Origin of the sequence: Paenibacillus sp. E222 (assembly GCF_013401555.1) — a bacterium.
In the GTDB taxonomy this organism is placed as follows: domain Bacteria; phylum Bacillota; class Bacilli; order Paenibacillales; family Paenibacillaceae; genus Paenibacillus.
Genome location: NZ_CP058552.1, coordinates 1,903,155 through 1,960,825 on the forward strand (window position 1 = coordinate 1,903,155; position 57,671 = coordinate 1,960,825).

Annotated in this window: 55 protein-coding genes, 1 pseudogene and 1 riboswitch (2 of these 57 cut by a window edge); of the genes and pseudogenes, 50 read left to right on the top strand and 6 right to left on the bottom strand. The window is 47.1% G+C overall.

The window, feature by feature from the left end; all coding sequences use genetic code 11:
- The 6 genes from HW560_RS08350 to fni all read left to right on the top strand — a co-directional run.
- Positions 1–769, top strand: partial view of a phytoene/squalene synthase family protein gene (locus HW560_RS08350; RefSeq protein WP_179262750.1) — the 3' portion only. It extends 104 nt beyond the left edge of the window; the window shows 769 of its 873 coding nt (coding positions 105–873); its start codon lies beyond the left edge, outside the window; its stop codon occupies positions 767–769.
- Positions 769–1,536, top strand: a complete 768-nt coding sequence (locus tag HW560_RS08355) for a carotenoid biosynthesis protein (protein ID WP_179262752.1) — start codon at positions 769–771, stop codon at positions 1,534–1,536. The genes HW560_RS08350 and HW560_RS08355 overlap by 1 nt, the downstream gene beginning before the upstream one ends.
- Positions 1,505–2,263, top strand: a complete 759-nt coding sequence (locus tag HW560_RS08360; protein WP_090903490.1) for a lysophospholipid acyltransferase family protein — start codon at positions 1,505–1,507, stop codon at positions 2,261–2,263. Before HW560_RS08355 ends, HW560_RS08360 begins: the two co-directional genes overlap by 32 nt.
- Before the next feature lie 2 nt (positions 2,264–2,265).
- Complete coding sequence (locus HW560_RS08365) at positions 2,266–3,414, top strand: glycosyltransferase family 2 protein (RefSeq protein ID WP_179262754.1); 1,149 nt, start codon at positions 2,266–2,268, stop codon at positions 3,412–3,414.
- Positions 3,411–4,892 carry a phytoene desaturase family protein gene (locus tag HW560_RS08370; RefSeq protein ID WP_179262756.1) on the top strand — a complete coding sequence of 494 codons (1,482 nt, stop codon included), beginning with the start codon at positions 3,411–3,413 and terminating at the stop codon, positions 4,890–4,892. Before HW560_RS08365 ends, HW560_RS08370 begins: the two co-directional genes overlap by 4 nt.
- 333 nt (positions 4,893–5,225) lie before the next feature.
- On the top strand, positions 5,226–6,293 hold the full coding sequence (fni, locus tag HW560_RS08375; RefSeq protein WP_090903493.1) for a type 2 isopentenyl-diphosphate Delta-isomerase: 1,068 nt from the start codon (positions 5,226–5,228) through the stop codon (positions 6,291–6,293).
- 241 nt (positions 6,294–6,534) lie between these two features.
- Here fni and HW560_RS08380 read toward each other — a convergent pair whose 3' ends face one another.
- The gene (locus HW560_RS08380; protein WP_179262758.1) at positions 6,535–6,993 is read right to left on the bottom strand and encodes a hypothetical protein; all 459 of its coding nucleotides are present in this window, start codon (positions 6,991–6,993) and stop codon (positions 6,535–6,537) included.
- Between the two features lie 286 nt (positions 6,994–7,279).
- Between HW560_RS08380 and HW560_RS08385 the strand changes: the two are divergent.
- Positions 7,280–7,666 (top strand): annotated as a pseudogene (locus tag HW560_RS08385) (transposase); the annotation flags it as partial.
- Between the two features lie 403 nt (positions 7,667–8,069).
- On the opposite strand, the gene HW560_RS08390 reads toward HW560_RS08385, so the two are convergent.
- From HW560_RS08390 to HW560_RS08400, 3 genes are all read right to left on the bottom strand, one after another.
- The gene (locus HW560_RS08390) at positions 8,070–8,519 is read right to left on the bottom strand and encodes a membrane lipoprotein lipid attachment site-containing protein (protein ID WP_090903495.1); all 450 of its coding nucleotides are present in this window, start codon (positions 8,517–8,519) and stop codon (positions 8,070–8,072) included.
- Between the two features lie 77 nt (positions 8,520–8,596).
- Positions 8,597–9,463, bottom strand: coding sequence for a hypothetical protein (locus HW560_RS08395; protein WP_143067068.1), 867 nt, complete (start codon positions 9,461–9,463; stop codon positions 8,597–8,599).
- 124 nt (positions 9,464–9,587) lie between these two features.
- Positions 9,588–9,845 carry a hypothetical protein gene (locus HW560_RS08400; RefSeq protein ID WP_090903497.1) on the bottom strand — a complete coding sequence of 86 codons (258 nt, stop codon included), beginning with the start codon at positions 9,843–9,845 and terminating at the stop codon, positions 9,588–9,590.
- A gap of 161 nt (positions 9,846–10,006) precedes the next feature.
- Between HW560_RS08400 and HW560_RS08405 the strand changes: the two genes are divergently transcribed.
- Together HW560_RS08405 and HW560_RS08410 are read left to right on the top strand one after the other, a co-directional pair.
- The gene (locus tag HW560_RS08405) at positions 10,007–11,389 is read left to right on the top strand and encodes a transcriptional regulator (RefSeq protein ID WP_090903498.1); all 1,383 of its coding nucleotides are present in this window, start codon (positions 10,007–10,009) and stop codon (positions 11,387–11,389) included.
- Positions 11,390–11,744: 355 nt separating this feature from the next.
- The gene (locus HW560_RS08410) at positions 11,745–11,918 is read left to right on the top strand and encodes an aspartyl-phosphate phosphatase Spo0E family protein (protein ID WP_090903499.1); all 174 of its coding nucleotides are present in this window, start codon (positions 11,745–11,747) and stop codon (positions 11,916–11,918) included.
- 81 nt (positions 11,919–11,999) lie between these two features.
- Here HW560_RS08410 and HW560_RS08415 read toward each other — a convergent pair whose 3' ends face one another.
- Together HW560_RS08415 and HW560_RS34390 are read right to left on the bottom strand one after the other, a co-directional pair.
- The gene (locus HW560_RS08415; protein ID WP_179262760.1) at positions 12,000–12,431 is read right to left on the bottom strand and encodes a hypothetical protein; all 432 of its coding nucleotides are present in this window, start codon (positions 12,429–12,431) and stop codon (positions 12,000–12,002) included.
- Positions 12,432–12,694: 263 nt separating this feature from the next.
- On the bottom strand, positions 12,695–12,775 hold the full coding sequence (locus HW560_RS34390) for a putative holin-like toxin (protein WP_350338859.1): 81 nt from the start codon (positions 12,773–12,775) through the stop codon (positions 12,695–12,697).
- A gap of 184 nt (positions 12,776–12,959) precedes the next feature.
- Here HW560_RS34390 and HW560_RS08420 point away from each other — a divergent pair, with 184 nt between their 5' ends.
- The 41 genes from HW560_RS08420 to HW560_RS08625 form a co-directional block, all read left to right on the top strand.
- Positions 12,960–13,430 carry a GNAT family N-acetyltransferase gene (locus tag HW560_RS08420; RefSeq protein WP_090903501.1) on the top strand — a complete coding sequence of 157 codons (471 nt, stop codon included), beginning with the start codon at positions 12,960–12,962 and terminating at the stop codon, positions 13,428–13,430.
- A 192-nt stretch (positions 13,431–13,622) separates the two neighbouring features.
- Complete coding sequence (gene ychF / locus HW560_RS08425) at positions 13,623–14,723, top strand: redox-regulated ATPase YchF (protein ID WP_090903502.1); 1,101 nt, start codon at positions 13,623–13,625, stop codon at positions 14,721–14,723.
- Between the two features lie 601 nt (positions 14,724–15,324).
- Positions 15,325–16,392, top strand: a complete 1,068-nt coding sequence (prfA, locus tag HW560_RS08430) for a peptide chain release factor 1 (protein ID WP_090903503.1) — start codon at positions 15,325–15,327, stop codon at positions 16,390–16,392.
- 25 nt (positions 16,393–16,417) lie between these two features.
- A complete protein-coding gene (prmC, locus tag HW560_RS08435; RefSeq protein ID WP_179265760.1) occupies positions 16,418–17,302 on the top strand; it encodes a peptide chain release factor N(5)-glutamine methyltransferase in 885 nt (294 codons plus the stop codon).
- An 85-nt stretch (positions 17,303–17,387) separates the two neighbouring features.
- Positions 17,388–18,608, top strand: a complete 1,221-nt coding sequence (locus tag HW560_RS08440; RefSeq protein WP_090903504.1) for an FtsW/RodA/SpoVE family cell cycle protein — start codon at positions 17,388–17,390, stop codon at positions 18,606–18,608.
- A 215-nt stretch (positions 18,609–18,823) separates the two neighbouring features.
- Positions 18,824–20,044: an FtsW/RodA/SpoVE family cell cycle protein gene (locus HW560_RS08445; protein ID WP_179262762.1), complete on the top strand. Its 1,221-nt coding sequence runs from the start codon at positions 18,824–18,826 to the stop codon at positions 20,042–20,044.
- A gap of 620 nt (positions 20,045–20,664) precedes the next feature.
- Complete coding sequence (locus HW560_RS08450) at positions 20,665–22,224, top strand: glycosyl hydrolase family 18 protein (protein WP_256222269.1); 1,560 nt, start codon at positions 20,665–20,667, stop codon at positions 22,222–22,224.
- 292 nt (positions 22,225–22,516) lie between these two features.
- Positions 22,517–23,176, top strand: coding sequence for a stage II sporulation protein R (gene spoIIR / locus HW560_RS08455; RefSeq protein ID WP_179262764.1), 660 nt, complete (start codon positions 22,517–22,519; stop codon positions 23,174–23,176).
- Positions 23,177–23,508: 332 nt separating this feature from the next.
- Positions 23,509–24,618: an L-threonylcarbamoyladenylate synthase gene (locus HW560_RS08460; RefSeq protein ID WP_373564993.1), complete on the top strand. Its 1,110-nt coding sequence runs from the start codon at positions 23,509–23,511 to the stop codon at positions 24,616–24,618.
- A gap of 172 nt (positions 24,619–24,790) precedes the next feature.
- A complete protein-coding gene (locus tag HW560_RS08465; RefSeq protein ID WP_064641890.1) occupies positions 24,791–25,351 on the top strand; it encodes a manganese efflux pump MntP in 561 nt (186 codons plus the stop codon).
- Between the two features lie 124 nt (positions 25,352–25,475).
- The gene (locus HW560_RS08470; protein WP_090903508.1) at positions 25,476–26,048 is read left to right on the top strand and encodes a low molecular weight protein arginine phosphatase; all 573 of its coding nucleotides are present in this window, start codon (positions 25,476–25,478) and stop codon (positions 26,046–26,048) included.
- Positions 26,049–26,163: 115 nt separating this feature from the next.
- A riboswitch (ZMP/ZTP riboswitch) is annotated at positions 26,164–26,245 on the top strand.
- A 139-nt stretch (positions 26,246–26,384) separates the two neighbouring features.
- Positions 26,385–26,978, top strand: a complete 594-nt coding sequence (locus HW560_RS08480; RefSeq protein ID WP_179262769.1) for a TIGR01440 family protein — start codon at positions 26,385–26,387, stop codon at positions 26,976–26,978.
- Positions 26,979–27,194: 216 nt separating this feature from the next.
- Positions 27,195–28,442 carry a serine hydroxymethyltransferase gene (gene glyA / locus HW560_RS08485; protein ID WP_143067069.1) on the top strand — a complete coding sequence of 416 codons (1,248 nt, stop codon included), beginning with the start codon at positions 27,195–27,197 and terminating at the stop codon, positions 28,440–28,442.
- 426 nt (positions 28,443–28,868) lie between these two features.
- Complete coding sequence (gene upp / locus HW560_RS08490) at positions 28,869–29,498, top strand: uracil phosphoribosyltransferase (RefSeq protein ID WP_053782842.1); 630 nt, start codon at positions 28,869–28,871, stop codon at positions 29,496–29,498.
- A gap of 38 nt (positions 29,499–29,536) precedes the next feature.
- A complete protein-coding gene (wecB, locus tag HW560_RS08495) occupies positions 29,537–30,694 on the top strand; it encodes a non-hydrolyzing UDP-N-acetylglucosamine 2-epimerase (protein ID WP_076287588.1) in 1,158 nt (385 codons plus the stop codon).
- 186 nt (positions 30,695–30,880) lie between these two features.
- The gene (locus HW560_RS08500; RefSeq protein WP_076287589.1) at positions 30,881–31,135 is read left to right on the top strand and encodes an AtpZ/AtpI family protein; all 255 of its coding nucleotides are present in this window, start codon (positions 30,881–30,883) and stop codon (positions 31,133–31,135) included.
- Entirely contained in the window at positions 31,128–31,508 is a 381-nt protein-coding gene (locus tag HW560_RS08505; protein WP_090903511.1) for an ATP synthase subunit I, read from the top strand. The genes HW560_RS08500 and HW560_RS08505 overlap by 8 nt, the downstream gene beginning before the upstream one ends.
- Before the next feature lie 41 nt (positions 31,509–31,549).
- On the top strand, positions 31,550–32,368 hold the full coding sequence (gene atpB / locus HW560_RS08510) for a F0F1 ATP synthase subunit A (RefSeq protein WP_090903512.1): 819 nt from the start codon (positions 31,550–31,552) through the stop codon (positions 32,366–32,368).
- Between the two features lie 76 nt (positions 32,369–32,444).
- A complete protein-coding gene (atpE, locus tag HW560_RS08515) occupies positions 32,445–32,669 on the top strand; it encodes a F0F1 ATP synthase subunit C (protein WP_090903513.1) in 225 nt (74 codons plus the stop codon).
- 115 nt (positions 32,670–32,784) lie between these two features.
- Positions 32,785–33,273: a F0F1 ATP synthase subunit B gene (gene atpF / locus HW560_RS08520; RefSeq protein ID WP_063568355.1), complete on the top strand. Its 489-nt coding sequence runs from the start codon at positions 32,785–32,787 to the stop codon at positions 33,271–33,273.
- Positions 33,270–33,818 (top strand): F0F1 ATP synthase subunit delta, encoded by a 549-nt coding sequence (locus tag HW560_RS08525; RefSeq protein ID WP_090903514.1) that lies wholly within the window; start codon positions 33,270–33,272, stop codon positions 33,816–33,818. The genes atpF and HW560_RS08525 overlap by 4 nt, the downstream gene beginning before the upstream one ends.
- Before the next feature lie 16 nt (positions 33,819–33,834).
- Entirely contained in the window at positions 33,835–35,349 is a 1,515-nt protein-coding gene (gene atpA / locus HW560_RS08530; protein ID WP_090903515.1) for a F0F1 ATP synthase subunit alpha, read from the top strand.
- A 210-nt stretch (positions 35,350–35,559) separates the two neighbouring features.
- Positions 35,560–36,432 carry an ATP synthase F1 subunit gamma gene (atpG, locus tag HW560_RS08535; RefSeq protein WP_090903516.1) on the top strand — a complete coding sequence of 291 codons (873 nt, stop codon included), beginning with the start codon at positions 35,560–35,562 and terminating at the stop codon, positions 36,430–36,432.
- Between the two features lie 94 nt (positions 36,433–36,526).
- Complete coding sequence (gene atpD, locus HW560_RS08540; RefSeq protein WP_024632716.1) at positions 36,527–37,930, top strand: F0F1 ATP synthase subunit beta; 1,404 nt, start codon at positions 36,527–36,529, stop codon at positions 37,928–37,930.
- Between the two features lie 59 nt (positions 37,931–37,989).
- Positions 37,990–38,394 carry a F0F1 ATP synthase subunit epsilon gene (locus HW560_RS08545; RefSeq protein WP_090903517.1) on the top strand — a complete coding sequence of 135 codons (405 nt, stop codon included), beginning with the start codon at positions 37,990–37,992 and terminating at the stop codon, positions 38,392–38,394.
- A gap of 604 nt (positions 38,395–38,998) precedes the next feature.
- The gene (locus HW560_RS08550) at positions 38,999–39,256 is read left to right on the top strand and encodes a DUF1146 family protein (protein ID WP_062321714.1); all 258 of its coding nucleotides are present in this window, start codon (positions 38,999–39,001) and stop codon (positions 39,254–39,256) included.
- Between the two features lie 520 nt (positions 39,257–39,776).
- On the top strand, positions 39,777–41,123 hold the full coding sequence (gene murA, locus HW560_RS08555) for a UDP-N-acetylglucosamine 1-carboxyvinyltransferase (protein WP_083678749.1): 1,347 nt from the start codon (positions 39,777–39,779) through the stop codon (positions 41,121–41,123).
- Between the two features lie 460 nt (positions 41,124–41,583).
- Positions 41,584–42,930, top strand: a complete 1,347-nt coding sequence (gene spoIID / locus HW560_RS08560; RefSeq protein WP_179262771.1) for a stage II sporulation protein D — start codon at positions 41,584–41,586, stop codon at positions 42,928–42,930.
- A 544-nt stretch (positions 42,931–43,474) separates the two neighbouring features.
- The gene (locus tag HW560_RS08565) at positions 43,475–44,215 is read left to right on the top strand and encodes a M23 family metallopeptidase (protein WP_090903520.1); all 741 of its coding nucleotides are present in this window, start codon (positions 43,475–43,477) and stop codon (positions 44,213–44,215) included.
- A gap of 171 nt (positions 44,216–44,386) precedes the next feature.
- Positions 44,387–44,674 (top strand): sporulation transcriptional regulator SpoIIID, encoded by a 288-nt coding sequence (gene spoIIID / locus HW560_RS08570; protein ID WP_024632710.1) that lies wholly within the window; start codon positions 44,387–44,389, stop codon positions 44,672–44,674.
- Positions 44,675–44,893: 219 nt separating this feature from the next.
- Positions 44,894–45,892, top strand: coding sequence for a rod shape-determining protein (locus tag HW560_RS08575; protein WP_090903521.1), 999 nt, complete (start codon positions 44,894–44,896; stop codon positions 45,890–45,892).
- Between the two features lie 102 nt (positions 45,893–45,994).
- Positions 45,995–46,879, top strand: a complete 885-nt coding sequence (locus HW560_RS08580; protein ID WP_179262773.1) for a flagellar hook-basal body protein — start codon at positions 45,995–45,997, stop codon at positions 46,877–46,879.
- Between the two features lie 410 nt (positions 46,880–47,289).
- Positions 47,290–48,129: a flagellar hook-basal body protein gene (locus tag HW560_RS08585; protein WP_090903523.1), complete on the top strand. Its 840-nt coding sequence runs from the start codon at positions 47,290–47,292 to the stop codon at positions 48,127–48,129.
- Between the two features lie 12 nt (positions 48,130–48,141).
- Entirely contained in the window at positions 48,142–48,366 is a 225-nt protein-coding gene (locus HW560_RS08590; RefSeq protein WP_024632706.1) for a DNA-directed RNA polymerase subunit beta, read from the top strand.
- A 482-nt stretch (positions 48,367–48,848) separates the two neighbouring features.
- Positions 48,849–49,280, top strand: coding sequence for a 3-hydroxyacyl-ACP dehydratase FabZ (fabZ, locus tag HW560_RS08595; RefSeq protein ID WP_024632705.1), 432 nt, complete (start codon positions 48,849–48,851; stop codon positions 49,278–49,280).
- Between the two features lie 57 nt (positions 49,281–49,337).
- A complete protein-coding gene (locus HW560_RS08600; protein WP_179262775.1) occupies positions 49,338–51,059 on the top strand; it encodes a phospho-sugar mutase in 1,722 nt (573 codons plus the stop codon).
- A gap of 238 nt (positions 51,060–51,297) precedes the next feature.
- A complete protein-coding gene (locus HW560_RS08605; protein ID WP_090903525.1) occupies positions 51,298–53,319 on the top strand; it encodes a DUF5693 family protein in 2,022 nt (673 codons plus the stop codon).
- Positions 53,295–54,449, top strand: a complete 1,155-nt coding sequence (csaB, locus tag HW560_RS08610; RefSeq protein ID WP_090903526.1) for a polysaccharide pyruvyl transferase CsaB — start codon at positions 53,295–53,297, stop codon at positions 54,447–54,449. The genes HW560_RS08605 and csaB overlap by 25 nt, the downstream gene beginning before the upstream one ends.
- Before the next feature lie 6 nt (positions 54,450–54,455).
- Complete coding sequence (locus tag HW560_RS08615) at positions 54,456–55,214, top strand: WecB/TagA/CpsF family glycosyltransferase (protein WP_179262777.1); 759 nt, start codon at positions 54,456–54,458, stop codon at positions 55,212–55,214.
- 367 nt (positions 55,215–55,581) lie between these two features.
- A complete protein-coding gene (locus HW560_RS08620; protein WP_179262779.1) occupies positions 55,582–56,709 on the top strand; it encodes a glycosyltransferase family 4 protein in 1,128 nt (375 codons plus the stop codon).
- Between the two features lie 162 nt (positions 56,710–56,871).
- Positions 56,872–57,671: the 5' portion of an S-layer homology domain-containing protein gene (locus tag HW560_RS08625; RefSeq protein ID WP_179262781.1), read on the top strand. The gene runs 3,094 nt beyond the window's last position; only the first 800 of its 3,894 coding nucleotides appear in the window; the start codon lies at positions 56,872–56,874; its stop codon lies beyond the right edge, outside the window.

The following is a 57,671-nucleotide window of genomic DNA, read 5'->3' on the forward strand; positions in this document are numbered from 1 at the left end:
GTACGTGATCTATGCTTTTTGCCGCATGATCGATGACAGTGTGGATGAGCCGGAGCAGTCGCCCTATACGATTCATGAAATCCGCAATCTCTTCAGTCAGTTGGAAGAAGCGGAAGGACATTTTATTTGGCCGGCATTACGATGGCTGTTTACAAGCTTCCCTCATTTAGATAAAGGGCCTTTCTTCCGTCAAATGGACGGACAACTAACCGATCTTAAAGTCACGCATTATACAACGATGGAGGAACTGGAGCATTATTGTTATCTGGTTGCCGGAACCGTGGGCGAGATGCTGCTGCCTGTATTGCGGGATGATAACGGAGCTGAAGTCGCAATCAACGGGATTGCGCTGGGCAAAGGTATGCAGATCGTCAATATTATCCGTGATGTGGGCGAAGACCGGGCAAGAGCCCGCCGCTATGTACCGCTGGAGTTGATGGAGGAGCATGGATATTCCGAACAGGATTGGACTAACGGTGTGGTTGACGAAAGGTTTAAAGCCATTATTCATGAACTAAAAGCAGCTGCGCTGGGCTGGTTCCGAGTAGGTATGGACCGTCTGGATACGTATCCAACCGAAAGTGCATTTGCCATTGAGCTGGCGGCAGCCTTTTACTCGACCATTCTGCATGCGGTTGAGCGCAACGACTACGACGTGTATACCAAGCGTGCATTTGTTAGTGATGAGCTGAAACTGGAGATGCTGGGTGCCATTGTGAAACGTTATCCAATGCTGGCTTACCAAGCCTCCCGCACGGCGGTATCCTGATGGTTCAGGGCCTGTACTGGGCGTGGTATTTCATCGGAGCGGCACTGATGCTGACGATTGGCGTTCCGGATGTACTGTCCTTCTCCAACGGCTTGTTTCTAATCTTCTATGCACTGTACGTGCTGGATCTGATATATCAAGGACGGAAACGGACAGGGTTGTCCGACCAGTCAGTCATCTGGATAAAACCTGAACTCTGGCTGGTTTCCTTTATTATATGGCTGGGAGGCATGGGAGTAGAATGGGTCGGCGTGCATACACACTGGCCCTTTGGCGAGTATTCGTATTCGGACTTCTTCGGAATCCACCTGTTCAGTGTACCCGTTACATTAGGCTTCGCCTGGATTGCCGTAGTTGGTAACTCGGCTCTGCTCAGTGGCGGTGGCTCGACCTGGACCGGCAAGCTGATCCGGGCGGTTAAGACCGGATTTTGGGCTATCGTGCTCGATCTGGTACTGGACCCGGTTGCGCATGCCAGAGGATTCTGGCAATGGCAGGCTCCAGGTGGATTCTACGGTGTGCCCTGGACCAATTACATAAGCTGGTTTGTAATGGGAGCGTTCCTCTCCTTGTTTCTTCCGGCAATGCCTTCAGATCGAAGCTCATTGCTGCGTGCGAAATGGTTGTATCAGCTGTTTATTCTTTTGTTTGGGTTACTAGCTCTCAAAGAAGGAATTACGGGCAGCTTTATCATTGCTATTGTGGGTGTGCTTCTTGCTGAGGGGAGCTGGCTATATGATTCGCGCCGTAAAATCAAAACCGTTTAACCGGATTTTTTCCTTATACAATCATTATTATTTGCTGCGGAGACGTTTTCGCTCGTTTACATTATCAGGTTCATTGGACCCGCTACTCCCGAATACGGATTCACCCATGGAACCGGATCAACCGGTCATCTATTTCATGAACCACAGCTCCTGGTGGGATGGTCTGCTGCTCTATCATGCGTCGCAGCAGACTTCCCGTGGAGATCATTATGTCATGATGGAAGAAGAGCAGCTGCGACAATATGCCTTTTTTCGCAAACTTGGCGCGTATTCAATCAACAAGGAGAATGCATCCAGCATTCGAACCTCCTTGCAATATACGACCGAGCTGCTTCAATCTGGCAAAAGGGTCTGGATCTTCCCCCAAGGGGAAATTCTGCATCAGGATGCCAGGCCAATCGAGTTTCGTCCAGGCATTGGTCTGCTGCTACGCCGCTCCTCGCGCGCCGTAGCTGTACCCGTGACTTTGTGTCATGGCATGGTTCAGCATGATTTGCCGGAAATATCGATGCAGGTGGGTACGCCTGTGATAGAAGATTGGAAGACATGGAAGAGTGAAGAGATTGCCGCCAGATTGAGCAGGGTGCTGGAGCAGCAGTTGAATGATCATAAATCAGAGCTGGTACGCATCGGGCAGGGCAGTTTGCCGGGTGCTTTTCCACTGATCCGCCATGTGCGTTCTACGAGTGAAAAATACGATGCCGCACGAAAGCGGGTGAACCGTTAGCGATGAATGCATCTGAAATAGGATGGATTATACTGACTTGTGTATTGGGCGTTCAGTTGGTGTTCGCAGTATGGAACGTCTCCTGTCTGCCCAAAGTGCGTTCATTCAACGCAGACGAATTCAAAAACAAGGATATCCTGGTCTCTGTGCTGATCCCTGCCCGCAACGAGAAACTCCACATTCAAGGATGTCTGGAAAGTGTGCTTGCCAGCGATACATCCGGATTTCGGATGGAAGTACTGGTGCTGGATGATCGCTCTGAAGATGAGACCGCTGCTATAGTTCAGGGGATTGCTGATCGTGATCCACGTGTGCGCCTGCTGCATGGCGTGGAGCTGCCCGCAGGCTGGATGGGTAAATCTCATGCCTGTCACCGACTGGTGCAGGAGGCCAAGGGTGAATGGTTTATGTTCGTGGATGCCGATGTGCGCTTGGAACCTGCAGCCATTCGGCAGACGATTGCTGCGGGGTGTGAGCAAGGTGGGGGCCTCGTCACAGGATTCCCCTATCAGGTGACGAAGACCTGGATGGAAAAGCTCGTTGTGCCCATGATGGTGTTCACCATCATCAGTCATCTTCCTATTTTCATGATACGCAGATCATCTAATCCGATGTTTGTAGCCGCTACTGGGGCTTTTTTGCTCATTCATCGTTCCAGTTATAAGGCCTCCGGTGGACATGCTGCAATCCAGGCTGATCTGGTCGATGACATGAGTCTGGCGAAGGCGGTTAAGCGTGCGGGACATCCCGTTATGTTGGCCGATGTTCATGACGTGACGAATACACGAATGTACCAGAATGGTGCAGAAGTGTGGAACGGGTATAAGAAAAACATGTACGAAGGCATGGGGCGCAAAGATGTGCTGCTGTTGGGCACGATGCTGATGTATACACTGATGTATATTGTGCCTCCGCTCGGTCTGGTTATCGGTTTGTTGACGGGCAATGCTATGTCCATCATCTATGGTCTTACGGGAACCGTGCTCGGGATGGCAGTCAAAAGGGTATCGGATCACGCTGGAGGACAACCCTGGTGGCTTGCTTTCCTGCAACCGATTAGTATGGCCTGTGTCATTGCGATTGGTATAGCTTCCTGGCAGGCAGGTCGTTCCGGCAAGGGGTATGTATGGAAAGGTAGGCGGTACAGTTGAAGGGTAACGTCATTATTATCGGAGCAGGCTTTGGAGGTCTATCGTGTGCCATTCGGTTAGCTTCACAGGGCGTACGGGTCACCATTCTGGAACGGCAGGAGCGGGTAGGTGGAAAGCTGCAACAGATTGAGCAGGGTGGATATCATTTTGACCGAGGGCCAAGTACGATCACGATGCCCGCAAGCTTCCGTTCCGTCTTCGATCACGCAAGTGTAGTGATGGAGGATTACGTGCAGTTATACGAGCTGGAACCACGTACACGTAATATATTTGCAGATGGGACCGTGGTCGATTTGTCGGGCAATCGAGGGTGGATGAAGGAGCAGATTGCTGACTACAGCCCAGAGGATGCAGCCCGTTATGATGCATTTATGGATGAGTCTGCTGCGCTGTATGCGGAAGCTAATCGTCATTTTCTTGGGAAGCTGCTGTTGTCGCCCAAGGATAAATATAATCTTCGAATGCTGCGCAGTCTGCTGCGTGTACGGCCTACAGTGAAGCTGGACAAGCTGCTGCGTTCTTATTTCCAGCACCCCCATACCCTTGCGATGTTCGGTCGGTATGCGACCTATGTTGGATCATCGCCCTATCAGGCGCCTTCGATCTTTGCCATGATGGGCCATGTGGAAGCAGAAGAGGGTGTCTATGGGGTGAAAGGTGGAACCTATCAACTCATAGAAGCCATGACACAGCTTGCACAGGAAAAAGGGGTGCAGATCGTTACTGGCATCGAAGTCCGGCAAATTGTTGTCAGGCATGGCAAGGTGGCAGGCGTGGATACGGATCAGGGCTTCCGGGAAGCCGATCAGGTTGTTGCAAATGGAGATGTGCTGAGCGTCAATCGGCTGCTGCTTGCGCCAGAATATCGCAAACAGATGAGTGATCAACGAATTCGCAAGTATGAGCCGTCGATTTCGGGGTTTGTAACATTGGCTGGTGTGCGGAGACAGTATGAATCCCTGCTGCACCATACCGTCTTTTTTCCGGAACGGTATGAACCGGAGTTTGACCATATTTTCCGTGACCGAAAAATGCCTGCCGATCCCACGATCTACATCTGTTATTCCGGTTATTCGGAAGCGGGTATGGCTCCAGCGGGAGCCAGCAATCTGTTCATTCTGGTGAACGCTCCGTATTTGTCGGACTCCTGGCATTGGGATGAGCAGATGGATCGTTATGGAGAATTGGTGTTGGAGAAGCTGGCCGAGAGGGGAATTATGGGATTGAAGCAGTCGGATGTCCTGATCCGGTACACGCCACAGGATATTGAACGGGAAACCCTGGCCCATCAAGGGTCGATCTACGGCATCTCGTCCAACTCCGTGAAGCAGACCTTCATGCGCCCCGGCAACAAAAGCAAGGATGTGCAAGGGCTGTGGTACGTGGGTGGCACGACGCATCCGGGCGGCGGCACGCCCATTGTGACGTTATCCGGGCAGCTTGTTGGCGCGCAGCTTGCATCGGAGATCGTAACGTAAGTTATAGAAACAATTCGTATAACAGAATAACTGATCCAACCTCCAAATATTTGAGCAGCCAATATAAATGGGGCCTCGAAATTCAAGCTAATGTTGGGTTTCGGGGCACCCTTTCCATTGCTGGGACGGAACGTTATACTGGTAGAGTTGACGCATTGAGTGTAAATATCATTTATAATATAGATCCAAATCATACCGTTTGTACGTTACATAATAAGAATTAATATTTCTGAGAATCTCTCTGCTGCACTGGGCAACATCCTGAACGGAACCTGGCCGAAACTGGCAATGATCCTGTCCATCAGCACTATTCTCACATAAGGAGGTCTCATCATGAATGAACAAGAGCGAGCTGGCGAACGGCTGCTTCCCGAGGTGGCTACGGGGGAACGGAAGCTGGAGCATGTGCGCCTCTGTCTTGAAGAGAATGTGGCAGGAGAAGGGGTAACCAGCGGAATGGAGCGGTATGCTTTTCGTCATAACCCGTTACCTGAATTGAATTTTGAAGAGGTAAGTCTGGAGACTGCGTTTATTGGTAAAAGGGTGCGCACACCCCTGCTCATCAGTTCGATGACGGGTGGAAGCAAAACAACGGGCGCCATCAATGAGCGGCTTGCCCGTGTGGCAAACGCCCGAGGCTGGGCACTCGGCGTAGGTTCGATTCGTGCTGCCGTGGAACAGCCGGAACTGGCAACCACCTTTGATGTGCGGCGCTGGGCACCGGATATTCCGGTCATCGCGAACCTCGGTGCGGTGCAGCTGAACTACGGCTTCAATACTGCTGATTTTCAGCGGGCAGTTGAGATTGCCGGCGCGGATATGCTGGTGCTGCATTTGAACACGTTGCAGGAGGTTTTCCAGCCGGAAGGGAACACGGATTTTAGCGGATTGCTTTATCGAATCGAGGATCTGTGCCGTCAATTGGATGTGCCTGTTGGCGTGAAAGAAGTGGGTTTTGGCATCGATGGAGTAACGGCACAGCGATTGTACGAAGCAGGTGTGGCCTTTATCGATGTGGCTGGAGCAGGTGGTACAAGCTGGGTGCAGGTCGAGAAGTTCCGGAATTCTAATCCGGTACGTCGTGCGGCAGCGGAAGCTTTTGCAGATTGGGGCATTCCGACAGCGGAGTGTATTCAGGAAGTGAGATCGGTAAACCCGGAAGGTGTTCTGATTGGCAGCGGTGGATTGTACACTGGCGTGGATGCGGCCAAAGCGCTGGCGCTTGGTGCGGATCTGGCTGGGTTCGGGCGATCTTTGCTGGAATCTGCGGTCGCTTCCGATGATGCGCTGAATGAGCGGTTGGAGCAGGTCGAATTCGAGCTGCGTACCGTCATGTTTGGCATTGGTGCAGGGCGGATCGAGGATTTGAAAGGCACACCACGTCTGGTGGAGCGGCGTTAGGCCGGGGACGAAAACGGAGGTGCGAACCCTGAGCCTACATGATTTCCCTGGGGGATTCGCACCTCGAATCTTGTCGAAAACATTGTTTTCGTGACCTTTTGGCAACAGTGGTGTTCGAAGAAATTTATTCCACTCATAAAATAAAAAAACAATCCATTAGGACTGCTTTCTTCTGGGTAAAATTAATCTTTCATTATAAAAACAGAGCGACACATGTATTGCTCTATTATTTAACATTCTCTTACATTGTCCTAATTATTTGAATGCCATTAATTAAGTATTGAGTAAGCTGCCCCTTTCCCAATAGGTGCTGTATGGCTCCATTCTTATTATCATTTTTCACACTATTATAATACGCAATAAACGAATCCCTTGGTGTATACCCATCATTTTCGTCATAACTTTCCGTTTGTTCAACATTGTTTTCATGTTCAATAGAGACAGAACGGTGATGATCGCGTCCAGAATACATTATTGATTGGATAATTGCAATATCGTATTTGGATAATATTTCTAAATAATCTTCAATATTGCTTCTTGCGTGTTGACTGTGTTCGTCTTCAACATACTTTTCGAATTTCTCAATAGAACTAAGGTGTCCGTAGTGTTCTTCTAAAGCTCTTGCCGCTTGATCACATACTTGTTTAAGTTGAATTATCTCTTCAACAACTGGAATCAAATCTTTCGCTCTGCTGATCATTTATCCAATACCTCCAACAATTAATATGTAATAGTTTCTCTGTTGTTATACTTGCATAAATATAATTGGTAAAATTAAACTTTTATTGGTGATGTTATATTATTGTATTCTTGAATCCCTTCATCTTTTCACGCATTCTATCATGTCCACATTTTCATTTATCACAGCTTTTGTAGAACGATTAGGCTAATTTTATTCCATCATAACTGTCCATCTCTTTCTTGTAAAATAACTAATAATAGACGGATTGTAATATGAAGTGCGACACCTATTGGAAATAAATAAGCTGGCGGGATTTCTGGCGGAATTTGGAGATCTGAGCGGTTATGAGCATGGACAGCAGCTTATTCGGCTGGCCGGACTGAATCTCAAAGAGAATAGTTCGGGAAAGAAAAAAGGCAAGTCCAGCATTACGAAACGTGGACGCGCACGCTTAAGGGCTCTGCTATTCCGGGCGGTCATGCCCATGGTAGCAAAAAACACGGAATTCAAGGCATTGCACCAGTACTTCACGAAGCGAAGTCAGAATCCACTGAAGAAAAAGCAATCGCTCGTAGCCTTGTGCGGGAAACTCATACGTGTCCTGCATACGCTCGGCACCAAGCAAATTCCGTACGATGCAAACGACGTGCTAGGACCAGTACGTCAGGCTCAGTTACAGATGGCAGCTTAAGAAAAACCGAACTTACGTTTCTCACCGGAATGAAAGAACTAAGACAAAGGAAGCACGGAGCAGCCGCAGGAATCAATTCCATAAGGGCAACGACCCTGTAAAGGAGCAAGAAACGGCGTCCATGTCTTGAGAGGCAGAACGAAGGAATGTAAGGGCAGTGACCCAATGTGAAATGGAGGGTAAGCCGTCAAGAGTCAGGTGTGGATATCCAAGTGCGATCACAAGAATGATCCAGGGGTTGGAGACAACTTCCTCCAATCTCTATTCCCGCCACTGGCTCCACTATAAATAATGTAATTATTACATGAATTATCCATATATCGAATAGTCTATGGTTAAAAATCTAAGAATGAGTGAGTAAACAAGAGAAAATATTAATTTATAGTGGGAGTGTCTTGCATAATCACTCCATTGCTTTTAAATTTTCTTCTATACTCCTCGCCTCCTCTAGGCTTGATGCGGGAGAACTTATGATTAAACCATCCTTATTGTATTCCTCATTAGTTAATTGCTTGTATAATGACGGTTCAGTAATTACAATTGCAAATTGATTATCCGAAGTATTCAAGTAAATATCTCCTAGTACTGTTCTTTCTGAGCCTTCATATGATATTAATAAGGAATTATGTTTAAAAAGTACTTTTTTAAAATTAATTTCATTTATTGATAACGAACCCTCATAGTTATTATCATCTTTATTGAAATGACCTTTTAAACTCACCTCTATCTCCTTACTTATTTTGTAGTCTTCACTAAACATATAAGACGGTGATGATATATCAATTTTCTCATTGTTGCTGCACGCTGAAAGAACAAGCAAACCAAGGAAAATAACAAAAATTATTCTCTTCATCTTTACACCTCCACAATAAGTAAGAAGATAAGGGGACTTAATCTAAAAAATTCTGCCCCCTCTTTAAGGTATAATATTTAATACTTAAATTTACCGGAGACATTTACTGGTACAACAGTTCCAGCTTGGTAACCATAATACAAAGGAGATAGAGTATTTTTAGCGAGTTGAGTTAATCTTGCTTCATCGTAAAAATAGTCACCAGCTTGACCGGATATTTGCCCTAGATCATAATTACTCGGTGTATACCGGACAGAATTTTTATAGTACACAACATTAAGCTGAGCAGAACTATTTTTCTTAGTTGAAGTTGCCATTGGTGCCCAGATATATTGGAAACCATTCCACTGGTACACGTCAACATATTTATAAATTATTACATAGTCATGCATTGTTCTAATGATTGTACTTTTATAGCTATCGTACTCACTATCTTTGATAAATAGATCTAAGACGGTCATAAATGCTCCTACATAAGGGTGCGTCATACCAGCTCCAATATTAAGCAGTTTAAATCCCATCTTAGTTAAGTCCCCTTGCTCATTTCCATATAATGTTTGTGCGCCATAAGAATATTCGGTACGCAGTCTTGTGTCTCCAGGGGATGCCATAATGGTTATAGATCTATCGAAACTATCCACATTATCTACACTATATAGCTTATTCTGATATTCAATTTCTGTGTGCACTGAATAATCGTCAACAGATTCCATTATTTCTTCTATTTCGGATTGAGTCTTTGCATTCTCAAGTTTGCTTTCATATTCAGCCACATCCAATTCCTTTCCTTCACGAATTGCCTTTTTCTTAAGATATTCTTTAGTAATAGTAGTTGATTCTGTTAGAGGATCATAGGTGGAATCTTCTGTAGCACTGACTGGTGAAACCTGTAGAATAAGAGCAAGAGACAGTACCGATCCAAACAGTTTTCTTTTAAAATTCAAAATTTGTACACCTTCCCTTTTTTGGTTTTGTTTCCCTATAAACACTAACATAAATAAAGCGCTTTCATCAAGATAATTTTGTATTTTTTTTACAATTAATGTAGCTCTCTAAGAAAAGCCTTATCTATTTCGTGTGTTTTAACATGACTAGAGTCAGTAGAAAGCCAAACAAACCGTCCAAAGTAAAATGGACGGTTTGTTTGTGTTTCTCTTTAAAGTCAGAAGGTGAAGGCTTCATATTAATCTCAAGCCTTTTCGTTTTTCTTTCGCACAAATCATATATAAGATTGGGTCTGACTTTTGCTTCCCTAGCTAGTGCATTTTTAGTGACGCTGGCTGCATCTAATGTGTAGTCCAATCTTATTTTTATAGAAATAACCAATTCCACCTCCTTTGGAACCACATTACAGCAAATGGGCAATGAAGATAAGTATTTTTATAGTAAAAGTAAATTATTTACAAGTAAAATATTGATATTAAATTCAAAAATATAGTATTATTTTATTGACCATTGCTTAATTTTGCTTGGAAGGTGGTGTACCTTTGAACTCAGTAACCACAATACGTGATCATTTGGCAGACTATTTAAAAACTAACCATATGACACTCAATCAATTCTCTGAGATATCGGGAATTAACTCAGGAACGTTGAGTGGTACGCTGAACGGGCTTCGTCCCATAGGCATGCAGCAGCTGGATCGACTTACTGCAGGGATGGGTTTAACTGAGGGTTACTTCTATGAATTATACATAAATGAGTGTTTTGTACATACAAGCCCGGATTGGCGAAGACTTGGGCCTTTTCTATACCGTTGTGCCGAACTCGGTAAGGTCAATTGTATGGAAGAAGCCGTTAATCTAATTATGGATAATCTTTCCTATGCACCCCTTTTGTTCGAGTTGGCCGAGCAGCTATATCGCGAAGGGAAGTTGGAAGCAGCCAAGCCCCTATATCGTTGTGTAGCTGAAAGTGAGAAAATGCAACACTCTGAACGGTTGGCTCTAAGTCAGTATCGTTTGTTCACGATCGGGCTTTCCAAGGACCAGACGAGCAATCTTGCACTTGCTACGCAGTTTGAGTTTTTTGTAGATCGGCTTGACGAGCCTTATCAGCTGGATGGGTTGAACGATCTGATTAATGTGTATGCTTCTTTGCGCCGATGGGATAAGTTGTTGGAATTGGGCGAGAAACTGAAAGTAAAAGCAACCATTCATTATGAGTTCCAGGGCAACACCAAGCCGAAAGAAGTCAAAAAAGAGATTATATTTTATATTTTGTATTCCTATTTAGTCATGGGAAGTGCCTGTTTTTATCTTGAGGATTACAAGATCGCCCTCGATTATATCACACAGTATATTGACCATAGTTGGGTGAAATCCCCTAGTCAAGCTGAACAAATTGTGATGGAACAATTCCAGGAATGGGCTGAAGCGAATCGTTTTATGTATATGTTGAGAGATGGACAACTACATGTACTACCCGAATACCTGGAGTATATTTCAAATAAAGAAAATGAAGTGTTTCCAGCTTTATGTGAGATTGTCGTTGCAGCTAATCAATATGACTTGGATATTGACTATGTTCTTTACGAATATGAATCATTTGTGCTGTATCAGGAACAGGGTAGCCGAATTGGAAAGATTAGCACTCAGCTTACAGGTGACCGCTACGTTCGTCTATTAATGGGGTTAAGTGAGTATTATTTAAGGAAAAAAGACTATGAAAAAGGTTTCAAAGCGTTATTAGACGGTTTATTCTTTTCTCTTGAAATTAACAGTGGCTTATCTATGCTTAAATGTGTTGGGATATTTGAAAAATATCGAAGTTATGCTTCTGATACAGTGACTCAGCAGTACCAAAATCTGATCTGTGAGGTGCAAAATCTCAATGAGAAAAAAATTAGTTTCGCTTATAGTGGTTTGTAGTATTGTCGTAGTAATGTCTGTTCCAGTAACAACTCAGGCAGATACTGGACAACCACCGGCTATCCAAATGACAACAAACAGTCACGGACTTGGAAGTTAACAAACATAACAAAAAAAAGCGTTTTTTAATTTGAGATGCTTCCTTAAGCAGACTGGTTTAATCCGTCTACCTTATAGGGGGCTTTTTTTCGTATTAGGAATGTCTTTTTTTGCTGTTTTTTTTGAAGGGAGATTAGGAAGCCGTGAGGCTCGGCAACATGGTTACAGACGATGATGACCAAAATGTGTTGGAGTTCGCCTGATTTCCTACTAATTAGCAGAATGGACTAGAATGTTACAACAGGGAGGGGTGAATATGGATTGTGGTGAGCTCAAGTTGCAGATCGAAGCAGCGAGACAAAAGCTCTATCAACTAAAGATGGACTATAACGGAGATCTGCTTCATCCTCATGTTATACAGCAATCTATGGTCCTGGATGATCTAATTAATCAATACAATCAAGTTAAAATAAAAAAGCCGATTAAATAATTCAATCGACTTTGGGCGAGAAACTTTGGCGGGTCGCTCGCCCCTATATTTTAACATAAGTTCTTGGACGAAGTATCGTTATTACATACATTTTTCTTTCACAGTTATCGTTTCGTTGGTTACAGTCACATAAGAGTTGCCAGACAAGTATTCGGTATAACCGCATACCGTCTTGTTATAGGTTTCACCACGGCTGTCCGTAAACTCCAGATAGATGGATCCTTCACCGGAGAGTCGCAGCTGTGGAGCGAACTTCAATTTTTCACCGCTGGGTATACCTTTCTTTAAGGCGTGTGTAGTACCCTCATTGTTTGTATTGGACGAGTCAACGCCGGTGCTCACACGTGCTGTAATATTAGAGAGATCATAATCGGACTGATTATAAATTGTGATCCTTAAATGTCTAAAGGGGTCCATCGCCTGGTAACCCATAGAAATAACTAATCCAATGAAGAGAATCAGTGTAGATAGGATGATTATTTTCCTTTTTGAAAAGGGACGACGCGTATTCATAAGTATTCTGCTCCTTTCTTTCATATAGATATAAACAGAGTGAGGTAACTAAAAGTTGTATAGGAATACGTTGGAACAGGGGCTTGAATTGTGGACTGCGCATTAAAATGCGTGTTATAATAAGGTCAGGAAATGTATAAAATGCAAAGAGAGCCGTGATACCAACACGACTCCCCGTTGCAACAGCCGCTTTTAAGGGCGGTTCGGCTCCGGATTTAGAATGAAAGCCTAAAAATAGACCGCTTCCTTTTGCCGAGGGCGGTCTATTTCCGTTTGTTTGTAAGTATCAAGACAACAAGAGTCGCAAATGAAATCATTAGCGTCATCGCTTGGTATACTTCCACGGGGCATCACCTCCCTTCCGAGAGGTTAGCCGAGACCGCCCATATTAGCCTTTCTGTTGCTTCAGTGATTATACCATAATCTTCATTTTGTTGAATAGGATAACAAATTTAGATAGGGCTCTGTTGGTTGGTAAATACATCACCAGAACTGTATACATATTTATGAATGTGGAGGGATACTCTGATGAAACTTACCGCAATGAATCAAGAAGAATATGCAAATTTCCGTGTTCGCTCGATTAAAGATTTTGCAGAAGAGAAAGTGGAGGCGGGTACTTGGGCTGCGGAAGAGGCGCAAGGACTTGCAGAGGCATCCTACGACAGATATTTGCCTGAAGGGCTGAATACACCGGGTGCTTACCTCTATAATTTGGTACATGCCGTTGACGGGAATGTGGGTTATATCTGGTTTAACATTACGGATAACCGCCGTGGAAAAGACGCTTTTTTGCTGGATATTGTGGTCGAAGAAGCCTATCGGGGCAAGGGTTATGGTACAGAGACGATGGAAGCACTTGAAAGGGAAGCCTTGAGTCTTGGCGTGGATCGCATTGGTCTGCATGTGTTTGGACATAATGTGCGGGCGAGCAGCCTGTATCGCAAAATGGGATATGAGGTAACCGATTTGACGATGTACAAGGATATCAAAGGGTAAATCTAAACACGGATAATCTAAGTCAAACGTATGATCTACGCAAAACGAATCATCCTCTGTAACAGGGGATTTCGGAAAGCGGAGGGTGCTCTGGTCGAATTGGCGAAGTTCCTTGATGCCTTGGGGTTTGTCATATATAATGTATAGGATTATCCATACCGAACAAGTAATCAATGAGGAGTTGTCATATACATGGCTTTGAAAGCTGGAATCGTGGGCCTGCCTAACGTTGGTAAATCCACACTGTTTAACGCAATTACACAAGCTGGTGCCGAATCGGCAAACTATCCGTTCTGTACGATTGACCCTAACGTGGGGATCGTTGAAGTACCGGACGAGCGTTTGGACAAATTGACAGAACTCGTTGTACCGAAAAAAACGGTACCAACGGCGTTTGAATTCGTAGATATTGCAGGTCTTGTTCGCGGTGCGAGCAAAGGCGAAGGTCTTGGTAACAAGTTCCTTGCACACATTCGTGAAGTAGATGCCATTGTACATGTGGTGCGCTGCTTTGTAGACGAGAACATCACACACGTCGATGGCAAAATTGATCCGGTAAGCGACATCCAGACGATCAATCTGGAACTGATTCTGGCCGATATCGAGAGTGTCGAGAAAAAAATTGATCGCTCCAAGAAAAACATGAAGGGCGGCAACAAGTCAGCTGCTCAGGAAGTGGAAGTACTGGAGAAAGTGAAGGCTGTTCTGTACGAAGACAAGCCAGCACGCAGCATGGAGCTTACAGACGAAGAACGTCTGATTGTACGCGATCTGCATTTGCTTACCCTGAAGCCTGTTCTGTACGCAGCCAATGTAGCTGAGGACGAAATCGGCGATGTGGCAAACAATGCTTACGTGCAAAAAGTAAGAGAATTCGCCGCTGCTGAAAATGCAGAAGTGGTGCCGATCAGTGCAAAAGTGGAAGAAGAGATCTCGGAGCTTGAAGGCGAAGATAAACAAATGTTCCTGGAAGAGCTCGGTATCGAGGATTCCGGTCTGAACCTGTTGATCAAAGCTGCTTACAAATTGCTGGGTCTGTATACGTACTTCACAGCAGGCGTACAAGAAGTTCGTGCTTGGACAATCCGTAAGGGTACCAAAGCACCTGGCGCAGCGGGTGTCATTCACACCGACTTCGAGCGCGGATTCATTCGGGCAGAGGTTGTTTCCTACGAGGATCTGGTTGCTGCCGGTTCCATGAACGGTGCGAAAGAACGTGGACAACTTCGTCTTGAAGGTAAAGAGTATGTTGTCAATGACGGCGATGTTATGCACTTCCGCTTCAACGTTTAATATCGATAGTCTAGATAAGAAAACATACTTGAATATACGAGTATAGCAGCTCTGTCGTCTTCTATTGAAGATGGCAGGGCTTTTTACATAGGGCAGAATATTCTTCAATAAGCATTCAACAATAAAATTGCTCTATATCCTGTACATCCTACTGGATTGTTTACTCGCTCTGGATATAATAAAAGGAAGAAGGCTCATGGAAGATGAGCTCTTATAGTCCTTTGCAAATCAATCTGGTTGCTTAAAATAAGTAAATCAAAATTTGGATGCAGATGCTGCAAACAGTTGCTATTCAGGAGCATAAGAATATGCTATAATTAAGAGTCGTATACCTATGTTAAATTTCACGCTCGGCTGAATGGGTTGAAGCGGGTTTGATACCGGGTACGCGATTTCTTTTATATAACTTAAACGTAAAGGATTTGATGACGTTGTAGCGATGTTATACGTCGATCATAAAATGAATGTTACGGTCAGGGATTTCTGAGAACTCCGTGCCTTGTGAAATATAAATGGTCTGATGATGCATGAAATGTATGCCTATCGGAATCGAATGAATGTTGAAATGCTGGAACGAAAATAACGCGTGAGGTGACTATACATGTTTGATAAATTACAGGCGTTAGCCGACCGTTACGAGAAACTCAGCGAGCTGCTGTGTGACCCGGATGTAGCAAGTGACAACAAGAAGCTGCGGGAATATTCCAAAGAACAATCGGATCTGCAGCCCACCTATGAAGCATACAATGAGTACAAACAGGTAAGCCAGGATCTCGAAGCTGCGAAAGAAATGCAGGGCGAGAAGCTGGACGACGAGATGCGTGAAATGGTCAAAATGGAAATTGATGAACTGAGCACTCGCCAGAAAGAATTGGACGAACTGATTCGTGTTCTCATGCTGCCAAAAGACCCGAATGATGATAAAAACGTCATCGTTGAAATTCGTGGAGCAGCTGGTGGGGATGAAGCGGCGCTGTTTGCAGCGGATCTCTATCGGATGTATACACGTTATGCCGATACCCAAGGCTGGCGCGTGGAATTGATGGACGTTAACACAAATGATCTGGGCGGCTTCAAAGAGGTAGTATTCCTGATTAATGGACGCGGCGCTTACAGCAAAATGAAATACGAAAGTGGCGCACACCGTGTGCAACGTATTCCTACAACGGAATCGGGCGGCCGGATTCATACGTCTACTTCCACAGTAGCTGTTATGCCTGAAGCCGAAGATTTCGATATCGAAATTCATGATAAAGATATCCGTGTAGATACGTTCTGTTCCAGTGGTGCCGGTGGACAATCGGTTAATACCACGAAATCGGCTGTACGGGTAACTCACGTTCCAACGGGAATTGTGGCTACTTGTCAGGATGGTAAATCCCAGAACTCGAATAAAGAAAAAGCATTGCAAGTTCTGCGTACGCGTATCTTCGATATGATGCGTCAGGAAGAAGAAGCGAAAATTTCGAGTGAACGGAAGAGCAAAGTGGGTACAGGTGACCGCAGTGAGCGGATTCGTACCTATAATTTCCCGCAAAGCCGTGTTACCGATCACCGGATCGGATTGACGATGCACAAGCTGGATCAAATCATGAATGGTGAGATTGCTGATATCGTATCTGCGCTGACGATTGCCGAGCAGACGGATATGATGGATAGAGGAGAATAATACTGTGACCCGCGCGCAGTTTGTCATGACGCCGGAACAGAGTTGTCGGGAAGCCTTCGTGGAGGCTTCCTCTTTTTTGGAGAAGTGCGGCGTGTACGAGCCGCACAACAATGCCCGGCTGCTGCTGGAACATGTACTCGGCCGCGAAGGGACCGAGTACTATATGATGCAGCCGGAGCCCTTTCCCAGCGAGCTTCGCAGCCGCTGGGAAGACGCCGTCACGCGCAAGGCTGCGGGTGAGCCGGCGCAGTACATCATCGGCAGCCAGGAATTCTATGGGCTGCCGTTCGAGGTCACGCCGGCCGTGCTGATTCCGCGGCCGGAGACCGAGCTGCTGGTCGAGGCTGTGCTGCGCGAAGCCGACCGCGTGTTTCCCGGCGGCGCTCCGTTCGCCGTCGACATTGGCACGGGCAGCGGGGCAATCGCAGTGACGATGGCTGCGCAGCGCCCGCGCTGGCAGGTAGGCGCCGGAGATATCTCGGCGGCTGCCCTGCAAGTGGCCGCGCGGAACGCGGCCGCGAACGGGGTACAGATCGACTTCCGTGAAGGCGATCTGCTGGCCCCGTTCGCAGGGGTACGGGTGGACATCCTGGTGTCCAACCCGCCTTACATCCCGGCGGCAGATATCGCCGGGTTGCAGCCTGAGGTGCGCGACCATGAGCCGCGCACGGCACTGGACGGCGGCCCGGATGGACTGGGGCCGTACCGCATCATGCTGGAGCAGCTGGCGCTGCTGCCTGCACCACCGCAGATCATCGGTTTTGAGCTGGGTCAGGGACAGGCCGGGGACATCGCAGCTCTGCTTGAATCGGCCGGATATTGGCCGGAAATTATCGTCGTGCCAGACCTTGCAGGCATTGAACGGCATGTACTGGGTGTTCGTACTTCGGAACAGGTGACGAAAATGTAAGGTTCCACAGGTTTTCTTTTTGCCGTGAAATCCTCTACAATGAGATATACCGAAGATTGCTGAATGCTTGGAGGAACATAACTACATGCTGCATAAATTCAAAAAAATAGACTATTCGATTGTTTTTATATTGCTCATTCTGATGGCTATTAGTATTTTGTCGATTTATAGTACCACCTTCGGCCGACCGAAGTGGGAGGCTTATCCCCAGAAAGCAGTAATTTTTTACATTATCGGTTTTATTGTGTTTTTCGGAATGTCCATGATTAACTACAAATTGATCATTAAGAATTACCTATACATTTATGGTGTGGGCATGATACTGCTTATTCTTGTTATGTTTATCGGTAAGGAGTACTACGGCGCTCAAGGATGGTTATCCATATTTGGCCTGAGCTTGCAGCCTGCCGAGCTATTCAAACTATGTCTGATTGTCTTTCTGTCAGCACTTCTGGCGAGAAAGAAAAACAGGCCGTTATTTTTTGGACGAGACGTTATCCCCATCTCGCTCTGTGTGCTTCCTCCGTTGCTGCTCGTCTTGCTTCAGAATGACTTGGGGAATGCGCTGAGTTATGTCGTTATCCTGATAGGGCTTCTCTGGATAGGCAATATCAAATTTACGCATGCCCTGATCGGTTTTGTTATAGCGGTGGCCGCTCTGATTGGTGGAACACAAGCCTATATTCATTACCATGATGAAATTGTAAGATTTCTGAAGGACATTGGTCGCTCTCACTGGGCAGATCGTTTCGACCCCTGGCTTGTACCGGATCAGACGTCAAGGGACGTGCTCTGGCAGACCTACAATGCCAAGTTGGCTATAGGCTCTGGAGGTATTAGCGGTAAAGGATACTTGGAAGGTACCACGATTCAGTCGAATCGGGTGCCGCTGGCCTATGCGGATTCGATCTTTGTGCAGATTGGTGAAGAATTTGGTTTTGTTGGAGCATCGGTGCTGCTCCTGCTCTACTTTATTTTGATTCACAGGCTGGTGCTGATTGCACTGGAATGTAAGGATAGGGCAGGACCATATCTGATTGTCGGTATTATAGCCATGCTGCTCTACCAGATCTTTGTCAACATTGGTCCATTCATTGGTCTGATGCCGCTGACAGGGATTACACTGCCGTTTATCAGTTTCGGGGGCACCTCGCTTGTTCTCAACATGCTTAGTATGGGTCTTGTGATGAGTATCAAAGTGCATACAGAAGAGAACGAGGATATTCTCGGTTCCGCAGAACAGCCAAGCATTACGGAGTTGGTATTGAAGCTATTTAGACGCAAATCAACGCAGCAGGAGCAATAGTCTTTATCCAAGGACAGACTCTTTGCGGAGTGAATACGATATAAGTTAACCCTGGAATCAACAGATCGGAGCAAGATGGATCTGTGGGTTTCAGGGTTTTTCGTTGTGTTGTTTGACGGATTTCCAATTTGTCTTCCAATTCTATACAATGGTAATATTGAAGACTACTGGAAATAATTATTGGGTTATTGAGCCTCAGGGGGATACGTGGGAACATGCTGAGAATGCTGAAGAAGATGGACGGGGTTATTCTGTTTGTGTTGCTGCTGCTTATGGTCATGAGTGTATTTACGGTGTACAGTGCGATTCAGTCCGATCCGAAACTTGGAAATCATCATATCAAAACCTTGCTGTTTTACGGGATTGGATTCGTAGCCATCATTGGTATCGGATTAGTCAATTATAAACTGTATATCCAATATGCGTTTTATATTTACGCAGTTGGAATCGTCCTGCTGATTCTTGTCAACTTTGTAGGTGGCACGATTAATAATGCGAATGGCTGGATAAAGATTAGTGAGAGTCTCACTTTTCAACCAGCAGAATTGTTTAAAATGATCTTGATTCTGTTTCTGGCGCATGTATTGGTCAAAAGAAAAAATTCTACGCTTCGTTTCTGGAAAGATATCGTGCCCATCGGGTTATGGACGTTCGTTCCCTTTGCGTTAGTAATGGCTCAAAATGACCTGGGAAACGCCCTCGGATACATCGTGATTCTGGTCGCCGTGTTATGGATAGGGAATATCAAGTGGTCTCATGCATTAATTGCTCTTGCTATTGTGGGGATCACCTTTTTTGGATTCGTCAAAGCATATACGTCGTATCACGATGAGATTTTCACCTTTCTGGAAAAGGCGAACCGTGAGCACTGGGCCGAGCGAATTGATCCTTGGCTTGTACCGGATAAAGCAACGTCGAAAGCTTCCTGGCATACGAAAAATGCGGGTCTGGCCATAGGCTCGGGAGGCATAACAGGCAAAGGTTACATGCAAGGCACATCTGTTCAATCGGGGCGTGTACCGTATACATACTCGGATTCCATTTTTGTGGTCATTGCCGAGGAGTTTGGTTTTGTAGGCGGATCTGTTCTGCTCTTACTGTATTTTATCCTCATTCATCGTATGGTATTAATCGCATTACACTGTAGAGACCGGGCAGGACCTGTGGTGATTGTAGGTATTATCGGGATGCTGTTATATCAGGTGTTTGAAAATATTGGCGCTTTCCTTGGGCTGATGCCGCTTACGGGCATTACGCTGCCGTTTATCAGCTATGGGGGCACCTCGCTGCTCATTAATATGGCATGTATCGGGCTGGTGATGAGTATTAAGTTGTATGGTCAGGAAGACGAGGACGAGCTTCTTATGGGAGAACAGCGAGCTACCTTATTAGAACGTTTGTGGAGTATGGTCCAAAAGGAAAAGACAACAGCGTAATCCTGAACTTTGGTATGATTCATCTTCGCTATAGAAATCCAGCTTCCCATTCAGAGGATGTTGGAGTAGGTTATGGAGCAGTAAGTTTTTGGTTTGTTAGTCCGATCTTTGCCTGCGCAGCTAGGCGAAGATCTTTTTTTATTTTTAAAGGCAGTGAGAACTTTGAATTTTAAATGAATGACAAATTTAAATTTTATTGACAAATATTTCAATTCTGTATTATCCTAATTTTAACTATACTCAGAATAAGTCAGCAGTCCTGGAGAATCCTTGTTTTCCTCGTGTCTCTCAGATCAGCATTCGATATTCCATTCTTATCGTCCTGGTTACACTTCTACAAATTCTATTGGTTCCTGTACAGAACATCCAATGGCTTGTTTATTTCTCAATGAAATGAAATCGATTTCACAATTAATTGTAAACGCTTACTTTCTTTTAGTTCTATCTGATTTGAAATTGAGAGGATGAGAAGCCATGTGTTTTAACAAGTTTGGCAGTGCAGCGGCTGTGATCAAGGAAGAGGTGCGTAGTGCGGTACGTGGGCCTCCTGCCGAAGTGGGATGTGGGCGAAGGATCAGGTCGCTGAATGATTAATTTTAAACCCAAAAGGAGAGTTTGAAATGAATAAAAATCGAGTTGTTAAGACCCCGTCGATCGTCAACGTGTTCATGCTCTTGTTTTTATCTTTTGCACTAACCGTTTCGACATTTGCCATCGGACCAGCGAAACAAGCTGACGCAGCTCCTCTTCCAAAGAAAATTATTGCTTATGTGGCTGGTTGGGCCAACTGGACCGCGAATGATATTAAGGCAGAACAGCTCTCTCATATCAATTACTCCTTCGCTCTCATCTCCAACGGCAAAGCAACAATCACAAATTCAGATCGTACCAAACTGCAACTGATGGTAGGATTGAAATCCAGAAACCCTGACCTGAAGGTGTTATTGTCTGTTGGCGGTTGGGGAGCTAATGGTTTTTCAGACGCTGCGCTAACGGACGCCTCACGTACAACCTTTGCCGACAGTATTGTGCAGCTGGTAACCTCCAACAATCTGGATGGCGTCGATCTGGATTGGGAATATCCGACCAACCCTGCGGCCGGAACAACTGCGCGACCGCAGGATAAACAAAACTTCACACAACTGCTCTCGAAGGTTCGTGAGAAGCTGAATGCTCAAGGGCAGATTAATGGCAAGCAATATCTGCTGACCATTGCCGCAGGAGCGAGCAGCAGTTATCTGAATGGTGTGGAGATCAATAATATCACGCCTCTGCTCGATTGGATCAATCTGATGACTTACGATTTTCATGGAACCTGGGATGCAACCACAGGTCATCATACGAATCTGTCCGGAAGAGATATCAGTGTAACGTCCGCGGTCAATCTGTTCAGAAATAGCGGTGTTCCCGCGAATAAACTGGTCATTGGCGGAGCTTTTTACGGCCGGGCCTGGACGGGTGTTCAGAATTCGAACAATGGTCTGGACAGGCCCGCTTCCGGTGGTTTTGAACCCGACTACAACACTATTGTCAGCCAATATTTGAATAAAAACGGGTATACACGGTACTGGGACAGCAGTGCCCAAGCTCCTTATCTGTTTAATGGAAATACCTTTATCTCCTATGATGACCCGCAATCGCTCAGCTTGAAGGTGCAATATGTGAAAAATAGCAATCTGGGTGGCATCATGTTCTGGGAGTACAGCAATGACCGCTCAGGTGCGCTGCTTCAGGCCGTATATTCAGAGGTTACGGGTGGTGGGACGGTGCAGCCTCCAAATCCAAGCGGGTACAACTATCTGGTTGCTCAAGCCAATCAGCAAATCGTCTCTGCCGAAAATCAAGGCAATGACCAGCTTGTCGCCAATCGGACGACCGCAGGAGACTGGGAGCTTTTTGAATGGATTACGAACTCCGATGGAACGGTGTCCCTCAAGTCCAAAATCAATAATAAATATGTCACAGCAGATGTTAATGTGGGTGGTGCCCTGATCGCAAAAGCGACAACCATTCAGCAATGGGAGAAGTTCAATCGTGTGGATTTGGGTGATGGAACAATCGCGCTGCAGGCACTTGCCAATAACTTGTATGTAACCTGTGATCTGAATAATGGCGGTAAGCTTGTAGCGAGCCGCAATTCGGTTGGCGGGGCCTGGGAAGCTTTTCGGGTCAATAAGTAACAGAGAAGCAAGGGCATCCATACAGCATGCTAATTGGAACATCAAGGGTAGGTTAGAGATTTTAGATTGTTCAAAGAAGTGCCAGCCGACAAGCGTTCCATAGGCAGGCGCTTTTTTGATTTTCGTCAGTTTCATGAGCGAGCTAACAGTCTTTTGTTTTAGGTCTAACCCGCCTATTAAAATTTTAGTAGATTTGTAATCTAGCAGGTTTACTTCCGCCCCTTCCGGGCATACTGATAGACATGAGAGAGTTACAGGGATCATGATCACGGGAGCCGAGGGGGAGAACGGAATGAGCAGAAGAGTCGTGAAACAAATTGGACTTATAATTGTATGTCTTATGATGATTATTATGATGTGGGAAGGTCAGAAAACGGATGCAGCTGTGGCGGCCACAGCGATTCCAGAACAATCCATTCGCTTACGTATTCTCGCAAACTCGGATGCTGCGGGAGATCAGTTGGTCAAACGCGAGATTCGTGACGCCGTCGTTGCCCAAATGAATGAGTGGGTAACCGAACTGGAGAATCCGCAAAGTCTGGAAGAAGCGCGTGGGGTCATTCGTCAGCATCTATCTGAAATTGAGGATCGTGTGGGAGAAGAGCTTGCCAATCGTGGCTTAACCTATTCGTATCAGGTTGAACTCGGAGTGGTTCCGTTTCCAACCAAATTATATGGGGGTACCGTATATCCTGCTGGAGATTATGAGGCAGTACGGATAACACTGGGTAAAGGTGAAGGTCAAAACTGGTGGTGTGTGTTGTTTCCACCATTGTGCTTCATAGATGCAGGAACAGGGGATGCACTGGCGAAGCCTGCAACAGCATCAGCAGCTGCCGCAGAGCCTGGGGACGCACAAGCATCTGTGCAGGCAGCTACACCGGAAGCGCGTTTCTTCTTATGGGATATGGCGGTCAAATTGTGGGATTGGGTAACGGGATTGTTTGCATAACTGAATGAACATGCTGCTGGATATAAGCTTTATCAGGGGACTTCGATTCAGGGAAGTGCCCTTTTGTTTTATCATAGGCTCGAGTCAAAGATCGCATGATGTTAATCGCTGGGAAGATTCAGACCGCATCCTTGGGCAGAGCAGATATGTTATAATTATAGGAATCAGAAAACATAAGTGAATAAGGCATCGCGGAAGTGTGATGTCTTGCATTAACTACCCTACTGAAGTTTAGGAATGATGGATATATGACAAGAGAGAACAAGCAATTGCATCAGTCTTCCATGAAAGGCATGGAGAACGATGAACGTACAGAGGAAATGGTTACGAGCATGTGGGATGTCAATGTACTGCTAGCCAATGAGAACACGGATGATGTGGCAAAAGGGAGTGCGTATAAACAGGCTCTTGTTTACTTACAGGATGCCGCAGCCTGTCTTCGTCAAGGACAAACCGTGGCATTCCCAACCGAGACGGTATACGGTCTGGGCGCAGATGCTCGCAGTACAGCTGCGGTGGAAGCTGTATTTGCAGCCAAGGGGCGGCCTTCAGACAATCCGCTGATTGTTCATATTGCACAGCGTGACCAGTTGGATTCGCTGGTCACAGATGTGAATGGCACAGCGGAGGCTCTGATGGCAGCCTTCTGGCCGGGGCCGCTTACGCTTGTGCTGCCGGTTAGGCCAGGGGCGGTATCCCCGCGGGTTACCGCCGGTTTGGACACGGTGGCCGTGCGGATGCCGGATCATCCGGTGGCCTTGCAGTTGATCGCGGCGGCGGAATGCCCGGTCGCCGCGCCGAGCGCCAACCGCTCCGGGCGGCCAAGCCCGACACTCGCCGCACATGTGCGCGAGGATCTGGCAGGCCGCATCGGCGGCATCGTGGACGGCGGCCCCACCGGGGTGGGCGTCGAGTCCACGGTGGTGCAGGTCGGTGACGACGGTACTGTCACCATCCTGCGCCCTGGCGGCATTACGGCGGAACAGCTGTCCGCCGTTGCCGCCCGTGTCGCCACGGACCCGGCGCTGCTCGCCGAGGGGCCCGGTGGCGATGACAGCCCGGCGCCGCGCTCGCCGGGCATGAAGTACACGCACTACGCGCCCGCAGGTGCGCTGTGCGTGGTGGAGGGGCCGCCCGCAGCGGTGGCGGCCTGGATCAGCGCCGCCCTCGCAGAGGCGGCGCAGCGCGGGGAGCGCACCGCGGTGCTGGCGTTCGCCGAGCACGCGGAGCAGTACCGCGCCGATGCCGTGTTCTCGCTGGGCGATGCCAGCGAGCTGGAGGAAGCAGCGCGCCGGCTGTACGCCGCGCTGCGCAGCTGCGATGAGCAGGGGGCCACATATATTGTGGCTGAAGCCTGCTCGCGCGAAGGGCTGGGAGCAGCCGTCATGAACCGGCTGCTCAAGGCGGCAGGTCACCGACTCATTCAGGTCGGTGACCGATAGCTCCCTTTTTCCATAATATCGCTATGAATATTTCCCTCTGGCACCTGACCTCTAGCCACGACTAGCCAATCATTCTTTGAATGCAGCTATGGAAAACGCCTTCTCAGGTCATGTTTATGTTCTTGTCCGCATATGGTGTACAAGAACCTTTACGTGACTTGGGGGTATGGGGATGTGGGATGTGTCTGCCCATGTAGGGCAGTTGGTAACCATTTTGATTATGGCCGTCGCTCTCGGACTCGACGCGTTCTCACTCGGCATCGGGATTGGCATGAAGGGCATTCGGATGAGAGACGTATTGCGAATCAGTACCGTAACGGCCCTGTTTCACATCATCATGCCGCTCATCGGCATGTACACGGGCAAATACGTCAGCTCCCTGCTTGGTGACATTACGACATATGCAGCTGGCGGTCTGCTGGTCCTGCTCGGCGCCCATATGATCTTGAACGCTTTCCGGGAGGGAGACACCAAACTGGTGGATCATCGATCTCTGCTCGGTGTGATTCTGTTCTCACTGAGTGTCAGTGTGGATTCGTTTTCCGTTGGAGTCTCGCTTGGCATGTTCAGCAGTGATTTGGTGTTAACGGTGCTGGCTTTCGGTGTCTGTGGTGGAGTAATGTCCGTCATGGGTCTGCTGTTGGGACGGCGTGTGAGTCAAAACATGGGGGATTACGGGGAAGCGGTCGGCGGAGCGATCTTGCTCGCTTTTGGACTTTTGTTTATATTTTAAAATACACCGTTAATAATGATTACAGCCTAGTGCAGTCTTCGATATATAGTTATGAGTTTCATTGGTTCAGATGGAGTTTCAAACATGATTCGACAACATTTGCAAAATGGGGAGGCTAACCACAATGAAACATATTTTGTTTGTATGTACAGGGAATACATGTCGCAGCCCCATGGCGGAGGGACTTTTACGTAAACTGGCGTCTGAGCGGGGCATTCAGGTGGACGTTCGTTCCGCGGGTGTAGCCGCAACTACGGGCATGCCGATTTCCCGTCATGCGGAGGCCGTATTAAGGGATCACAACGTTGAGGGACCGCCTCATTCGACGCTCTTGAGCTCTAACCTGGTCGGTTGGGCCGATTTGATCCTTACGTTGACACGCAGTCATAAACAGCATGTTATGCAGGTTTTTCCTGACTCTATACACAAGACGTATACCTTGAAAGAGTATGTGGAAAATGACGAACAAGTCCTGAATGATCTTCAGGAACTGGACAGCCTGTTTGCGACAATGGAAATGAAACGTGCGCTAGGTCAGGAAATTTTGGCGTCTGAACGTGAGCGGGCGATCGAGATCAGACAACGCATACCGAGCTTTGATATTTCGGATCCGTTTGGCGGCAGTCGTGATGATTACAACATCGCTGCGGCAGAGATTCGGACTGCACTCGACAGACTTTTGGACAAGCTGGATTAATTGGATTTGCTTAATCATTCCCAGCTGCCGATGGTTTTCCATATAAAAACGTACACGGGATGTAAATTACCCGTTGATTTTAAACGCAGGTTGTTTTATGATGAATGGGAAAACAGGGATCCGGTGTAACTGGCGACGAAGTGGGCATAACCACGATGGAGCACCGGAACAAACGGCCGGTCGCCTGGGCAAAAGAGCAATTCTGCGGTACCCGCAGACTGCTCTTTTTTTCGTCTTTCATCTGATTATTCGCTATAATAGTACCTGAAATGCCATGTAAGAATACCAAGGGCAGCCAAGAGGAAGCCGGGCATGATTTTATCGGGAGGCGATAGGATGAATATTGAGTTAGATTCGGAACAACCCGGATTGCATGAACAGACCGCATCCATTCTGCGTGAACTGGCGCTTGCCGGACAGCTTGGACCTGGACAGATCGTGGTGATCGGTACAAGTACAAGTGAAGTTGCGGGCAAACGGATTGGTACAAGCGGTGCGGTTGAAGTGGCGCAGCAGCTTCTTGCGGGTATACGCGAGGTGCAGCAGGAGTTCGGTTTTGATGTTGTATTCCAATGCTGTGAGCATCTGAACCGGGCACTGGTTATGGAGCGTTCATTGCTTACACGTCTTGGATTGACTGAGGTTGGTGCAGTACCCGTGCCCAAAGCAGGCGGTTCCATGGCATCCGCAGCGTATCGTTCGCTGACCGATCCATGCCTGGCTGAACATGTGCAGGCCCATGCGGGACTGGATATTGGGGAGACGATGATTGGCATGCACTTGCGGCATGTGGCAGTACCCTTCCGAACATCACTCCGCTACATCGGTGATGCCCGAGTAACTACAGCACTGACCCGTCCGAAGTTGATTGGCGGCGAGCGTGCAGTGTATCGTATGGAAGAGCAACCAGATTCGACATTTTGTGACTAACGTATAAACCGAAACGATTGGTTACACTCCTGACTTCGATTGCATCACCATCTTACGATCGCTGTTATCCCCAGATTTTTTTGAATCTCTTATATAAGGGGAAATCCGGTGATAAAGGCGAACGCTCTGCTTCTCCAGATTGGTGTTGCACTCTCCGTTTTCGTGTAAACATGATTTCGCTTTATAACTTCACTTATAACTGGGAGGAATTTAATCATGGAACAATTGCGCAAGAATGACCCGGCAGTACTGGAAGCGATGAATCTTGAACTGAAACGTCAACAAAACAACATTGAGCTGATCGCGTCCGAGAACATCGTAAGCGAAGCGGTAATTGAGGCAATGGGATCTGTACTTACCAACAAGTACGCTGAAGGATATCCAGGCAAACGTTACTACGGTGGTTGTGAGCATGTTGATATCGTTGAAGATATCGCCCGTGATCGTGCCAAAGAATTGTTTGGAGCAGAACATGTGAATGTTCAACCTCACTCCGGTGCACAAGCGAACATGGCAGTATACCTTGCGGCTCTGAAACCAGGTGATACCGTTCTGGGTATGAACCTTGCGCATGGCGGACACCTCACACATGGTAGCCCGGTTAACGCTTCCGGATTGCTGTACAATTTCGTGGCTTACGGTGTACAAGAAGATACATTCCTGATTGATTATGATGAAGTGCGCAAAGCGGCATTCAAACATCGCCCTCGTATGATCGTTGCAGGTGCAAGTGCATATCCGCGTATCATTGATTTTGAAAAGCTTGCTTCCATCGCTAATGATGTAGGTGCTTTGTTCATGGTGGATATGGCTCACATCGCAGGACTGGTAGCTGCAGGCTTGCATCCAAGCCCGGTTCCACATGCGCATTTCGTAACGACAACAACTCACAAAACGCTGCGTGGACCTCGTGGTGGTATGATTCTGTGCCGCAAAGCTTGGGCAGCAGCCATTGATAAAGCGGTATTCCCGGGTTCCCAAGGTGGACCTCTGATGCACGTAATTGCTTCCAAAGCGGTAGCATTAGGTGAAGCACTGCAACCTTCGTTCAAAACGTATGCACAAAACGTGGTGAAAAATGCACAAGTATTGGCTGAAACGCTGATTGCTGAAGGATTGAACATCGTATCCGGCGGTACAGACAACCACTTGATGCTGATCGACACACGCAGCGTGAATATCACAGGTAAGGAAGCCGAGCATGTACTTGATTCCATCGGCATTACCGTGAACAAAAATGCAATCCCGTTTGATCCAACCAGCCCGTTTGTAACGAGCGGTATCCGGATCGGTACACCTGCTGCTACTTCCCGTGGTATGAACGAAGAAGCAATGGTAGCCATTGGTAAGATCATTGCCAAAACATTGAAAAACCCTAAAGATGCAGCTAAATTGGATGAAGCCCGTGCGGAAGTAACGGCGCTCACCGACAAATTCCCACTCTACACAGATCTTAAATACTAAAAAAACTTGCTCGTGCTGTTTGTATTTGAGATGTTCTAAATGTAAACATACAGACGGAGCAAACCGAAAGAACCTGAAGAAGCGTAGCGCTCGCCTTTATCACCGGAATTCCACCATTTATTAATGGATCAAAAGAATTCTGGGGATAACAGCGATCAGAAGGTCATTCGGTTTGCGGAGCTTCATAGTGTTTACACATTTTTTAACATTCAACTGACATAACAGCGAGAGCAAAAAGGACCGGATGACTCATGTTTCCGGTCCTATTTTTATAGGATTTGGTTTTCTGTAATGATTAAGTGCCCTTTGATGGTGTAATTCGGTGTAGGTGATGATATAATATACAGGATTTATCGGGCCTATGAATGGTGATTAGGCATATTTGGTAATGCTGAACATGAAGAACATACCGGAGGGACAAATTAGATGGGAAAATTAGTAATATGTGATCACCCTTTGATTCAACACAAACTGACGTTTATACGCGACATGCGTACGAATACGAAAGATTTTCGTGAATTGGTGGATGAAGTGGCTACACTGATGGCTTATGAGATTACAAGAGATGTTGAGCTGGAGACTATTGATGTACAGACACCAGTAGCTGAAACACAAGGAAAAGTCATTTCCGGACGTATGCTTGGGCTGGTTCCGATTTTGCGCGCGGGCCTTGGAATGCTGGATGGTGTTGTGAAATTGTTGCCAGCTGCAAAAGTAGGACATGTAGGTCTGTTCCGTGACCCGGAAACCCTGCAACCGGTTGAGTACTACACCAAGCTGCCTACGGACGTTACAGAGCGTCAGTTGATTGTCATCGACCCGATGCTGGCAACTGGCGGTTCTGCCATTGCTGCTATTGACGTGCTCAAAAAACGCGGTTGCACGCAAATCAAAATGATGAACCTTGTTGCAGCTCCTGAAGGCGTAAAAGCTGTTCAGGATGCACATCCGGATGTAGACATCTACGTTGCTGCACTGGACGATCGTCTGGATGATCACGGCTATATCGTTCCCGGACTGGGAGATGCAGGAGACCGTCTGTACGGCACTAAATAAGCATATTGCATGCTGAATAGAAAAGGGGCTTTGCTTCAATGTCCAAGAAAATTAAAGTCATGACAATATTCGGGGTGCGCCCGGAAGCCATCAAGATGGCTCCGCTTATTTTGGAACTGCAGAAACATCCCGAATCTATTGAATCGATCGTATGCGTTACTGCACAGCATCGTCAGATGCTGGATCAGGTTCTTGAAGTATTCAATATTCATCCAGACTACGATCTGGATGTGATGAAAGATCGTCAGACGTTGAATGAAATTACGATTCGTGTGCTGGGAGGCCTGGAGCCGGTTTTGCGTGAAGCAAAGCCGGATATTGTGCTGGTTCACGGTGATACGCTGACAACGTTTGTAGCCAGCTATGCTGCGTTCCTGCAGCAGATTCAGGTGGGTCATGTGGAAGCAGGTCTTCGTACGTGGAACAAGCTCTCTCCATACCCGGAAGAAATGAACCGTCAGTTAACCGGAGTGCTTGCTGATTTGCATTTTGCGCCTACGGACTGGTCGTCTTCCAATCTTGCCAAAGAAAATAAATCGGAGTCTAGTACGTATGTCACAGGCAACACGGTAACAGATGTGTTTCAATATACAGTACGGCAGGATTACACACATCCAGTACTAGATTGGGCACAGGGAAAGCGTCTTGTGTTGATGACAGCTCACCGCCGTGAATCCCAAGGCGAGCCTCACCGTAACATTTTCCAGGCCGTCAAACGGATTGCCGACGAGTTTGAGGATATTGCCATCGTGTATCCGGTGCATCTAAGTCCTGCTGTGAAGGAGCCGGCTCACGCGATCTTGGGGAATCACCCCCGTATTCAACTTATTGATCCACTAGACGTGGTGGATTTGCATAACTTTTACCCGCATACTCACTTGATTTTGACAGATTCAGGCGGTTTGCAGGAAGAAGCGCCTTCGTTTGGTGTGCCTGTTCTCGTCCTTCGGGATACTACGGAGCGTCCGGAGGGAATCGAGGCTGGAACACTGGAGCTGGTGGGTACCGAAGAGGAACGTGTATATGAGCGGACCAAAGCTCTGCTTACAGACGAAACACTGTATGCAAGCATGAGTCAGGCTGCCAATCCTTATGGTGATGGACATGCTTCGGAAAGAATTGTCAATGCGATTTTGCATCATTTTGGTGTGAATAGTGAACGTCCGGAATCATTTCACAGAAAATTCAAAAAATAATTCATTTTTTCTGACGGATTATTAAAGGGTACAGTATACAGTTAAACTGTACGGTTTACGCGGGTTTATGGGCTCTGATGGCCTGTATTCCCGTCGTTTTCCCCTTTAAAACGCTAAAATCATTCAATTGACAAAGGCTCTCATCATTCAGTAAAATTAACTGGGATTGCAAGGGTGGCGTGGAAAATGGCCGATTCGAACAAACCAAATTCATCCCGTAACCATGACGATAATGTGTGGAAAGCGATGGGGCTCGTGACAGCTTTTGGAATCGAGATTGCCATTCTCGCTGTTGCCGGATATTACGTTGGCTCCTGGTTGGACAAGACCATCGGGGGTAGCGGAATATGGATCGCCGTAAGCGTTCTCTTTTTTTTGGCAGCAGGCGGCGTAAGCATCTACTTTATCGCGAAAAAATTCATGGGGGAAAGTGATGAGTGAACTAACCAGATACCGCAGATGGATGACTGTTTTCATCATGTACTTTCTTATGATTTGTTTTCTCGCAGCGGCCTTTCTGCCCCGTGTGGAAACAATAGCTTTGGGACTGGCCCTTGGAACGGTGATCAGTTGGATCAACGCTTCGTATCTGGGTCGCAAAGTCAGGAGAATGTTGGATGGTGCAGCGGAAGGAAACCTTAAGCGAGTGAACCTGGGATTTTTGACTAGAGCAGCTCTCGCAGTACTCGCTATTTTCATGGCGATGCAGTATCCGCAATACTTCAATTTATATGCGGTTGTAGCTGGCTTGGTCATAGCGCAATTTTCCTTACTATTTATAGGGATATTGTTGTCCCGCAAAGCAGACTCATAGTGGTGCTGCAAGCTTTCGAATGAGAAAGGGGTGAGAAAAATATGCATGAATCTCCGATAATTAACCTGGGTGGGTTCCATCTGGATTTGTCTGTTCTGCTGATGCTGATCGTAACATCCGCCATTGTATTTATTGTTGCAAAGCTGGCTACGCGGAACTTGTCGGTAGAGAATCCGGGCAAAATGCAAAACTTCCTGGAGTGGGCGATTGAGTTTGTACGCAACCTGATCTCGAGCACGATGGATATGAAGAAGGGGCAGCATTTCCTTACCTTGGCAACCACAATGATTATGTTTATCTTTGTGGGAAACATGTTGGGTCTCCCTTTGGGCGTAGTAACTGGGGCTACTGATGCAAGCCAAGCTGAAATCTTTGGCAAGCCAATTGTCTCGGTCCAAGAAGCGTTCCATGAAGCTCATGAGAAGGATCCTGAAGCTCATCCACATATCGAAGTTGCCTGGTGGAAATCACCTACGGCTGACCTTTCGGTAACCATGGGTCTAGCGTTGATCGCATTTGCTATCGCGCATGGATTGGGACTTTTCCGTAACACCAAAACGTATCTCAAGCATTATTTCCAACCACACTGGCTGTTCTTCCCAATCAACATTGTGGAGACGGCATCCAAGTTGTTGACACACGGTATGCGTTTGTTCGCCAACATCTTTGCAGGTGAGGTTCTGATCTCCACGATTATGAAGCTTACAGCATTCAAATGGATTGGCGCAATTGCAGCAATTCCGCTGTTGACGGCATGGCAGGGGTTCAGTATTTTCATCGGTGCCATACAGGCATTCGTATTTACGGTTTTGATGATGGTATACATATCACAAACCGTCGAATCGCACGAGGAACATTAAGATTCAAGTCCAATACGGTTAACCCTGTAGGGCTGAACTATAAAATTTGAACGAACATTCTAAGGAGGATATACAAATGGGAGCAATGGCATTATTGGCAGCAGCAATTGTTGCAGGATTGGGCGCACTTGGCGCAGGTATCGGTAACGGTTTGGTAATCAGCAAAACGGTGGAAGGTATTGCCCGTCAACCGGAAGCAAAATCCACTCTTCAAACAACAATGTTTATCGGTGTAGGTTTGATCGAGGTATTGCCGATCATCGGTGTGGTACTCGCGTTCATTTTCTACGGAGCGGCTTAATAAAATCAGTGCAGGTTTGGCGGGGAAGGCCACAGCCATCCGCGCCTTCTTTTTAGGTAGCGTCCGTAAACGCGGAGTTGCGGCCTGAGGATACCTTCAGGAAGGAGTGAACAGATTGAATTTCGTATGGGAAAATACAGTTCTGGCGATTATAGCATTTGGTATTTTATATTGGCTGCTTAGCCGTTATGCATTTGGTCCACTTTTCTCCATTATGGAAAAACGTCGTGAGCTCGTATTGGCGCAAATGAATGAGGCTGCCCAAACGCGGGATCAGGCTATTGCCTATGTTGAGGAACAGAAGCAGGCTCTTGAAAAAGCGCGTAAAGATGCTTATGACATCATTGAACAATCCAAACAAACAGGCGGCAAACAGGCTGAAACGATTCTGGCGGATGCAAAAGCAGAAGCGAATCGCCTGAAAGACGATGCTGTGCGTGAGATTGAGAGCGAGAAGAACAAAGCGGTTGCAGCGCTTCGCAGCGAACTGGGTACAGCTTCCGTTCAAATCGCTTCCAAGCTGATCAAAAAAGAAGTTGAGAACGGTCCTGCACAAGAGGAGCTTGTGAACCAATACCTCAATGAGGTAGGAGGCCGACAATGAGCCGCGATACGATTGTTGCTAAGCGTTATGCGAAAGCATTGTTTGAAGTTGCTCTCGGACAGAATCAGGTGCTTGAAGTCGAACAAGAGCTGCGTACTGTAGTAATTGCCATCACAGGTGATGCGGAAATCGGTAAATTTATCGAGTCACCCAACATCTCTGAAGAAGCAAAACAGAACGTACTTCGCACAAGTCTTGACGGCAAGGTGTCTGAACCTGTTCTGAAAACCGTTTTGCTTTTGATTGAGCGTGGACGTGTTGAACTGCTGGAAGATCTGCTGAATGATTATGTGAAGATCGAGGGCGAATCGCTCGGCATAGCCGATGCGCGCGTGTACTCGACTTATGCCTTGAATGATGAAGAACAAGAAGCGGTAGCCCGTGAATTCGGTGGCCGTGTGAATAAAAAGATCCGTATCGAGAACATTGTCGATCCGACTTTGCTGGGCGGATTGAAAGTTGCCATTGGCGATACGATCTATGACGGCAGCTTGGCTGGCAAGCTCGAACGTCTTGAGCAGTCTTTTAACAGACGAGTACAGTAGATTGGGGTGAGGACACTTGAGTATCAAACCAGAAGAAATCAGTACATTAATTAAGAGCCAGATCGAACAATACAAGAACGATATCGATGTAGTCGAAGTCGGGACGGTTATTGAGGTTGGTGACGGTATCGCTCGTGTCTACGGACTTGAGAACGTCATGTCCAACGAGTTGGTTGAATTCCCAAGCGGTGTTATGGGTCTCGCCATGAACGTGGAAGAGAGCAACGTCGGTGTCGTTATCCTGGGACCTTACTCGGACATCCGTGAAGGCGACCAAGTAAAACGTACCGGTCAAATCATGCAAGTGCCAGTTGGCGAAGCATTGATTGGCCGCGTTGTAAATCCGCTCGGTATTCCTGTTGATGGCAAAGGGCCAATCGCTACAACAGAATTCCGTCCGGTTGAAGGTAAAGCACCAGGCGTAATGGATCGTAAATCGGTTCATGAGCCGATGCAAACAGGGATCAAAGCGATTGATGCGATGGTTCCAATCGGTCGTGGACAACGTGAGTTGATCATCGGTGACCGTCAAACAGGTAAAACATCGATCGCGATCGATGCCATCCTGAACCAAAAAGGCAGCGGCATGAAATGTATCTATGTTGCTATCGGTCAAAAACAATCTACAGTTGCACAAGTCGTAGAAACTCTCCGTCGTAAAGGCGCAATGGAGTACACGATTGTTGTAACTGCAGCAGCTTCTGACCCATCACCATTGTTGTACATCGCACCGTATTCCGGTTGTTCGATGGGCGAGTACTTTATGTACAAAGGTGAGCACGTACTGGTCATCTATGATGACTTGACCAAACAAGCGGCAGCATACCGTGAGCTTTCCTTGCTGCTTCGCCGTCCACCGGGCCGTGAGGCATATCCGGGTGACGTCTTCTACCTGCACTCCCGTTTGCTGGAGCGTGCTGCGAAGCTGAATGATGAGCTTGGTGGTGGTTCTTTAACCGCACTGCCGTTCATTGAAACACAAGCTTCCGACGTATCTGCATACATTCCGACGAACGTAATCTCCATTACGGACGGACAAATCTTCTTGGAAGCTGACTTGTTCAATGCTGGACAACGCCCGGCGATCAACGTAGGTATCTCCGTATCCCGTGTCGGTGGTTCTGCTCAGATCAAAGCGATGAAAAAGGTTGCAGGTTCCCTGCGTCTCGACCTCGCTCAATATCGTGAGCTTCAAGCGTTCTCCCAGTTCGGTTCCGATCTGGATAAAGCGACTCAGGCCCGCCTGAATCGTGGTGCTCGTATGATGGAAATCCTGAAGCAAGGTGTTAACCAGCCTCTGCCTGTAGAACAACAGGTAGTCAGCTTGTACACAGCGGTTAAAGGATTCCTGGATGAGATTCCTACAGGTGATGTTACTCGTTTCGAGCGTGAGTTCCTCGCGTTCATGGAGAGCAGCCATCCGGAAATTCTCGGGTCTATCCGTGATACAAAAGAATTGACTGCAGACAATGAATCCGCTCTGAAAGATGCTATTGAGAAATTCAGAAAGAGCTTTGCTGTCTCTGTCTAAATAGATGATATGCAGTTGCGGAGTTGTTTAACCGATTCCGCATGTCTGCATGTAAAACTTTGATCTATCAAAGTTTCAGTATGCTTACGAAGTAGTTTTGACTATGTCAAAACTAGTGAATGCTTACGAAGTAACTTTGGCTCTGCCAAAGTTTAAGTTTGGGCTTACGAAGTAGTTTTGACTACGTCAAAACTTGAAGGTGGTGAAATCATGGCAAAAGGCATGCGCGAAATAAAGCGGCAAATTAAAAGCGTACAAAGCACCAAGCAGATCACCAAAGCAATGGAGATGGTAGCTGCCGCAAAACTGCGTAAGGCGCAGGAAAAAGCGGAAGCAGCTCGTCCTTATTCGGAGAAGCTGAAGGAAGTTGTGGCAAGTATTGCAAAAAGCACGCAAGGGGTTCAGCATCCGATGCTGGAAAGTCGTCCGGTCAAAAAGACAGCTTATCTGGTTATTACATCGGACCGCGGTCTTGCGGGTGGTTACAATGCGAATATTTTGCGTCAGGTTAACCTGACACTCAAAGAAAAACACAACTCTCAGAATGACTACGAATTGTTCGTCATTGGACGTAAGGGACGCGATTATTTCAAACGGCGTGAAATGGCGATGACATCCACTACAACGGATCTTTCCGATTCGCCATCATTTGCAGATATCAAATCCATCGCACACGAAGCTGTTCAAGGGTTTGAATTGGGTAAATTTGATGAATTGTACATCTGTTATAACCGCTTTGTAAATGCGTTGACCCAGATTCCTACGGTAGAACGTCTTCTTCCGATGGAAACACCTGAGGTAACTGCTGCAGAAGGACCGACTGCAAGCTACGAGTATGAGCCGTCTCCTGAAGCTGTACTGGAGGTTTTGCTTCCGCGTTATGCGGAAACGCTGATCTATGGTGCACTTCTGAACGGTAAAGCGAGTGAGCTGGGCGCGAAAATGACGGCCATGGGTAATGCAACCAAAAATGCATCCAAACTCATCAATGACTTGTCATTGACCTATAACCGTGCCCGTCAAGCGGCGATTACGCAGGAGATTACGGAAATTGTGGCAGGTGCCAACGCAGCACAAGGCTAACCGTTTTTTATTAATGAAGGCTTGCAGAGCAAAGATAAACGAACGGTACATTATTTTTGCAAAAGTAGCAGGCTTGTAGGAGGGGAACGTTAAGATGAACAAAGGACGCGTTGTGAGCATCATGGGTCCGGTTGTTGACGTCGAGTTTGATCGCGGCGGTCTGCCGGAAATCCTCAATGCCATTACGATCACTACAGTAAGCGAAAGCGGTGTAAGTGTGAATCTGACACTCGAAGCTTCGAAACATCTGGGTGACAACCGGGTACGTTGTATCGCGATGTCCTCCACGGACGGACTCGTTCGTGGTATGGAAGCCGTAGATACAGGAGCTCCAATCTCTGTACCTGTTGGGGAAGCGACACTGGGTCGTGTATTTAACGTACTCGGCGAAGCCATTGATACTGGCGGCACTGTAGCTGCTGCACATAAAAATCCGATTCACCGCTCGGCTCCTGCATTTGATGAACTGACTACCCAGGCTGAAATGCTGGAGACAGGAATCAAAGTTATCGACTTGTTGGCTCCTTATGCCAAAGGTGGTAAAATCGGTCTCTTCGGTGGTGCCGGTGTAGGTAAAACCGTAACGATTCAGGAATTGATCAACAACATCGCACAAGAACACGGTGGTATCTCCGTATTCGCGGGTGTTGGTGAGCGTACACGTGAAGGTAATGACTTGTATCACGAGATGAGTGATTCCGGCGTTATCAACAAAACAGCAATGGTGTTCGGACAAATGAACGAGCCTCCAGGTGCACGTCTTCGTGTAGCCCTCACTGGTCTGACCATGGCGGAATACTTCCGTGATGAAGAAGGCCGTGACGTGTTGCTCTTTATCGATAACATCTTCCGTTTCACCCAAGCAGGTTCAGAAGTATCTGCCTTGCTCGGACGTATGCCTTCCGCAGTAGGTTACCAACCAACGCTGGCAACGGAAATGGGTCAACTGCAAGAACGTATCACTTCGACTAAAAAAGGTTCCGTAACATCCATCCAGGCCATCTACGTGCCTGCGGATGACTATACTGACCCGGCTCCAGCAACGACGTTTGCCCACTTGGATGCAACGACGAACCTGGAACGTAAAATTTCCGAGATGGGTATCTACCCTGCGGTAGATCCGTTGGCATCCAGCTCCCGGATCTTGTCCCCTGAAGTTGTAGGCGAAGAGCATTACAACGTAGCTCAAGGCGTTAAACGCATCTTGGCGCGTTATAATGAATTGCAGGATATTATTGCGATTCTGGGTATGGACGAGCTGAGTGAGGAAGACAGAGCGCTCGTTTACCGTGCTCGTAAAATTCAACGTTTCTTGTCCCAGCCATTCCACGTTGCTGAAGCATTTAACGGTATTCCGGGTAAATACGTTCCGGTTAAAGAAACGGTGCGCAGCTTTAAAGAAATTCTCGAAGGCAAGCATGACGATCTTCCGGAAGCAGCTTTCCTCTTCGTGGGTACAATTGAAGAGGCAGTGGAGAAAGCCAAAACACTGGTATAATCTGAATCCAGGATTGTCCTTATGAAGCGAGCTATCGGATAGTTTCAGGAGGGATGGAATTGAGCACCTTTTTGTTGGAAATTGTAACACCTGAGCGTTTGGTATTTACAGAGCAAGTGGATAGTATCATCGTTCGTGGTGTTGAAGGGGAACTGGGTATTATGCCAGGTCACATCCCTATGGTCACACCATTGCAGATCGCACCAATCATTATCAAAAACGGAAAACAGAACAAGCAGGTCGCTATTGGCGGCGGGTTTATCGAAGTCCGTAAAGATAAGGTTGTTGTCCTCGCAGAAAGTGCCGAATTCCCGGAAAATATTGATGTGGACCGTGCGCGTGCAGCGAAAGAGCGGGCAGAACGCCGTCTCAGCAGCCAAAGCAATCAGGACCATTTTGATCACCGCCGGGCAGAGATTGCTCTGCAAAAAGCGGTTAACCGGATCAACGTATACGGCAAATAAACTGTTCATTGGAGCCTGGCGGCTTAGTCTGCCGGGCTTTTTTGAGTTTTTAGAACGTTCTCTTTTCCAGTTACAGTAGAATATATGTTCATTTTCTTCGGTTGAAGCTCTTGATTTAACGGGAAATAAAGTTTAATTGTATTCACCGTTTATGGGCAGTTGAATAGAATGTAGGACTAAAGTCGTGGCGATAATGATCACTGTTGGAACCATTTTTAACGACGTAAATCCAAATTATTTCCGAGGAAATGACAAGATCGATATCGAAATAACGCTCTTTTATGTCGTTTTAGTCACAAAATCCCGGCATTTTGAATTTAAAATATTATCAAAGTGGAAATCAATGTAATTGACAATGTATGATGAAAGAGCCTATATTCCATAGAGTCAGCAGATGCAGGAAGCTGCGTTGATGAATTCCATAGTCATTCACAGCCAGATTGTTGCTGCTCCGTGATTGGGCATCCAGATTTCCTGCATAGCAGGAGTAAGTCTGACAGTAGGCTCAGTACGTTGTGTTCAAGTCATTCCATTGTTCTAACAAGTTATGGATGCCAGGCATAATTATGCTGATCGCTGCAACAAATGTGGAGGTAATGAATATATGGATACTGACCTGACGAATCAGTTGAACCAGACATTAAGTACGAATGGCTTAGTTTCGATTATCGTCTCTCTTTTATGTATAGCGTTGTCGTGGTGGGCTTTGCAGAATCTCAAGCTGGATTTAATTATCAGGCAGCCACGAGGAGCACAGGGAAGACTGTTACATTTACTGTTGGCCATTATACTTGGGCATGCTGTTTCAGGCTTTGTCATTGACTACTTGTCATGGACACAAATGTTGCGCCATTTGTTTTAATGTTGAGATGGTTGGTTAATCATCTGTTAGGTTCTTCAAGCAGTTCAATGTCGAATAACATCGATTAATTGTGTTAACAATTAGAGTATGAGTTGTCGGCAAAGGAATTAAGAAAAAAGTGTGACGTCAAATTGGATGAATTTGAGATGTTTTATGTAAAAATGCTTGTATCGTACAATTCAACAATGTTATGATGGAAGTTAGGGAATTCACAATTGTTCACTTATTTTGTGGTTATAAACGGGATATCCGGTTGAATCCGGCTAATAATCATCCCAATCTGTCTGTTCAGATGTTTGCTGGCCTGTAAGGCGTTATATTTACAAGTCGGAGGGCATCATGCAACACACGTGGTATCATCGATATGGATTATAAACCAATTCTTTTCTGAATAGACATCAAGGGCATTATTTGCCAGGTTATGTCGAAATTCCACACACAGCAACAGTCTTTTCTATTACAGAAGGGCTCATGTATTCCGGAATGAAGAAAAGGGAATAAAAGCGCGGAGGGAACCATGATGAGCAAATTTATCGTCCGCGGTGGCAAAAGGTTGACCGGAAGTGTCAAAGTTAGCGGCGCTAAAAATTCTGTTCTTCCGATCATCGCTGCCTCTCTCTTAGGGGAAGAAGGACAAAGCGTTATTATTGACGCTCCTCCTCTAGACGATGTGATGACGATTAACAAGGTGTTGGAATCGCTGGGAGCGGGTGTTACATACCGGGACGAAGTGATTACCGTAAATGCGGAGAAACTTACTTCCTGTGAGGCACCGTATGAATGGGTAAGTAAAATGCGGGCGTCTTTTCTGGTCATGGGGCCATTGTTGACGCGTATGGGTCATACAAGAATTTCGCTTCCTGGTGGATGTGCCATCGGTACACGGCCTATTGATCAGCATTTGAAAGGTTTTGAAGCCATGGGCGCTGAGATCAGCTTGGGCCAAGGCTATATAGAAGCTCGCAGCCAAGGACGGTTGCGTGGCGCGAAAATTTATCTGGATGTGGCTTCCGTAGGTGCCACTCAAAATATTATGATGGCTGCAACATTGGCTGAGGGTGTAACTGTTCTGGAGAACGCGGCTAAAGAACCAGAGATTGTGGATCTTGCCAACTTCCTGAATGGAATGGGTGCAAAAGTACGAGGTGCTGGAACAGGAGTCATCCGCATCGAAGGTGTGGAGAAACTGTCTGGCGTGAAGCATACCGTCATTCCTGACCGGGTTGAAGCAGGTACCTATATGGCTGCTGCTGCAATCTCCGGTGGTGATGTGTATATCGAAGGTGCGATTTCAGACCACCTGGGTTCTGTTATTGCGAAGCTGGAAGAAATGGGTGTAACCATTCATCCTGACGAGAATGGCGTTCGTGTCATTGCAGATCGTCCCCTCAAGGCTGTGGATGTGAAAACATTACCATACCCAGGTTTCCCTACAGATATGCAATCCCAAATGATGGCGCTTTTGCTTGCGTCTGAAGGAACTTCTGTTGTAACAGAGACTGTTTTTGAAAATCGCTTCATGCATGTGGATGAATTCCAATTGATGAATGCGGAGATCAAAGTTGAAGGACGTTCGTCCATCATCACGGGCAATGCCAAGCTGAAGGGTGCCAAAGTAACTGCTACCGATTTGCGTGCGGGTGCCGCACTTATTATTGCGGGTCTTGTTGCTGAAGGTACAACAGAAGTGGGCGGTGTTCATCACATCGACCGTGGCTACGTACATCTCGCTGAGAAGCTTAACGGACTTGGAGCCGATATTTATCGTATTTCGGTTGAAGAGCCTAAGCTGGATGCAGTTAAAGCATCGAATGAAAAAGTCGGGGAAGAAGTACCGCTGTTCAAAGTACAACCGACCTGGGCATAACATCGAATTGGACAATAGCGTTGCTCTCTAATATGAATCACACATCATTGTATATTGCGGATACGAGAGCATGCGTGCTGTCCTTTAAATTCAGATCAAAAGCTAAGCCATCTGGCTTGGCTTTTTTTTGTGTTCAACGATCAATTGAATCAGTACCTGATTCTATTAATAGCTGGTCCTAACTTATATAGCATAACATCATATTCTGTACCAATTCTGAACAAATGAAAGAGCCTGCTTTTTGAGGAACGGGTGGTACCTTATGGAACCGGATTCCGCGACAGATCAATGTTTTTCCATAATACATAGCAAAAGTAAGTTAGAAATCGCCACATATGGAATGCCTTCGTTTCTCTTAAATCAGGTTCTATCAGATCCAGCCAGCTCATACCCTAAACTATGGATTTGAACAAAAGGACCGGCGTTTGACCGGCCATGGACAACGGAGGGTTATATCAAAATGAAAGAAGCCCGTGTGCAGGTTAAGGTACCTCTTGTCCCACGTCCACTAGTGAAGGAGCCTGAAGAAATTGCTGGTTTCGGTGTGGAAAAAGACAAGCTTGCTTCAACGAACATTAGAACGGTTCCAGATGAGCCCGTAACAACATCTCCTAGACGGCCTGGCTCCCAACAGGAGCCAGCTCAACAGCCTGCGGCACGTATACACATGCCTGTCATTGAATTAGATCAGTTTCGTCGTGTGAAGCGCCGCCGAATGCGTACGTTCGGCCGAGGCCGCAGATGGGGCAAGAACAATACTCGTTGGCAGCCCGCAGCAGCTGTATCGGCAGTACTGGCGCTTGCGTTGTTGATCCCCGCCATTTTGGTCTGGCCTCGGACGGATGATCCTGTTAAACCCATCCCTGTCCCACCAGGTACAGGCAGTGTAACGACTCCAGCACCTTCTCCAGCTGTACCTGTTACCTATCCTGAACCTCAAGTAAGGGTTTACCTGTCAGCAACCGGTACAACGATGAATCTTCCCCTTGAAGATTATGTTACCGGAGTTGTCGCTGCCGAGATGCCAGCGGAGTTCAGATTGGAGGCTCTGAAGGCACAGGCTATTGCTGCAAGGACATTTATCGTGAGAAGGCTGGCAGCCAACGATACAAGCGGTGTACCTTCAGGAGAAGCTGATGTAACGGATACTGTGAGTCATCAGGTATTTATACCACCAGAACAAGTAAAAGCCGACTGGACACGTCTGGGGAAAGCGAAGGAATGGGAGAAGCTGCAGCAGGCTGTACGCGAAAGCAAAGATTCCGTCATGACATATCAAGGCAAGGCAATTACTGCATCCTTTTTCTCCACAAGTAATGGGTATACGGAAAATGCTGAGGATGTATGGGGCAACCCTGTACCTTATTTACAAAGCGTAGCGAGTCCGTGGGATAAAAACCTGGCTCCGGGCTTTAAGGAAACCATCACCATGAAGCGCAATGAGATTCTCCAAAAGTTGAATCTGGGGGCAAATGCCATCCCTGTGAGCGCGCAGCAGAGCGGTGGGTGGATGGAAGTGTTGTCTACAACGCAGGGCCATCGCATCAAGGAGATGCAGATTGCAGGTAAAACGTTTAGCGGGCCGGAGGTTCGAAAGCTGCTTGGGCTTCGATCCAGCCAGTTCAGCTGGAAGACCGATGGAGACGAGGTTCAGATTACAACGTATGGATACGGTCACGGAGTCGGCATGAGCCAGTGGGGAGCCAACGGCATGGCACAGGAGGGTCACACAGCGACCCAGATTCTCAAACACTACTACACAGGTATCTCCTTCGGACAGGCATCCAAGATGCTAGCCTCAAAGTAGGCCAACATGGAAGTCGGTATCGTCCAGGCCATTTGATTTGACCAAACGTTAGTCTATTAGCAGTAATGGGGCACACTGATAATATAAAGCGAGGCCTCGCAGACAATCTATGAGGTTGCTAAGCCTAGAATTAAAATCCAACGTTTGCTCTAACAATGAAGTTAAAACTATAACGCCATGTTCAATCTCACAGACTCACTTTATAAGGAGTGGCTGTTAAATCTTCTGTCTACCACCCCTTCCGGGCTTTCAAGACTTGGCTATATATGCGGAGTGTGCCAGGTGTATGGAGAGCGGAGGGGACAGAAAAGGCCTGTAGAAACGAAGTGTCCGCCTTTACTCCCGGATTTCACCTTTGAAGAAGGTGATAGAAGAAATCTGGGAGTAACAGCCGGTCGAAAGGTTTTCTGGCCCCGAAGCGGCGCACAAACTGAGCTCATCTCCTAACTTATATAGCACTCTTTGAAAGTTCCGTGAAAATAATTAGAGTCGCGCGTGTATAAAAGAGTTGCACCCGGTAACACTTGTTACTGAGGTGATCAAGATGAATGAACAAAACAAAAAAACAGTCCAAGAAGAAACTCCTAAAACAACTCAAGGAGTACCGGCTAGCCAGCCCTCTTCATGGAAAAGAGCAATGTCCAAACGTTGGGTCTTCCCGGCAGCCTACATCGCAGCAGCAGGCATTATACTAACCTTAGTGTGGGTCTATCAGGGCACAGGCGACAAAACGCTGAACTCGGACCCTGCTAACGGGGTAGTAGAAACAGGCGCATCGGCGGGTACAGAAGGAACAGCGGTTAACGGAGAAGAGGAAAGTGTGGAAGTTGTTGCAAAGTCGGAGAATTTTGTATGGCCGGTAGCGGTTCCGTCCGAAATTTCGGTAGTCAAACCTTTCTATGACAACGAAGCTTCAACTGAGGAACATGAAGCAGCGATGGTGCAGTACAATGACACATTTATTCCGAACACGGGTGTAGATCTGGCACGTGGGGATAACAAAACGTTCGAAGTCAAAGCAGCACTCGGCGGAAAAGTTACCCGGGTTGAACAAAACCCAATAACAGGTCAAGTTGTGGAAATCACACACAGTGATAACCTCAAGACTGTATACCAAAGCCTGGCTGACGTTAAAGTAAAACAGGATGATGAAGTGAAGCAAGGAGATGCAATTGCATCGGCTGGCGTTAATGAACTGGAAAAAACGCTGGGCAACCACCTTCACTTTGAAGTTTACGAAGACGGACAACCGGTTAACCCGCAAGGATATCTTCCGGAAAAATAAATGATTTTTACCGCAGCAACATGATGGGCAGAGGGAATCCTCCTCTGCTCTTTTTGTGCTTTTCAGAAAATAATGGGACCTTCGAAGCTTGTCACACCTTTAAACCGCGAATATATAGGCATGCTCCTCATATAATGTACCAAACTATCCACACAGTAGGGAGGCGGGAGCGTGCACGATTACATCAAGGAACGGACCATCAAAATTGGTCGCTGCATTGTTGAGACGAGGAATACGGTCCGTACCATAGCCAAGGAATTCGGCGTGTCAAAGAGTACTGTGCATAAGGATCTGACGGAGCGTCTGCCGGAAATTAACCCTGATCTTGCTGACCAGGTGAAACACATTCTGGAGTATCACAAGTCCATCCGTCATTTGCGGGGCGGTGAAGCGACCAAAATTAAATACAAAAAAACAAGTGGTAAAAAACGCGAGGTGCTGGCTTCCGCTAAATCGTAGGGACCTGCGGAAAGACGTAGGCCAAAAAGCTCACACATGCATTGAATCCCTCCCCTGAAGTATGATATGTTAAAAGCTGGTACAGGATCGAATTATGACATCTTATCAGCCCGATTTTTACATATATATGTTGCACTTTGTCGAACGAGCGGTGACGTGATAAGGGACTCTTTTTCACAGGATACGCTGACCAAATAATATCACTTTGGGGGCTCTTTTATGTTTAGCAAGGATATCGGTATTGATCTTGGCACGGCGAACGTGCTTATTCACGTGAAAGGAAGTGGGGTTGTCCTCGATGAACCTTCCGTCGTGACCATTGAAAGCGATACGAAGCGGGTCCTTGCTGTTGGGGAAGAAGCGCGTCGTATGGTGGGGCGTACTCCAGGTAACATTGTTGCCATTAGACCGCTGCGTGACGGTGTTATTGCGGACTTCGAAATTACGGAAGCAATGCTTAGACATTTCATTAATCGTGTGGGGGCAAGAAGCTGGTACAGCCACCCGCGTATTCTGATCTGTGCACCAACCAACATTACTTCCGTGGAGCAGAAGGCTATCCGTGAAGCTGCAGAGCGCAGCGGTGCCAAAGAAGTATTTCTGGAAGAAGAGCCGAAAGCGGCAGCGATCGGTGCGGGAATGGATATTTTTCAGCCGAGCGGCAATATGGTCGTGGATATCGGCGGCGGAACGACTGACGTTGCAGTCCTGTCTATGGGCGACGTAGTCACCGCCTCTTCTATTAAAGTCGCAGGGGACAAGTTCGACGAAGCGATTACCAAGTTTATCAAAGCTAAATACAAGCTCATGATCGGTGAACGTACAGCCGAAGATCTCAAGATTGCGATTGGTTCCGTGCATCCGGGTGGACGTCAAACGGAGATGGACATTCGCGGTCGGGATATGGTATCCGGTTTACCTGTCACCGTAACGGTGTCGGGAAATGAAGTACAGGAGGCGCTATGGGATTCCGTGCAATCCATCATCGTTGCAGCCAAGTCGGTATTGGAGCGGACGCCACCGGAATTGTCAGCAGACATTATTGATCGTGGTGTCGTGTTGACAGGGGGAGGCGCTTTGCTGAACGGACTGGACGAACTGTTGTCCAATGAATTGCATGTACCGGTATGGGTTGCAGAGGATCCGATGCATTGTGTCGTGAAGGGGACTGGCATTATGCTGAATAATTTGGATCAAGTAGTTAAGAAAAAGTTCTAATCTGCCGATATAAAAAGCAAAGGTTCGCCCAAGCTCGGGATTAGAACAGACAAGCAGCCATCTTGTAATGCAGGACAAGCGCTTGAGGAGAGGGGTTAATACATGTTAAGAGGTCTGTACACCGCTACTGCGGGAATGATTACGCAACAACGCCGCCATGACACAGCAACGCAGAATATCGTAAATATGAACACAACGGGATATAAACAAGTGAACAGCGTAAGCCGATCTTTCCCGGAGATGCTCATTACTTTGGTAGGCGGAGATGCCAATCTTCCGACAAAGCGGCTGGGCAAGCTGAACACGGGTGTGTTCGCGGAAGAAAGTTTGTCCATGAATTTGCAGGGAGCCATTATGGAAAGTGGGCAAAAGAGTGATTTTGCCATTTCGTCCAATCTGGCCGTGAATGATCCACAGACAGGACAACCTGTCCCGTTTGACGGTTCAGGCAAATTTGTACGAGCTGATGGCACGGTAACTTACCAACCTCAGGCGTATTTTACAGTACAGGATGCAGAAGGTAACACAAGATACACACGTGATGGTCACTTCGACGTTACAGGAACTGGACAGCTGCTCAGCTCAACAGGTTCACAAGTCCTGGATAATAATGGACAACCTGTTGTATTGACAGGCTCGATTGACCAATTTAAAGTGGATGAGCAAGGTCGTCTTGTTAATGCAGACACGGGTGCACCCACAGGAGTTACATTGGGAATCAGTGTCATCGACCAACCCAACCAACTGGTACGTCAAGGCGATGGTAATTTCAGCCTGAATGATCAGAATGGAGCAACGGCCCGGATGATGGCTGCCGGTGATAATGTGCAGATCCGTCAGGGCTACCTGGAAGGTTCGAATGTGGATGCATCACAAGCAACTGTAGATATGAACGCAGCATTCCGTGCATATGAAGCGAACCAGAAGGTCGTACAATTCTACGACCGCAGTCTGGATAAAGCCGTCAATGAAGTTGGGCGTGTATAACGCCAACGTATAATATAGCCGCGTAGCGGAGAGCCAAACGCCCTTTGCGAAGCAAAGCAGAGAGGCTCACGCGAAGCGCAAGCCTAAATGCAGCCGAGCTTATGCGAGGATTGCGCAGCAGTAGCTTGAGCGCAGCGACGGTCTCGACAGCCCTTTGCGGAGCAAAGCAAGGAGAGACCACGCGGAGCTACCCGCCGCACAAAGAGCGTGCCCAGCTATGATTCAGCCATGTGAACCATGGCGAGAATCATAGCTGGGCAGTCGCGGCGCAAACACACCACCGTCACTTAGCAAGATCGTACCCCACGCACCCACTCCGCCTGTTTCGGGCGTCCAGAGGGCAGCGCCATCTGGGGCCCTCCCTACCAGGGAGGGTTTGGGAGGGTGAAAACAGGGAGGGTAACCACCGAATGAATAATTCCATGATTAGTGCAATGGTCTCCATGACCGGAATACAGCAGCGACTGGATGTCATTTCCGATAATATTGCCAACGTGAATACGGCAGGCTATAAGAGTAAGCAAGCAGCCTTCGAAGATGTACTGACACGTGTGCAGCAGCAGCCGGACAAGTACAAGCTGGATGGACGCTCGACCCCGATGGGATACAACCTCGGGTTTGGCGTACGTTTGGCTGACGTGACCAAGGATATGACTCAGGGTTCACTCAATGAGACAGGCAATCCTACCGATCTGGCGATTGAAGGCAATGCGATGTTTGCCGTGGAAGCAAATGGTGAGAAAATGTGGACGCGTCAGGGTGCATTCCATTTTGTCCCTGATACAAGACCCAAAACGAATCCCAATGCGCCAGATATGATGGTGTTGGTCAATGGCGAAGGTCACTTTGCATTGGATCGTCAAGGTAATCGCATTACGGCACCGAATAACAGCAAGGTAGCATTTGATGAAAAAGGCAATCTGTTGATCCGTCGTGGCAATGAAGCCAATGCAACGATTGGAGCCCAACTGCAACTCGTAGATATCGAGCGCCCGGAAGGACTTGTGCAATATGCAGATAACCTGTTTGGTCTGGATGCCGGTCTGACCGAGGATGATGTATTTGGAGCCAATGCAGCTACACGTGAAGCGACAGCTATGATCCGTGCAGGCTACATTGAACAATCTAACGTGGATTTGACACAAGAGATGGCTTTGCTGATGCAAGGGCAGCGGACTTACCAACTGGCGGCACGTGCGCTGACATCCAGTGATTCCATGGCGGGTCTTGCCAACAATATGAGAGCATAAAAGGTGAATGTGATGACAGATACACAGCAGCAGAACAGCAAGCCGGATAAGACGAAAGTCAAGAAGAAGAAGAGTGGATGGCGCATCGCAAGATGGTTTTTGGTTCCGGTCCTGCTTGTTCTTGCCCTCGCTGGCGGATTGGTGGCTGGCTACGTGGTACTGGGCAAACAGGATATCGGTTCCGTATTGCAGTGGAGTACATGGGAACATGTATATGATTTGGTGTTCGCTCCGTAGATGAACGACATATGCGAAAACTCCTGCGCAGGCAGGAGTTTTCTTTTTGGCGTTGAAAACAGTATAATGATGGATGACGTTTGACGTCAAAAGAGGCCTCCCCTGCGAAAGACATTCGTCATCGCGAAGAGAGACCCCTTATCTCAACCTTCACTACTGCAGTCATGAAGGATATAACTAGTGTTAACTGAAAATATGCTTTTCATACAAATTAAATGAAAACCACAATTTATATGAGCATCGACTTGATCATGTTGGGGTTGACGGCTTCCGCACTAAAGTAAGTGGAGGGAACGGAATCGTTCAGAAGAAGCGAAGCGCTCGCCTTTGTCACCGAATTTTAGACAACTCTAAAATGTATCAGAAAATTCGGGGACAACAGCGATCGAAAGAATGATCCGTAACCGTAACGACCTCTATTGCGCTTAACTTCAATCATGATGGAGAATCTCATATAAATGACCCTGAGAGGAGATTATACTGTGCTCGATATCAAACAGATTCAAGAAATTATTCCACACCGTCCCCCGTTTCTGCTGGTGGACAAGATTGTAGAGTTAGAGGATGGCAAACGTGCCGTTGGATTAAAAAATGTAACCATTAATGAACCTTTCTTCATTGGTCATTTTCCAGAGTATCCGGTAATGCCGGGGGTGTTGATTACAGAAGCACTGGCACAGGTCGGTGCAGTAGCCATTCTTAATTTGGAAGGCAACAAAGGCAAAATCGGCTTTTTGGCGGGACTGGATAATTTCCGATTCCGTGGACAAGTTGTGCCTGGAGATACATTGATGCTGGAAGTGGAGATTACACGTCTCAAAGGTTCAATTGGTAAAGGCAAAGCTACAGCAAGAGTAGGCGACAAAGTGGTAGCTGAAGGCGAGATCATGTTCGCACTGTCTGACCCAAGCTAATGATTGTATCGTTCAGCATTTAATTGAATTTTATATAGAAGGAAGGGGTTTGCAGGAATGGAACAGTTAAGCGCAACAGCAGCACAAACATTGCAGCAGTGGTTGGAGGATGCTTCGATTGATGAAGCGACGAAACAGGAGCTTCGTGATTTGCAGGATCAGCCGAAAGAGCTGGAAGATCGTTTCTACAGAAATCTGGAGTTTGGTACAGGTGGATTGCGTGGTGTGATCGGAGCGGGAAGCAACCGGATGAACCGTTATACGGTAGGTCGTGCAACGCAAGGGTTTGCCCGTTATTTGCTGGAGCAGCATGGTGACAAAGAAGGTAAACCTTCTGTAGTGATCGCGCATGATTCCCGTCATTTCTCACCGGAGTTCACACTGGATGCTGCCCTGGTTCTGGCTGGAAATGGCATTGTGGCTAAGCTGTTTACATCCCTGCGTCCTACGCCTCAGCTTTCCTTCAGTGTACGTCATCTGCAAGCAACCGGCGGTATTGTGGTGACGGCGAGTCATAATCCTCCTGAATACAATGGCTACAAAGTGTACAACCACGAGGGTGGACAATTGGTACCACACGAAGCAGAGAAAGTCATTCAATACATTCAGGAAGTTCCTTCCCTCGCGGACGTGAAAAAGCTGACGCAGGAAGAAGCCGAAGCTCAAGGATTGCTCGTATGGCTTGGGGAAGAGGAGGATCAGGCATTTGTTGATACCGTTGCAAGCCTAAGTCTTAGTCGTGATCTGATTCAATCCGGCGTCGGCCGTGATTTCAAAATCGTCTTCACTCCACTGCACGGAACAGGTAATGTGCCTGTACGTCGTGTGTTGGAACAGATCGGTTTCGAGCAGGTTCACATTGTGGCAGAACAAGAACAGCCTGATGCTGAATTTTCCACAGTGAAATCCCCTAACCCGGAAGAGCGCGAAGCATTTACGCTTGCAATGAAGCTGGGTGAATCCGTGGGTGCGGACATTCTGATCGGTACAGATCCGGATGCAGACCGCATGGGTGCGGTAGTGAAAGACAATGATGGCAAGTATTTCGTACTGTCGGGTAACCAATCCGGAGCCATCATGGTGCATTATGTGTTGAGCCGCTTGCAAGAGACAGGTAAACTGCCGAAAAATAGCGCGGTTGTCAAAACGATTGTAACAAGCGAGATGGGAGCGGTCATTGCCGAGCATTACGGTGCAGAAGTGATGAACACTCTGACAGGCTTTAAATATATCGGTGAAAAAATGAACCAGTTCGAAGCAACCGGCAGTCACACGTTCTTGTTCGGTTATGAGGAAAGCTATGGCTACCTGGCAGGCAGCTACGCACGTGACAAGGATGCAGTCCTGGCTGCAATGCTGATTGCTGAAGCAGCTGCTTATTATAAAAACCAAGGCAAAACGCTCTATGATGTCCTGCAAGAGCTGTACAGACAATTCGGATATTTCCTGGAGAAGCTGGAGTCCCGTACGCTGAAAGGCAAGGACGGCGTAGCTCAAATTCAGGCGAAAATGACCGACTGGCGTTCTAATCCGCCACAAGAAGTAGCCGGCATCGCTGTACAAGATGTGCTGGATTACTCCCTTGGCTTGGATGGCTTGCCGAAAGAGAACGTTCTGAAATTTATTTTGGCAGACGGATCATGGTTCTGCCTGCGTCCTTCGGGAACAGAACCGAAGATCAAAGTGTACTTCGCGGTGCGTGGAGAGAACTTGCAAGACGCCGAAAGCCGTATCGAACGTTTGGCTACTACGGTAATGACGCGTGTAGACGCACAATAAATACGAATGCAGTACTGAGCAAGAACATGAGAAAGCCTCTCCGCACCGTAAGGTTGGTTGGCGGAGGGGCTTTTCTTTTAGGTAAAAGGGTGAATTCCTGCGTCTATTTTGGATGAATTGCGGATAGATGCACGTTTGTTGACACAAGCTGTTTGTATCCGGTATTTATTCACTATTTTGCAATGAAAATCATGAGCTGAACGTGCATTTGGTTCCAACACTTGAGGAGGTACATGTAGTGCGTCAAAAATGGCTTTATTGGAATACCGCTTCACGGAAGTGGCTGTGGATTGTTGTCATTATCGGTTTGATTGCTTCCATCCCTGTCATCAGTGATCGGGTGCAGACGGAATCTTCCGCCAAAAAGGTGGAGCTTGTCTTCAATTATCGGGGTCTATTGGATATCTCGGCTTATCAGGCCCATCCCCAAGACTTCATGAATGAACAACTGACTCGTTTGAAAGATGCCGGAGTGACAACCATGGCGGTGTTCGAAAGTACACTGGATGAGTTGAAGAAGTCACGTCGACTAATGGTATATAGCGGGCAGGATCTTGCGAACATGACCAAAAATGTCATTCCTGCTAACGATAATTACACGTATGTGCTGTTCACAAATGAAGAAAATGCACAAACGTATACCCCTATCATTGAACAAACGTTCGCCGATCGGGAGATTCCTGTGCTTCCATGGGAATATGAAGGTCGTAGCGGCTTAATATTGCAGACTCCACCGGAGAATGCGAACATGCAGCCTTTGCAACCAGATCCGGTTGCCGTGAAGATGCTGCGTGATAAAGGATTTTACATTTTGCCACGGATCGCTGACAGTGTTCCTTACAATCAGGAATCCATGGAACGCTTGCTTACGTTCTTTGAAGAGAATGGGGTAAAGCGTATCTTGTTTGATGGCGATGCTGTGAAAGGGTACAATGATAATGCAGAGATGAAGAGTCTCGATATGTTCGCCCAGTTGCTGAACAAGCATCATATTGGACTGGCGGCTATTGAGAATTTGAAGAAACCACAATCTGGTTTTGAGACTCTCTCCTATAAAATTGACTACAATGTAACTCGTCTGTACTCCTTAAGTGACGGGGATGCCAATCTGGATGTAGACACCATTGCTGACCGTTTTGTTTTGGCTACCAAAGACCGCAACATTCGGATGATTTATATGAATGCTTCGCCAAGTCGGAATACGGCCAAAGCCATGATCACCGATCCGATTGATAATCTGATCAACAGTTTGGGTGAGCCAGGTCATGCGATTGAACGTATGGGCAAACACGGCTTCGAACTGGGACAAGCTGAAGCGTTCACGGTGAAAGATTCTTCCATTCAGCGTTATGCCAAGCTGGTTGCTCTGATTGGTGCAATCGCAATGATTACGCTTATGGTTTCATATTTTGTACCACTGCTGACATTGCTGGTATTTGCGCTGGCTCTGGTGGGTAGTGCCGGATTATTCTTGCTCAAACCGACGTTGCTGGAGCAAGGAATCGCCTTGCTGGTCGCTATTAGTGCGCCAACCATTGCGATGGTGCTGGCGGTTCGAACAGTGAACTATCAGCAACAGCGTCAGCCAGACGCGCCTGCGGGTCGTCGATTGGCACAAACGATCTTCTTATATGTAAGAACATCAATTCTTTCTTTCCTGGCGGTGCCTTTTGTCATCGCATTGCTGAACAGCATTACGTACAGTCTGGTCATCAACCAGTTCCGAGGCGTGAGTCTGTTGCACTTTGCACCGATGGCGCTGGTAGCGATATATATTGTGTTTTACCGTGGTTCGGGTACGTTCTCCATTAAACAAATTAAGGATATTCTTCGTACACCGATTAACGTATTGATGGTTGTATTGGCACTGGTTGCTGCTGTGGTTGGATACTATTATTTGAGCCGTACAGGCAACTCGGGTTCGGTTACTCCATTCGAGATGTTCCTGCGTACAACGCTAGAAGATACGTTCGGCGTGCGGCCAAGATTCAAAGAATTTATGCTGGGACACCCGCTGTTTATCGTTGGCGTGTTCGCCGCTTTAAAATATCGTAAAGTCATCTTTGTGCTCATTATTGCAGCAATTGGACAATTGTCCATGGTGGATACGTTCGCGCATATCCATACGCCAGCTGTATTGTCACTCATTCGTGGAGTGATGGGATTGGGACTTGGCTTAATCTTCGGTATCGTTGCTGTGGGTGTGTGGCAAGTAGCGGAAGGATGTTGGAAAAAATGGTCACCACTTCTCAAAAGTTAGTCATCTCGGGTTATTACGGATTCCACAACAGCGGAGACGAAGCGGTACTAAAGTCAATTTTGACGGCGCTGGAAGAGGAGAGTCACAGATCGAATGTCACGATTGAGCCGATTGTGCTCTCCGGTGACCCGGAGTGGACCACTTCAATGTACGGTGTACGTTCAGTACATCGGATGAAGTTGAAGGAGGTTCGCGAAGCGATCAAGGAAAGTGATGGTTTAATTAGTGGGGGAGGAAGTTTGTTGCAGGATGCAACCGGACTAAAATCCATCCCCTACTACCTGGGGGTCATTAAACTGGCCCAATGGTTGAAAAAGCCAACATTTATCTATGCGCAGGGCATTGGACCTGTAAATCGTAAAATGTTCAATCCGATGATTCGTTCGGTCTTTAAGGCCTGCAAGTATGTATCTGTCCGTGATGAACAATCCGCTGAATATTTGCGTGGGCTCGGATTGCAGTGGAATCAGATTCATGTGGTCCCTGACCCGGTGATGGGTCTGCCGCTGCCTGAAGCCCAAGCGGAAGAAGTAAGTTCAGTCACGCTAAATGCCCAAGGAGCAAGCGTTCATACCAAACTCCCAGTGATTGGCGTTTCGGTACGTTTCTGGGAGTCGGATCGTAAAGAGCTTACAGCGATTGCTGCTGGACTCAAGAAGCTTTGCTCCAAAAAAGCCGTTCACTTGCGCTTTATGCCATTTCACTTACCGATTGATGAGCAGGCTTCACGTTTTGTCATGGAAATGCTCGGTGACCTCGGTAACAAGGGTAGCGAAGTCAGCATTACCAAGGATCTCACCGATCCGCAGCTGATGCTGCAGGAAGTTAGCAATTGTGATGTCGTTATCGGCATGCGTCTGCACAGTCTGATCTATGCAGCTTCGCAGTATGTTCCACCCGTTGGTATCTCGTATGATCCGAAGATTGATCAGTTCATGCTGCGTCTGGATAGCGAAACCGTGGGCAGTACGGATACGCTGGATGGGGATAAACTGGCAAAGACGGTGGCTAACCTGTTGGATCAGCGTTCACAGTGGCTGAAGGAACATGAAGAAGGCATTACCGAATTGAAGCAGGAAGCCAAAGTGCCTGCTCAGCAAATTATTAAATATTTAGGCCGCAAAGGGTGAAATAAGATGAATCAGACCGGACCAATACCTACCGTTTCGATCTATGGTATTCCTTTTTCCAAACTAACGATGAAAGAAACGGTGGAGGTTCTACGCGAAGCTGTGCTCACGAAGCAGCCGCACCAAGTCATCACAGCGAATCCTATCATGGTTATGGCCGCGCTAGAGAATCCGGCGATGATGAAGGTTATGCAATCTGCGGAGTTGATTGTTCCTGATGGAACAGGCGTTGTATGGGCTGCCAATTATTGTGGCGAGCCTGTGGCAGAGCGGGTGGCTGGATTTGAGCTTTTACATGAATTGCTGCGTGTTGGAGAAAACTATCGGTGGGGCGTGTATCTGCTCGGTTCCACACCTGAGGTGATTCAAGAAACGGCAGTTCGGTTACAAGAGCAATATCCGGCGATTCGAATTGTAGGTTATCGCGACGGTTATTTTGGTCCGGCTGAGGACGAGCAGGTTGTTGCTTCCATCCGTGAAGCTGCACCTGATCTGCTGTTTGTTGCACGTGGGGCAGACACACAGGAACCGTGGATTCACAAGTACAAAGATGCACTTCAGGTTCCCGTTACGATGGGGGTTGGAGGCAGCTTTGATGTGATTTCGGGCAAAACCAAACGTGCACCTAAACTGTTCCAAAAGTTAAGACTGGAATGGTTTTATCGTCTGCTTCGCGAACCTAGTCGGGCTGGCCGAATGCTTGCGCTTCCGAAATTTGCTGTCAAAGTGATGCGGGACAAAGAAAACGTGACTAAAGTCCGTTAAAATTAGGCTATTACGAGTAAAATGCACGTTTTTGCTAAAAATTGAGGTTGGCATTTCGCCTGTGATCAGCGTATAATTCATTCCGGATTACATGTGTCGTACTGCTTGAATTAAAACGTTACACTGAGCAACTACGATAGCAAGGCAACCTTCCAATCGCTGTTATCCCCAGATTTCTTTTATTACCCTTTTATATGGGTGAAATCCGGTGATAAAGGCGACCGCTTCGCTTCTTCAGGTTTTCCTTGCTCTCTTCGTTATCGTGTAACAAGTATTCAAAAATAACTAACAAATAATTTATATATAAAAAGAGATCAGGGGATTTATAATTTCTTACAGGTATTATAATTGGGGGTCGAATGTTCAAATGGTAGCGATCTTTATCATTGGATTTATCGTGTCAATGGGACTGGCTCTTGCCCTGACACCACTTGTCAAAAAGTTCGCAGTCAGAATCGGAGCAATGGATACGCCGAATGCTCGTAAAGTGCATACTCGGATTATGCCGCGTCTTGGTGGTCTAGGAATATTCCTGGCCTTTATCATTACGGTTGCTGCACTGCTTCCTTTTGTGTCGGCATGGTTTACGACAAGAGACATGAGCTTTGTCAGTGCTTTTCTGATTGGTGGATCGATCATCGTACTGATCGGTGCATTGGATGACCGTTTTGAACTTTCAGCCAAAGTGAAACTGCTCGGACAAATTGTTGCTGCTGCTGTAGTCGTATTCGGATTTAACATCCGTGTAGACTTCGTTAATATTCCTTTTCAGGATGCGTACTCCTCCCTGGAAGCTTGGGTGTCCATTCCGCTGACGATCCTCTGGATTGTTGGTGTAACGAATGCGATTAACCTGATTGATGGTCTGGATGGTCTGGCTGCCGGTGTATCCGGTATTGCCATTGGTACCATTGCCGTGATGTCCTTCCTGATGGGTAACGTGATGATTGCCTTGATGTGTCTTGTACTGCTTGGTAGTATTGTTGGATTCTTGTTCTTCAACTTCCACCCGGCCAAGATCTTCATGGGGGATACGGGATCTCTATTCCTTGGTTTCTCTCTGGCAATGCTGTCCATGCTTGGTTTCAAACAAATTGCTGTAGTGTCCTTCATTACACCGCTGATCATTATCGGTGTGCCGCTCTCGGATACCTTCTTCGCGATCATTCGTCGTGCGGTACAACGGAAACCGATTTTCTCACCGGATAAAGGTCACTTGCATCACTGCTTGCGTGAACTTGGATTCAGTCACCGTCAGACAGTGCTGATCATCTACGGTATTGCCGCATTCTTCGGTGTACTGGCGATTATCCAATCTTCCGCTGCGATGTTCGAAGCCAACTGGGTAACGTTCGTCGTGATCTGTATCATGATGTTCTTCCTCCAGGTCGGAGCAGAAGTCATCGGACTTGTAAGCAAAACCAGAAGGCCGGTTATTAACTTCCTGATGCGTATGCGCGTCAAGTTGAACCCGGAGACCCGCTCGAAATCCTAAATCGAAACGCTCGTTTACTGATCTTATTGAATATTCTTTCAGACCCAAACCTTGTCCCTCGTGGACAAGGTTTTTTGTTTATTTTGCTGTTTTTACTAAATAATTGGAACCTTTCGGCCGATATATAACGGTAACTGACTTAAAAAGAGGAGAGATGATTGCATGCAGCGTACGAAGAAGCCGATAATTTGGCTGATGATGGTGGCACTGGTTGTATCTCTAATACCAGCAGGCCTTGCACCAGTCGCATCGGCGGCGGACAAACCGACGAGTTATTTTACTCCGGACGTATCTGAACTCAGGAATACGGTAGATCTTACACTGGAAGGTACTAATCAGATCACGAGAGAAAAAGTATATAAAGTGACAAGTGCAGAACAATCGATTACAGGAACTTTCACTAAAGTGACAGGATCAACACTGGGAGCGAACATCCAGTTGCTGAGCTATGATCAGACTCTGCAAAAGTGGGTGAAGGACCCGTCTCGAGTGGCTCCAGCTGTAGTTACGCTTGATCCGGATCGACCGGATAACCGCTTCAAGGCAAATGTAACGTTATATCCGGGTATGAACCAGATCACTTTTACCGGAGCCCAAGGTCAGAATGAACGCTCCGAAACATTTTATGTTTTGTTTGATAAAGTGCCTTATGTAGAGAAACTTCAGGTTCTTGGTGGATCAGACAACCTTGAATTGAATGAAGGCGCTCAGATTGTCATCAATAAAGATGAAATTACCCTTGAGGGTACAGCCATTAATGCAACCAAAGTAACCGTTCAAGTAAATGGTGGAGAAGTGCTCGGAACTTCATTGCTGCAAAATGGCAGCTTTTTCTCACCGCAGCTTAAAATGAATCCGGGTGTCAATGATCTTAAATTGGTTGTGGAGAATGGATCAGACAAGCTGACCTTCAGTTACTCACTCTACTTCTATGATGAGAAGAATCCGGTTGTAAAACTGGA

Excerpts from the sequence above, each read along its gene's own strand:
- fni (WP_090903493.1), top strand. The coding sequence starts at position 5,226 with ATGAATGAACAAGAGCGAGCTGGCGAACGGCTGCTTCCCGAGGTGGCT.
- HW560_RS08420 (WP_090903501.1), top strand. The coding sequence starts at position 12,960 with ATGAAACTTACCGCAATGAATCAAGAAGAATATGCAAATTTCCGTGTT.
- csaB (WP_090903526.1), top strand. The coding sequence starts at position 53,295 with ATGGTCACCACTTCTCAAAAGTTAGTCATCTCGGGTTATTACGGATTC.
- atpG (WP_090903516.1), top strand. The coding sequence starts at position 35,560 with ATGGCAAAAGGCATGCGCGAAATAAAGCGGCAAATTAAAAGCGTACAA.
- atpB (WP_090903512.1), top strand. The coding sequence starts at position 31,550 with ATGCATGAATCTCCGATAATTAACCTGGGTGGGTTCCATCTGGATTTG.
- HW560_RS08450 (WP_256222269.1), top strand. The coding sequence starts at position 20,665 with ATGAATAAAAATCGAGTTGTTAAGACCCCGTCGATCGTCAACGTGTTC.
- HW560_RS08620 (WP_179262779.1), top strand. The coding sequence starts at position 55,582 with ATGGTAGCGATCTTTATCATTGGATTTATCGTGTCAATGGGACTGGCT.
- wecB (WP_076287588.1), top strand. The coding sequence starts at position 29,537 with ATGTCCAAGAAAATTAAAGTCATGACAATATTCGGGGTGCGCCCGGAA.
- glyA (WP_143067069.1), top strand. The coding sequence starts at position 27,195 with ATGGAACAATTGCGCAAGAATGACCCGGCAGTACTGGAAGCGATGAAT.
- HW560_RS08470 (WP_090903508.1), top strand. The coding sequence starts at position 25,476 with ATGAAACATATTTTGTTTGTATGTACAGGGAATACATGTCGCAGCCCC.
- HW560_RS08575 (WP_090903521.1), top strand. The coding sequence starts at position 44,894 with ATGTTTAGCAAGGATATCGGTATTGATCTTGGCACGGCGAACGTGCTT.
- HW560_RS08525 (WP_090903514.1), top strand. The coding sequence starts at position 33,270 with ATGAGCCGCGATACGATTGTTGCTAAGCGTTATGCGAAAGCATTGTTT.
- HW560_RS08460 (WP_373564993.1), top strand. The coding sequence starts at position 23,509 with ATGTGGGATGTCAATGTACTGCTAGCCAATGAGAACACGGATGATGTG.
- HW560_RS08440 (WP_090903504.1), top strand. The coding sequence starts at position 17,388 with ATGCTGCATAAATTCAAAAAAATAGACTATTCGATTGTTTTTATATTG.
- HW560_RS08465 (WP_064641890.1), top strand. The coding sequence starts at position 24,791 with ATGTGGGATGTGTCTGCCCATGTAGGGCAGTTGGTAACCATTTTGATT.
- HW560_RS08480 (WP_179262769.1), top strand. The coding sequence starts at position 26,385 with ATGAATATTGAGTTAGATTCGGAACAACCCGGATTGCATGAACAGACC.
- murA (WP_083678749.1), top strand. The coding sequence starts at position 39,777 with ATGAGCAAATTTATCGTCCGCGGTGGCAAAAGGTTGACCGGAAGTGTC.
- spoIID (WP_179262771.1), top strand. The coding sequence starts at position 41,584 with ATGAAAGAAGCCCGTGTGCAGGTTAAGGTACCTCTTGTCCCACGTCCA.
- HW560_RS08500 (WP_076287589.1), top strand. The coding sequence starts at position 30,881 with ATGGCCGATTCGAACAAACCAAATTCATCCCGTAACCATGACGATAAT.
- HW560_RS08580 (WP_179262773.1), top strand. The coding sequence starts at position 45,995 with ATGTTAAGAGGTCTGTACACCGCTACTGCGGGAATGATTACGCAACAA.
- HW560_RS08445 (WP_179262762.1), top strand. The coding sequence starts at position 18,824 with ATGCTGAGAATGCTGAAGAAGATGGACGGGGTTATTCTGTTTGTGTTG.
- HW560_RS08550 (WP_062321714.1), top strand. The coding sequence starts at position 38,999 with ATGGATACTGACCTGACGAATCAGTTGAACCAGACATTAAGTACGAAT.
- HW560_RS08615 (WP_179262777.1), top strand. The coding sequence starts at position 54,456 with ATGAATCAGACCGGACCAATACCTACCGTTTCGATCTATGGTATTCCT.
- spoIIR (WP_179262764.1), top strand. The coding sequence starts at position 22,517 with ATGAGCAGAAGAGTCGTGAAACAAATTGGACTTATAATTGTATGTCTT.
- atpE (WP_090903513.1), top strand. The coding sequence starts at position 32,445 with ATGGGAGCAATGGCATTATTGGCAGCAGCAATTGTTGCAGGATTGGGC.
- HW560_RS08365 (WP_179262754.1), top strand. The coding sequence starts at position 2,266 with ATGAATGCATCTGAAATAGGATGGATTATACTGACTTGTGTATTGGGC.
- HW560_RS08590 (WP_024632706.1), top strand. The coding sequence starts at position 48,142 with ATGACAGATACACAGCAGCAGAACAGCAAGCCGGATAAGACGAAAGTC.
- HW560_RS08390 (WP_090903495.1), bottom strand. The coding sequence starts at position 8,519 with ATGAAGAGAATAATTTTTGTTATTTTCCTTGGTTTGCTTGTTCTTTCA.
- upp (WP_053782842.1), top strand. The coding sequence starts at position 28,869 with ATGGGAAAATTAGTAATATGTGATCACCCTTTGATTCAACACAAACTG.
- HW560_RS08585 (WP_090903523.1), top strand. The coding sequence starts at position 47,290 with ATGAATAATTCCATGATTAGTGCAATGGTCTCCATGACCGGAATACAG.
- HW560_RS08355 (WP_179262752.1), top strand. The coding sequence starts at position 769 with ATGGTTCAGGGCCTGTACTGGGCGTGGTATTTCATCGGAGCGGCACTG.
- HW560_RS08410 (WP_090903499.1), top strand. The coding sequence starts at position 11,745 with ATGGATTGTGGTGAGCTCAAGTTGCAGATCGAAGCAGCGAGACAAAAG.
- HW560_RS08505 (WP_090903511.1), top strand. The coding sequence starts at position 31,128 with ATGAGTGAACTAACCAGATACCGCAGATGGATGACTGTTTTCATCATG.
- ychF (WP_090903502.1), top strand. The coding sequence starts at position 13,623 with ATGGCTTTGAAAGCTGGAATCGTGGGCCTGCCTAACGTTGGTAAATCC.
- HW560_RS08360 (WP_090903490.1), top strand. The coding sequence starts at position 1,505 with ATGATTCGCGCCGTAAAATCAAAACCGTTTAACCGGATTTTTTCCTTA.
- HW560_RS08415 (WP_179262760.1), bottom strand. The coding sequence starts at position 12,431 with ATGAATACGCGTCGTCCCTTTTCAAAAAGGAAAATAATCATCCTATCT.
- HW560_RS08380 (WP_179262758.1), bottom strand. The coding sequence starts at position 6,993 with ATGATCAGCAGAGCGAAAGATTTGATTCCAGTTGTTGAAGAGATAATT.
- HW560_RS08600 (WP_179262775.1), top strand. The coding sequence starts at position 49,338 with ATGGAACAGTTAAGCGCAACAGCAGCACAAACATTGCAGCAGTGGTTG.
- prfA (WP_090903503.1), top strand. The coding sequence starts at position 15,325 with ATGTTTGATAAATTACAGGCGTTAGCCGACCGTTACGAGAAACTCAGC.
- atpD (WP_024632716.1), top strand. The coding sequence starts at position 36,527 with ATGAACAAAGGACGCGTTGTGAGCATCATGGGTCCGGTTGTTGACGTC.
- HW560_RS08565 (WP_090903520.1), top strand. The coding sequence starts at position 43,475 with ATGAATGAACAAAACAAAAAAACAGTCCAAGAAGAAACTCCTAAAACA.
- prmC (WP_179265760.1), top strand. The coding sequence starts at position 16,418 with ATGACGCCGGAACAGAGTTGTCGGGAAGCCTTCGTGGAGGCTTCCTCT.